Genomic DNA, 57671 nt, shown 5'->3' on the forward strand with positions numbered 1-57671 from the left:
ATGGAAGAAAGCAAGGAACAACAGAGCCTGCACCGCTTCCTTCAGTTTGCCATTTATCTCGCCCTTTTGCTAGATGTGCTCATGTTTGTCTATGCAACTAAGCTGTTAACTGATTCTGGTGCAGAGAAAATCGGGCTCGCCAGATTTCTGGTGCGCATGTCACGGATTATTATTTACCAACACCCGCTCTACAGCCGGTTTTTCTCGTTGTTGCTTATCTCGCTGGTTTCAATCGGGACACTGAGCAAAAAAGAAAAAGATCTTGATGCTAAAACAGCGATCATTTATCCGCTGGTATTGGGGTTAGTCTTAATGGCGGCCAGTATCTTTTTTTTTGGTGAAAAGGGGACTGCGGTTTTTTATCTGACCAGCTGGCAGGATATCGGGTATATCTCTTTATTGTTGATAGGGACGATCCTGGTGCACCTAGCGATGGACAATGTTTCCAAGATTATCAGCTCTTCTTTAGGTAAAGATAAGTGGAATACCGAGGAAGAATCCTTTATGCAGGCAAGAAAGCCTGTGAACGGACCATTTGCAGTTACCATCCCCTCACTTTTTTATTACCGCAGGAAAGTACATTCGGGCTTCATAAACATAGAGAACATCTTTCGCGGAACGCTTTTGATCGGAACCCCGGGCTCGGGCAAGAGTTTTGGCATTGTTATGCCCTTTATCCGGCAGCTTATCTTTAAGGAATTCTGTATCTGCTGTTATGACTTTAAGTTTCCCGACCTGGGTCAGATCGCCTATTACCATTATCTCCTGGGTAAAAAGCAGGGCAGGCTCTCAGGCTTTGATTTTCATGTCATCAACTTAACCCAGGTAGAGCGGAGCAGGAGGATAAATGTATTAAGACCAGATTACATAGTAACGCTCGCCGATGCTGGCGAAACAGCGGAAGCACTGGTTGAAGCCTTGAAAAAAGGGGATAAATCCGGTGGTAGCGATCAGTTCTTTACCCAGAGTGCGGTAAATTTTCTTTCTTCCTGCATTTATTTCTTTTCTCAGTACCAGGGAGGGAAGTATTCTACTTTTCCGCACGTACTTTCATTTTTGAACTGCAGTTATGAGCAGATTTTTTCGGTGCTATTTTCCAATCCTGAGCTTGGGAGCTTACTTTCTCCATTTGCCACTGCATGGCAGGCTAAAGCTTTCAACCAGCTAGAGGGGCAGATAGGAACGCTAAAGGTATTCATCTCCCGCTTAGCTACTAAAGAGACGTTCTGGGTTTTTTCTGGGGATGATTTCAACTTAAAGATTTCATCCCGGGCGGAGCCCTCTATATTAGTCCTTGCCAATGATCCCAATACACAGAATATCAATTCCGCCTGCTATTCTGTAGTGCTCAACAGGCTGACCAGGCTTATCAACTCTAAAGGAAACCGGCCCTCGGCCTTGATTATTGATGAGCTGCCAACCTTATTTGTGCACCGCATCGAAAATCTCATTGCCACTGCCAGATCAAATAAGGTAGCTGTACTCATGGGACTCCAGGAGCTTCCACAGTTTCAGCAGCAATATGGAAAGGATACCGCAACCACCATTACCTCGGTAGTAGGAAATGTACTTTCTGGCTCGGTAAGGAACAAGGAAACGCTGGAATGGCTGGAGCGGCTTTTTGGGAAAGTTAAGCAACAGTCAGAGAGCTTGTCCATTGATAGAACCAAGACATCGGTGTCGCTCTCGGAAAAACTAGAATCGCTGATTCCTGCAGGTAAGATCGCATCATTGAAGGCCGGAGAGCTCGTTGGTATGCTTGCAGCGGATGCGGTAGAAGAATATACCGGGAAGTATGATACCTCGGCGATCAACTGCAGGGTGAATCTTGATATGGAGGCGATAGCCAGAGAGGAAAAAGCTTACCCTGATATGCCGTTGTATTATGATTTCGCAGGAAAAAAGGATGAGATTCTCCGTAAAAACTTCATGCGCATAAATGATGAAATACAGGTGTTGGTTAAAAAATTCAGAACCGAGGCTGCCGTCCCAAAAAATGGCGAAAGTCCCAAAGCCTCCATGGCAGGCGGTATGAAGCGATAAACAAACTATTTTTTTCAATCTTAAAATCAATTTTTATGGAAGAATTAACCGGCCAGCTTGTGGTGGTACATCCCCAGCTGACAACAGATCCTGTTTCCAGACAGGGTCAGATAGGTGTAATTGCAATAGCGGATCTTCAAAAAGATAACATTAGCGTCGGCTTTGGTGGTGGCCCACTAGGCAGGTATTCCTCAGATGCCCTCCTTGTGCTAAAGGATAAAAGGGAGCTTTATCAGGATATTATGACCGGGGTAAAGGATATGGATGCCGGTACTTTTAAAGACCTGCTCGATATTAATATGAAACAAGAGTATTCAGATTATGGTCACATTTCTGCTGCGATGAAGATTGCTGTCGAAAATCCAGAGGTCATGAAAAGGAGCATGATTTCCCTGGAGGACTATATTTCACGAAATCACAATATAAATGTCAGCGAAGAGGTTTCTTTTGAGCGTTAGGGTTTTGCCAGGTGTACTTCTCATTTTTGTTTGCTCTTCTCTCTCCTGCTACTCCCAAATCTCCTTGCCTTTGAATTCAATAAAGGTAAATAGCGCTTTTGGTAAAAGGATACATCCTGTTACCCATTTTGCGGATTTCCATCGTGGCATTGATCTTCACGCAAGAAATGAGCCTGTATTTTCTTTTCTTGCCGGAAAGGTATCCGGTGTAGGCTTTAATTCAATTCTGGGAAAATTTATAAGGATTGATCATTCAGGCCTTGAAAGCATATATGGCCACCTCTCCATTATTCTGGTTCAAAAGGGTGAAGAAGTCCGTTCAGGGGAAGTTATAGCGGTTACGGGATCTACCGGTAGGGTGACTGGCGAACACCTGCATTTTAGTTTGCGCATCGGGCGAGTCTACATTGATCCAGTAAACTTTATTCTTTGCTACTATAAAGTAGCCAAAATTAATCAAATAAATTTTATGGAAAATTCAGCCTATTTGACCCTAAGGCAAAAACTGGAACTACTCGCGATGGTAGAAGAAGTGGAACTGAATCAGGACGAGGCCTGGGTTTACGGAATTGGTTTTGCGGATACGGAGGAAGAGCAAGATGGATAAAAAAGATGTTCATAAACCCCTGCACGTTCAGGTTGCCGAGAAAGTAATTGAGGCACTCCGCGCCGGAACCGCACCCTGGCAGATTCCATGGGATTCAGGGGGCATTCCTCTTTTAATGCCTTACAATTTTCAGAGCGGCAATAGATACAAGGGAATCAATGCGCTATCGCTTTTGATGGCAGGTAGGGAAGATCCAAGATGGATGACCTACAGGCAGGCAGAGGAAAGCGGAATGCAGGTGAGAAAGGGAGAGAAATCCATGCTCATCCAGTTTGTTAAAACAAGTGATGAGCGAACCAGGCGCGACGCTTCAGGAAAGGTTATCCATGATGAGTTCGGAAAGCCCATAAAGGAAACTAGGGAACTTCCCCATGCCATTGTTCGCAATGCTTACGTATTTAATGCCGCGCAGATCGAAGGCATGCCCAAACTGGAAAGGGAAAAGCCAGGCACCGAGTGGGCACCGGTTGCGCGGGCAGAGAATCTCATTGCCTCCTCAGGCGCAGTAATTTTTCACCAATATTCCGCAAATGCCTTTTATGACCCAAAAAGGGATGCTATTACGCTTCCCTACAAGGACTGGTTTTCTGAAGGCCACAAATATTATGCTACACTGCTACACGAAATGGGCCACTGGACGGGGCATCCAGACCGGTTGAACCGTGACATGGGTAAAGGCTTTGGAGATGCAAGCTATGCCAGGGAGGAACTCAGGGCAGAAATCGCTTCGATGCTTATTGGACAGGAACTTGGTATAGGACATGACCCGGGACAGCATTATGCCTATGTGGAAAGCTGGATATCGATTCTGGAGAACAATCCTTTTGAGATTTTTTCTGCTTCCATGGATGCCGAGCGTATTCTTGGCTATATCATGGATATAGAAAGAAAGCAGGAGATTACCAATGAAAAGGTTTCCCTGAATGCAATGCAGCCTGCTCCTGGAAAAACTTCTGGGTATCTCACCACGGGAGATAAGATTCCCTATAACGGATCGGTCTATGAGGTTCTTGGCCATTTAAAACAGGGAAGGCTGAAGATGCATGAAAGCCTGAACGGCAACGCATTTACAATGAGCCGGGAAGATAAACTCTACGCAGCGCTTTTATACCTCAAGCGCGAAATGGGTGCTGAGTTTCAAAATGAGAAGCACGCTAACCAAATTGGCGAAGCTGTGAACCAATCACATCTTGATTTAAACAGATAAAAGGAATTTATGAAAAATATAATTATTGGGGAAGCCCTGCCTGTTGCAGAGCTATCCAGGCTAGGGCTATACGACGGGGCCAGGTACTTATTGGACGACACAGACATTGCTGCACTTCTTTCGGGCAGGAGAACTTCTTTAGTGAACCTACAGAATCTGGTCAGCGAGGCTTTTGCTATTGATAGCCTGGATGCTAAGCTATCCTTAAACCTGGATGAAGATAGTCTCCACGAGATAAAATTGCACCCTATTTACAAGGAGCCGAAACTGTCTCCGGATTTATTGGATATTGAAGCTGATGCGCTGATTGCAGGAGAAGTTAAGAATCTTGCAAAACCCATTAATTTTCCTGATGGCACAAATAGGACTATCGTATTTGAATATGATAGTGAAACCAGGGAGTTCATTTCCTATGATCCAAAAGGAGTGGAGGTTCCATTTCAGATCAACGGAGAGAAACTAGATGCAAAGAAAAGTAAGGATTTTGCCCTAGGACGTATTGTGCAGCTAATCGATGGGACAATGATCCAGCATAGGGCCAGTGAGCCCAAGGGAATCGTAGCCAGCCGTACAGCACTTATCTTAACTTTTTTGAAAGATGGTAAAACCGCCAGTTTTTTGTTAAAAGATCTCGCTCCCATCATGGATTCAAGTATCCATCAGACTCCCTTTTCACCAGGCTTTGAATCCGCGTTCCTGGAAATGAAAAAAAACGATGCCGCAATTTCAGATGAGATATTGCAGCAGAGAGAACTTGATGAGTTCAAAAGCGAGTATAGCCGAGGCTATAGTCATGGCGTATCCAGATAAATATGGACAGAGAATGGGTTATGTGCGATGGTTTCGCATACCTGATTCCTTACGGGCTGCCAGAGATATGTATCCGTACCGTTTATCTTTTTTATGAAAAAAGGGATTGTCTAAACGTTCTATCAGATGTTACATCAGTCAAATTTCGGGATGCCGCGCTGGCAATATTTGGTTTTCTTGCTCTTCCGGAAGTTATAATACGCATCAGCTTGGTATTCCCCAATTCGAAATTCGTGACTGTATTCGGAGATGATCTGCCTGCAATCGTATTAACCTGTAAGATTTCGCTATGGCTGAAAGGATTTGACGCAACTTTTCTGGTTTTATCCCATCATGTAATTTTCACTTTTAAGTCATGTGAATTTTCATGTGCGGAATCACTCTTTTCACTTAATAGGTTTTGTAAGATCACCGGATTTAGGACCATTGTCAGGCCTTTGCAAATCCGGTAAAATCCATTTCCATGATTCCAGAAATTTTCAAACAGGATATAGGTCTCGATATCCGGGTATTCGGATTCGATGTCAATGTCAATTATGTGTACAACTGGCCCAGCAAAAGAAATGATGAAAAAGAGCCAACCGTTGTACACCTGGAGTTTCGCTCAGATTCCAATATTATATCCAGCACCGGCTACCGGTCACATTTTCTCTTTTCTGCTTTTTTAAAGGATTGCGGATATGCGTCCATCGAGGAACTGGCAGTCTCCCTTGGCGAACACCTCGCCCGGGAAAATGGCTATAGCCCTCCCCAGCCTGAGCAACAGCTTAGCCTATTTTGATTAATTAATAATATATTCTTATGAATGAACAAAATTTAGATTATCTAAAAAAGAGCCTGGATTATCTGGGCTTTGGAACAAAACTTAACGATGTTCTTGAATCAGCAATTTCCAGGGAACTCCCTGCTTTTACCCTCGGAGTTACGCAAAGCTACACATCTGCCAACGCCAAAAAGAATCCTGCAATTGGTTCCGATCAGGTCAGGTTCATGCTGAACTTCAACCGCTCCAAGCAGAGCGATATGTATTTTCTGAACGATTATGAGGTAACTCTGAATAAGGCCGGAAGTGCCTTGCCTATCAGACAGGTCTTTGATCTGGAAAGGGACAACCGGATTACGGCGCTACAGGCCTATAAACTGCTCTCTGGGAACTCACTTGAACGGGATGTTTATACCAAATTGGAAAACAGTGAGGGTTCGGAAAAGAAAAAGGTTTGGTTTAAGCTCAACCTTGATGTTCAGGATGCCTATGGGAATCATCCCCTGAAAAAATTCTACCCCGAATTCAAGTTTGAGCTATCTGATGCCATAGACAAATATCCGTTCAAGGGTCTTACAGAACTTGGAAAGGATGGTATGATGAAAATGTTGAGAAGTGGCCATATGGCACCGGCAGAGATGATGGTGGGTAAGAAAGCCGCTGCTGTAATGGTAACCGCGAATCCCCAGTTTAAGGGACTTGATGTTTATGATAAGAACATGGCCATTATCCGCCAGGATGAAATCTTTCCTAAAAAAGAAGAGCAAAAAGAAAGCACGGCCTCGGCTGAACAAAGAACTTCCCAGAAAAGCGAAATCGATGCCGGCAATACAGAAGAGCGGTTTCCTTGGGAAAACCAGCGGGATGGTGATACCTCCCAAAGCGAGGAAATAGGGAGATAATCTCTTGTAACAGCAAAGAAAAAATGAGAAAGCTTTTAGCTAAGATAGACCGCATCCGCGCAAGCGGATGGGTTACCCTTGATCTCAAGGAAGATCACCCGCTACATAACTTAAACGGCAAGCGCTATCATGTGGAAAGTATGGCCACGCCCGATATCAAGTGCAGGGTGTCGGTAATGGTTGAGGGGAAAAAAGTTGATTTAAGTATTGACGACTTGTATTAGAATTTATGACCAAACTAAAATTAAGAACCCCCATAAGCTATTATGGGGGTAAACAAAAATTAGCCAAACGCATTGTTTCGGTAATTCCGCCCCATGTGCTTTACTGTGAACCTTTTATTGGTGGCGCGGCGGTATTCTTTGCTAAAGAACAATCAAAGGTTGAGGTAATTAATGATACCAATAAAGAACTGATGAATTTTTATAGGGTAGCGAAGGAGGATTTTACTTCACTTGAAAAGGAGATCAGGATCTCTCTTCATTCCAGAGATCTGCACAGAAAGGCCTCGGTAATCTATAACAACCCGGATATGTTTTCGGAGATTAAAAGGGCATGGGCAGTCTGGCTGACTTCCTCACAAAGCTTTTCGTCGCAGCTTGACAGCAGCTGGGGCTATGATAAATCCGGTAACACAACCACTAAGAAAATAAATTCCAAAAAGGAAGGCTTCGTAGAGGAAATGGCGATCAGGCTCCAGAACTGCCAGATTGAGTGCGCGGATGCACTCTATATCATTGCAAGCCGCGATACCACAGATAGTTTCTTTTATTGTGATCCGCCCTATTACAATTCTGATTGTGGTCACTACGACGGTTATTCTGAAGCAGATTTTGAAGCGCTTCTGTTTTTGTTGGCCGGCATAAAGGGTAAATTCTTACTCTCTTCCTATCCGTCCCCACTATTGGAAAAATATGCCAAAGAACATGGCTGGCATCAATGGTCGGTAAAGCAACAGGTCTCCGTTAATGCAAAAGGAGGAAAGCAAAAAAGCAAGATAGAGGTGCTTACAGCTAACTACCCGATAGACCTAAAGGCGGAATTTGGAGTTTGAAAATAAAGTAATGAAATGACCCAAGCAGATTTAGCTCTGTACCATGGTACCGATCATTTCGATGGTAATCATATTCAGGTTCGCTCAAATACCGGTATTGGCTCAAATGATTTAACCCTTGGTAATGGTTTCTATACAACCACATCCAAGGAAATAGCGCTTTTCTACAGCCATGTTATGATGCGGGAAAAACTGTTTGATCTAGGGCTGGATCCCGAAAAAGCACTTACAGGAAAAGTCTATCGTGTTTCGTTATCCAAAGATTTGTATTTGCTGCGCGAAACTGATAAACTCGATATCGGTGCCTCAGTGAGTACTATGAAGCATGCGGGAATACAGATGTCGGATATAAAAATGCTTAGCCACTCCGAAATGGCCTCATTCCCAGCTGTAGTTGATCTAATTGAAAAAGGTGGCTTTCAGACAATAAATGCCAAAGAATTCTTGGCTAAATCGATGGGCTATGATGGACTGTTGTTTGTTCAAAAACCCTACCTGCCCTGGTACTATGAACCTAACCACATTGGGGTGAACTGGAGAAGATGCTGGCATGACTGGCGCAATTCCCCTCCCGCGACAGTCGTGATTTATAACACGGAAAAAGTCGCTTCAATAGGTCTAATACATGACGGAGGACGATCTGAAATGTTTCAATTGCAGGGTCAACCGGTGTTGGATTTGGGCCTTTAATCAGAATTTATGAACAAAGTAAAGGAAATAAACCCAGAATCGCTGGCGCTTTATCATGGCTCGCTTGGACTGGACGGTGGGAAAATTAACATCCAGTCCGGTAAAGGAGTTGGCTGGAATGCTCTCACTCTGGGAAATGCATTTTATACTTCAATAAGTGAGGACGCCGCCTGCCTTTTTAGCCATCTCGTACTCCAGAAGTCAAGACTGAACGGTGGATCGGGGTTTGATAATCTTGGATATGCCAAAATCTATAAGATAACACTCAGCAAGGATGCCAGCATTTTGGATGCTGACAAAGCTCTGGACGCATCTCGCGTCCGGAGTATTTTGCTGTGCGCCGGAGTTTCCGAGCGATACCTAAATCGCCGGCACGATGACCAGCTCTCTGATTTTTACAAGGTTGCTGATCTGCTCTGCTACGGGATGGACTGGGAAGGTAACCGTAATGAATATCTTACAAGGGTACTGGGTTACGACGGACTTTTAATTAAAGAGAGAGCCTGGGAAAACTGGGATTATTATCCTTCAGGTATTGGGATTGACTGGGATAAGATAAACGACCCGAAACTTTGGCCACCAAAAACAGTGGCGATTTACAATACAGATCGTGTAGCGGGATTTGAGGTGATCCGCGATGGCGTAATTGAATCTTTGGCAATAGATCATTCAGATTTGCAAAGATAAATTATTAACAGGGAGACTCATGTGCTCATCTCAATATGCGAGTACATTAATGATAGATGCACCCAGTTTATGCCTATTTGCATCTATTTCTAACAGGAGCGTAATTAATTGTGATTATCCAATCCTGTTATTCTTCAGAATACCTTTCGAAAAATATTTGTTACTCAAAATAAACGTCATGGATATGGAGTTTGATTTAAATATAGAAACTATTGTGCGCCAGCATGATATAACCATAGAAGAGGTGCTTTCAAAGCGAATGTTTTCGCATTTTACCGAGGAGCAGGCAAAGGATGTGATCCTTACTATCAAAAAAATGTCTATAATCATTTTTAATGCAAGTGAAAAAAGGGAGCAAAAAACTTGATAAAATAATTGATTATTAGTATCTTATAGTGTAATCAAAGAAGTATTATTTATGTCAGAAATCTTTTTTTTCGACTCGTTTGCAAAAGGGAAACAAAATAAAAAAGTTTCCAAAAGCTTGGAATGCGTTATCTATACAAGGGTTAGTAGTAAAGAGCAGGCTGATAATTTAAGTCTGGGAACCCAATTGAAGGCCTGTACGCTATACGCAGAGAAATTCGGGTTTAATATCGCCGCTCAGTTTGGAGGAACTTATGAAAGCGCTGAGAACGATGAGAGAAAACAATTTACTGCTATGCTTTCTTTCGTGAAAAAATTCAAAGGAAAAATATCTTCTATTTTAGTGTACAGCCTGGAAAGGTTTTCAAGAAATGATAATTCAATCTGGCTTAGTGGGGAGTTGAGGCGTTTAGGGATAGAAATAATTTCTGTAACACAACCTATCGATACCTCAAGTGCTTCAGGCCAGATGCAACAAAAATTACTGTTCCTGTTTGGTGAGTTTGATAATCAGCTGAGAAAGCAAAAATGTAGTGCAGGTATCAAGGAGATGTTATTGCGTGGCGATTGGCCGACTAGCCCTCCATTGGGATTCGAGATCGACCGTTCTAAAAACAAAAGGCAAATTGTTATAAATGCTAAGGGGAGGCTCATTCGTCAGGCGTTCGAATGGAAAGCGTACGAAAATGTGTCAAATGAAGTCATCCGGGACAGGTTGGCCCAGCGAGGACTAAAGTTGATTCATCAGCGTATATCAGAAATTTTTAGAAATCCCTTTTATTGTGGCTTGATGGTGCATAATATGTTAGAGGGGCAGGTTGTTGTCGGCAATCATGAAAAATTGGTTAGTAGGGAGCTTTTTCTTAAAGTTAATGGCATACTGGACAAGATTTCTCATGGTTTTTCACTCAATGAGGAGAATGTGCACATTCCTTTGAAGCGCTTTATGTTTTGTGCTGAATGTGAGAAGCCCTTGAGCGGCTACCTAAACCGCAAAAAGAATATATATTATTATAAGTGTAAAACCAAAGCTTGTTGTAATAATAAAAATGCAGACTCGCTAAATTCCAGATTTGCCGATATCCTTGATTTCTTCAAAATTGACGTAGCCATAGATTATATTGAATTATTGGTTGAGCAGGTCGCCGCGACATTCAATCAGTTGACTCAGAATAAGCAAGCAGACCTTTTGGAGTTGGAAAACAGCCACCGGGAAATAAAGAGGAAAGTAGAACGATTAGAGGAAAGGTATATTGAAGAAGATCTCAGTCAGGAGCTTTACAAAAAATATCATGAGAAATATTCAGAGGAAAAAAAGGAAATTGAGCGGAATTTGCTTGTCCTCTCAAGTAAAAGTTCGAACCTAGTGAAATGTGTTAGGTTGGCGATAGAATATGCCACTCAACTACCTTTAAGCTGGCTTTCTGGGGACTATCACACCAAGCAACAACTGCAAGCATTACTGTTCCCTAGTGGTATGAGTTACGATAAGAAAAACGATAAAGTTCGAACCAGTGAAATAAATTTAGTCTTTTTGTATATCGCTCATTTTCAGCAAATTATGCTTAAAAAGGAAAGAGGCATACCAGAATTAAATCTGAATTATGCCTCTTTCGCCGATTCGGTAGCGGGGAGCAGGATCGAACTGCCGACCTCAGGGTTATGAATCCTGCGCTCTAACCATCTGAGCTACCCCGCCGGGCTTCATATTTACCGATAAATGTAAATATTGATGTGGTTATTTTTAAGAGTTGCAAATATAGGATAAATATACATTCAATTAAAAATAAATGTAAAAAATACTTTAAGATATTGGTAGTCAATAAAATTGATTGCTTTTTGAGTATTTTAATGTTCACTTTGGCGCTGATAGGAAGCTGGTTTTTACAATACAATACTGTGTTGCGTATATGTTTATAGCTGTCAGCTTAAAAATTTCTCGTGCTTAAGAATGGTGTATCTAAATATTATAAATGGTTTCAGTGATTGTGAGTCTTTGAAATGACCAAGCCAACTTCTGCTTAACCCACCCTGTGCCAGTTATTGACCTCTTGTTTACCTTTTAGGTAAGCAAGAGGTAAACGATAGGTAAAGAATAGGTAAGCAAAGGGTAACCAATAGGTAACGAAAGGGTAAACATGGGGTTAACCTGTCTCGAACAACAGGTAAATTTCATAACTTTTATTCGATTCCTGAACAGCTTACGGCAATCCCCGCATTTCTTCACCATGTAAGCAATACAAGGCACATACAAGTGCAATCGAAAAATACATCTTTGATATGGCAAAAGTTTTATGTACCAGCGGATAATGCGGGCTATTGATGTTCTTTTTGCATTGCAATTGGTCACACACCAACGAATGTCAATAACCAAGCTACCAATGACCAATAAACCAAATGATCAATGACCAATGACTAATGAACCAATGACTAATGACCATTCAACCAATGGCAAATGAACCAATGCACCACCTGAAACCAATAAAAATTATATTGTTGCAGATATAGAATAAATTACCTTTCTTTAGCAAAAGAATATTAAAAAATTGTCCGGAAATTATCCTGGTAGTGTACTAAAATGGCAGAAAAGAAAAAATTTACACTAGAGTACGAAGTTAGATCGTCACCAAGAATATTGTATAGCTTTATAAGTGAGCCGAACGGCTTGTCGCAATGGTTTGCGGATGATGTGAATTTTCGCGATCAGGTATATACTTTCACCTGGGATGATGAACAGCAAAAAGCAAAGCTGGTTGCCGTGAAGGAAAATAAACTGGTTAAATTTAAGTGGCTGGACGATGAACCTCAATGTTATTTTGAGATGGAAATTGTGCAGGACGAATTAACCAACGATGTTGCCCTCTCGATTACCGATTTTACCACCGATGAGCTTTTAGCAGAGAAAAAATTAATCTGGGATAACCAGATCGATTATTTGATTAGCGTTTTGGGTGCTTAATATTATCTTCGTATTGTTTACCTTTGTAAGGTGAAAAAAATACATCTTCTGTTAATAAAAGCATTTGTGAAGCCATTCATAGCAACATTTTTTGTTATGATGTTTATTCTGTTAATGTTTTTTCTGTTTAAATGGATTGATGATTTAATTGGAAAAGGTTTCGAATGGTACACCATTCTGGAGCTGATGTATTATGCTTCAGCCGCCAACGTATCCATGGCCCTTCCACTTTCCGTGTTGCTTTCTTCCATCATGACTTTTGGCACATTGGGCGAAAATTATGAGCTGGTGGCCATCAAATCTGCAGGTATTTCTCTTCAAAAAGCCATGCGCCCCCTGTTGGTGGTAATTTTGATGCTTACCGTAGCCTCTTTCTTTTTTGCCAACTATATGCTGCCCAAAGCTAACCTTAAATTTGGTTCGCTTTTGTATGATATCAGAAACAAAAAGCTTTCATTTTTAATTAAACCGGGCGTTTTTAACAATGAAATTCCGGGGTATGCCATCCGCGTGGATTCAAAAGAGGAGGACGGTACGCTGCACAATATCATGATTTACGACCACCGCGAAAATAATGGTATTCCGAAAGTAATTCTGGCCAGAGAGGGCAAAATGAATAAAACTGCCGATGGTAAGTTTTTGGTGCTTAACCTTAAAAACGGTGTACAATACGAAGAGCAGGCTGCGAAAAACGGCATGTACAACCCAAGGCAGATTTTTACCCGAAACCGTTTTAAAGAAACTTCTCCCCGTTTTGATATGTCGTCTTTTGACGGCAGTACCACCGATCCCAACGCTTTCGGAAACAGTACACCCATGTTAAACCTGAAAGGGATTGTGAAAAAGCGTGATTCGCTGACCAAGCAATTGGATACAATGAAAATGCGTACCGTGGCTGACCTTACCAGTAATTTTAAGCAGTTTAACGTGACTAAGGGTTATACAAGGGTTAAAGCCGTTCCAAAAGTGATTGATGACGTCATACTAAAGAGTATTCCGAACGGATCGCGGAAAATGGCCCTTGAAAATGCAAACAATACAGTTGCCAATATTATGCAGCGTGTACCCAACTGGGGGCCGCGCCAAACAGATTTAACCGGCGAGATCATTTTTACCACAGTAGAGTACCAGCGTAAATTTACGTTGGCAGCATCCTGCATCCTGCTGTTTTTTATTGGTGCACCATTGGGGGCCATCATCAGAAAAGGCGGTATGGGTTTGCCGGTGGTGGTGGCGATCTGTTTCTTCCTGGTCTACCATATTATCACCACTGTGGCCGAAAAATCAGCTCGGGAGGGCAATTTAAACCCGATATTCGGGATGTGGATTGCCGTGATTGTGCTGTCGCCGCTAGCTGCTTTTCTAACCTATAAGGCTACAGTAGATTCGGCCTTGTTCGATGTGGATTATTACAAACAGCTCTTTCTTAGGTTTTTCAAAAAGAAAGAAAAATAGGCCGTTTTTCCTTTACTTACAGATGATATTTTAATCAAAATATTGCTCAATAAGGTTGTACATTTGTACGGGTTATTGTTTGTAGTATAAAACCGTTTTTATTGCGGTTTATACACCATTTCCCCATAATGCTTATAAAATGCAAACAAAATTAAACACAATAGAAGAAGCCATCGCAGATATAAAAGCTGGTAAAGTAATTATTGTTGTAGATGATGAGAACAGAGAGAACGAAGGTGATTTTTTAACGGCAGCTGAAAATGCAACACCTGAGATCATTAATTTTATGGCCACTTACGGCCGTGGTTTAATCTGCGCTCCATTGACAGAAGAGCGTTGTAAAGAGTTAAACCTTAGCCTGATGGTGGGTAAGAATACGGCTGCTTACGAAACCAATTTTACCGTTTCGGTTGATCTGGTTGGTCATGGTTGTACTACAGGGATTTCGGCAAGCGACCGCTCTAAAACCATGTTGGCTTTGGTTAATCCTAAAACCGATCCTGAAGAATTGGGCAGGCCGGGCCATATCTTTCCTTTAATAGCCAAAGATGGGGGGGTAATCCGCCGCGCGGGCCATACAGAAGCCGCTGTAGATCTGGCACGTTTGGCCGGAATGAAACCTGCAGGTTTATTGGTAGAAATTTTAAAAGAAGATGGCGAAATGGCCAGACTTCCTGATTTATTTAAAATTGCCGAGCAGCATCAGCTCAAAATCATATCTATTGAGGATTTAATTGCCTATCGTTTAAAGATAGACAGTTTGATTAAACAGGAGGTGAGCATCGATTTGCCTACCGCCTGGGGCGATTTTAGAATGACGGCTTATACCCAGCTGGACAATAACGCTACGCATCTGGCCATTTCTAAAGGCGAATGGGATGTAAACGAACCTATTTTGGCACGCGTACACAGCTCTTGTGTAACGGGTGATATTTTTGGATCCTGCCGTTGCGATTGCGGACCGCAGTTGCATAAAGCTTTAGAAATGATCGAAAAAGAAGGTAAAGGTATTGTAGTGTATATGAATCAGGAAGGAAGAGGTATCGGGCTGATTAATAAGTTGCGTTCTTATAACTTACAGGATGCCGGATTTGATACCGTTGAAGCCAATATTAAACTCGGTTTTAAAGGTGATGAACGCGATTATGGTGTAGGTGCGCAGATCCTGCGATCAGAAGGGGTAACTAAAATGCGTTTAATGACCAATAATCCGACCAAAAGAGCAGGTTTAATTGGTTACGGTTTAGAAGTAGTGGAAAATATCCCTATTGAAATTGCAAGTAATGTACACAACGAACGTTATCTAACCACCAAAAGAGATAAAATGGGCCATTCCATTATGAAAGGATAGGCTTAAGTTTGGAGTTGGGTGTTTGGAGTTTGGAGATTCCTGCGTTTAGCCTGACGAAATAATTAAAATAGTAAAAAACCAACAATTGAAGACCGGTTTTCGATTGTTGGTTTTTTTGTGCGTATTTGTTTTCTTTGCAATGAGTCTTTCTAAACCGGTTTTGTTTTAGGGTTTATTTCTCACAAGATTCGTCCTCCTGAACTTGTTTCAGGATCTATGTTGGCGTGGTTCTGGTGTCTAATTAAAAACTAGCAAACAACAGGCATCAGGATTCCCGCCTGTGGCAGGTTGACAAATAGTTGTTTGTTGAAATGGTGTTTTAAAAGCGCCTGATTTATAGCTATTCTTCAGGCTGAATTTATTTAGCATCTTGTATCATGAAAGACCCTGAAATAAATCCGATGGCTATGGGATCAGGGTGACGATTCAGAACTGAAAATATTTTATATGAGGCAATTTAAAGCTATATTGTTAATCGGGCTCAGGTGATAAAATAAACCAATGAACTAACGCAACTCACCTTACCTCCGCTGGTTTCCCTTACTTTGATTAATGATAATATCTTTATTAAGTGATTTATTTGTTTTAACCGGGCTTTGTTTTCTTTTCAGGTTTCGGCGGTAAGCACCAGAAATTTTCTGGATGAATTCCTTAAACGTATCGAATTGCTGTGTATACACCAAACCAAAAGAGGTTACGTTTGCCGTCGGGCTGATTCCACTGTTTAAGAATATACTCTGTTGAGTGGGCGGTTTATTTGCCGCTTTGGCAGTCAGGCTTCCATCTTTTTTGATCAGGAAAAGCGCCTCCACCTCTCGGCCAACATTATCTTTAGAAAAATCGATAACGGTAAAATCGTTCACGCTGTTCCGGTCTACGATACCGGCATTAATAATTAAGCGATCATTAAAGAACTTGAACGAGGCGTTGGCTTCGCTTAACGAACGTACGTTTAAATCAACAAAGTTTAGGTTTAAGGAAGAAAGTACGTTGTTGAACTGGTTAAATACCAGTTCGGTGGCGGTACTCGTAGCTGTCGAACTCAACTGGTTTCCAATCGACTGTCCGCCGTTTCCGGGGGCAAAACTTCTCCTGATAATTAAACTGAATGCCTGCAGGTTCAGGTTGTTCTGATCGCTGAAATAGGTTTGCAGTTCTTCTTTAATTGAAGGCTGTGAAGGGAAATTGATATCAAGTTTAATATCAGGCTTTAACAATAAACCGGTAAGGCCCATTTCTACCTCGGTATTTACCCTTTGGTTGGCATTGCTGCTGGCATCGCGGTTTGCTGCTTTGTAAAGATCATTTAAACTTGCCCTCAAAGCATATACGGCTTTTAAGTTGATTTGCGCTGCAGTAGGGTTGCCTGTCCAGCGGATGGTTCCTCCCTGTCTGATTTCGAATTTTTTGTTGATGATCTCCTGCGCGGTAAAGTCAAAACTTCCGGTCTCGATGATGTAATCGCCAGACATTTCAAAATCGCCAACACTATTAATGTTTAAGCTCAGCTCGGCATTACCCTTGCCACTTAAATTACCTAAGGTAGTATAGATGTTTGCTGTAGTATTGGGATCAATGGTTAATTTAAAACTTAAGGTTAATCCTTCAAAATTGGTTTTTTTCTTAACTACCACAGCTGAGTCGCGACTCACAAAATTGATAAAGTCTTTATCCGATACAGTTTCTGAACTGTTTAAAGGCAGGTTAAACACGGTTCCTTTTTCCGTTTTTGCCTTAATATCAATTTTCATGTTATCAGTAGGCCCTGTAAAGGTAAATACACCTGTGCCATAGGCACGGCCATAGTAAATGGAATTGTCTTTCGCCGTGGTATTTAAGGCCATAAAACTGTTTGCATTTATCTTAACGTTCAGTGTAGGATTGTCAATCTCATTTAAATCTACGCTACCGCTTGCGGTGGCTTCATGGTCTTCTAAATCTTTAAGTACAAAATTCTCAAGTTTAATTACGCTGTTATTTACTTCAACCTTATCTGTAATTACATAAGTGGTTTTGAGGTAATTTACCATGAGTTGTCCCTTATCGAGGGATAAAGTTCCGTTAATCTCCGGTTTTTCCAACTTACCTTTTACCGTCAAATCAGCTGAGATGTTTCCTTTCAGGTTCGATACCAGTTTTTTAACAAAAGGCTCCAGTACGGTGAGCTTACTGTCGTCCATTTTTACCGCAAGGTCTATTTCCTTTTCCTTCAGATCAAGATTTCCGGTAAGCTTAAAATTTTCCGAATTATCGGCCACAATACGGGTAAATACATTCAGTTTTTGGCTTTCGTTGTTGTAAGATGAGGTATCTGTTAAGGTGCCGATATAAATATCATTAAAGTTTAACGAATCAACTTTTAGATCGTCGGTTACCCTAAGTGTTTTTAATACGCCATACAGGTCGGTCTTACCATTAACGTTTCCAGCCAATTTTACACCAAAGCCTTTAGTAAACGGGTTGAGGGTTTTTAGGCTAAAATCTTTAAATCCAACACTAATCAAATCTTTAGGGTCTTCAGAAATCAATCCATCAATGGTTACCTGCTGTTGGCCATTGGTTAAATCGAAATTGCTGATCTCAGTTTTACCGTTGTTGAGTACAATGCGTACTTTTTCCTGGATACGCCATTCTTCATTATTGATTTTTAAGATGGATGGCAGTACGCTCAATCTCGCCGTGGTATCCTGGTTTTTGGTAAATTCTACCAATCCGTTTAAATCAAGCTGGTTATCTTCTTCGGTATTAGACATTTTGACGTTGAAGGCCAGACTATCATTCCGCAGGATATTGGAAATGTTTACGTCCTTGATAAACAGGCTATCGTTAAGCTGTACGCGATCGGAAGTTACAATCAGCTGAAGTTGTTGTGTGGTGGTGTTTTCGTCGAGGATGATATTGTTAACGACTATCCCATTGTATTTTAGTTTCTTCACAAAACCATTTAGCGTAGCGGTATTATTGCGCGAATCGAAAACTCCCGTTAAGGTAGCGCCTTCTTCCAATTCTAAGCCCGGCGCCAGGATCTGCGCAAGCGGTTCGAACTTTTTAACCTGAAGGTTAAACTGAAAAATCTGCTTGTTGTATTTTATGATGTCGGCCTTTAAGGAAGGGACATAAGTTTTGGCGATGGCCTTGTAATAGGAAGCGATTGAATTTAAGTCATATTCACCTTTAATACTCGCATCAAAAATGTCCGAACGGATATCGAGCACACGGTTAGCGCCGTTACCATTGGCCATTAACTGCACAGAATCTATGCTATAAACGCCTTTAGGGTTTTGCAGCCTGATCTGCTGGATTAATAATTTGCCTGATATGTTGTTCAGGTTGGTGCCTGAAAAATTGGTGGTAAATTTGGCATCCACCATCAGAGAATCCTTTAGCAATTTTAAAGCTTTTAACCGTGCTTTGGAAATACTAGCATTAAAATTAAATACCGGTAGCTTGGGGTTCAGGTTAACACCCCCGTCAAATACCAGTTTAACGTTTCGGTCGTTAATGCTTAGCTTGCCATCAAAATATTTTTTATCGAAGGTACCATCAATCTTTACATTACGGTACCGATATCGGTTAAAGTCGATATAAGTTACATCGCCATTTATTTTTTCAGTCAAATCTTTTAGTTCCGTTCCGCGCCCTTTCACATATAATGAAGAACTGATCCGGCCAAGGCTCTTCTCATCTAACAGGTCGCCGATGTTAAAATCGTATGTTTTTACGTTTCCGGTATAGGATGGAACTTCATTTTTATCAATTTTCATGTTTACGTCTGAGACAACACGGCCCAGTTTAGTTTTAAACTCCCCATAGGCAATAAAGTCGTTCTGAAAACCAGTAAAACTTCCGTTAAAGTTGATGTTGCCAAATTTCTTGACAATTACCGGAACAATTTTCTTTTTGCTATTGGTGATACCAGCCAGCACTTCATCAAGATCGGTTTTGTTTGTTCCTGCCATTTCAATGTTCAGGTCCATAAAAGTTTCTTTCCATTTCGGCAGCCCTTTCAAAATAAAATCGCCCTTAATGTGGGTGGCCTTTCCGGTTCTTAAAGATAATTTTTTGGCTTTAAGGTTATTTACTAAGCCCGTAATCTGGCCGTCAACATCCAGATCAAGTTTCATGGTATTCATTTCAGGCGCAAAAAACGCAACGTCTCTTGAGGTAATGTGACTGTCTTTGAAGATGGCCTTCATCCGCACATTATCGATATAATGGTTAAAATCTCTAAAGCTTTTAAACCGCATTTGGTAATAGTTGGTTAAGCGGCTCTGGTTGGTTTCAAGCAGCAGGTTTTTCAGTTCGATGGCATTACTGTCTACCGTGGTTTGTGCCGTTAAATTTTTGAGGTAAAACCCGCTACGCTCTTTAAGTGTTAGGTTTTTAATATTGGTTTTCAACAAATGTTTCTTGGTGTCCAACCCTTCAAAAATCCCACTCAACTCTTTTACGTTTACATTATCAAAGTTTACACTTTTGCCCTGAGTGGTGTCTTTTGCATTATAGTTGATGTACCTGAAGGCAAACTTATTTAAAATAAGACGGCCCAGGTTGACGTCAAAAGGCTTGCTTTTCTTTTTCTTTACCTTGGGTTTACCAGAATCGAAGTAGTTGATGATGAAATCGAGATTAGAAGACTTATCTTTGAAATCCTTTAGGAAAAACTGACCATTATTAATTTGGACGGTATTGATATCAATAATCTTTTTATCAATGGATAACTGATTAATATCGACCATGAATTGTGGCGTGCTTAATAAAGTGTCTTTTTGTAAATCCAAAACCAATAAATCCTTAAGTACAATAGATTTAAATGGTTTGATGTAAAGACTCTTGATTGATATTGTGGTTTTAAGCTCTTTAGACAGGTATGCGGCAGCCCGCTGTGCAAAATAGGTTTGAACAGGCTTAAATTGGAGTGAGAAAATAAGAAGCGCAAGCAGCAAAATTATTGATGCAATTACCCAAAGGAGTATTTTAAATAGTTTTTTAATAATTTTGCAGCTTAAATATTAAATAATTTGTCTGTTATACTTGCTATCGAATCCTCTTGCGATGATACATCCGTTGCTGTTTGTAACAACGGCAAAATTACTGCCAATGTTATTGCAAACCAAACAATTCATCAAAATTATGGTGGTGTTATCCCTGAATTAGCTTCAAGGGTACATCAGCAAAATATTGTGCCTGCTGTACAACAGGCTTTAATTAATGCTCAGGTTACAAAACAGGACATTAATGCCGTTGCTTTTACACGTGGCCCCGGACTCCTGGGATCGTTATTAGTGGGTGTTTCTTTTGCAAAATCTTTTGCATTAGCTTTAAATATACCTTTAATTTCTGTTAATCATATGCATGCGCATATTCTGGCGCATTTTATTGATGATCCCAAGCCAAATTTTCCTTTTATCTGTTTAACCGTTTCTGGCGGACATACACAGATTGTGCTGGTAAAGGATTATTTTGATATGGAAATTATTGGCGAAACCCTGGACGATGCCGCAGGCGAGGCTTTTGATAAAACCGCAAAACTACTGGCCTTGCCTTATCCTGGCGGTCCATTGATTGATAAGCATGCGCAACAGGGAAATCCTTTGGCGTTTAAGTTTGCCGAACCACAAATAGCTGATCTGAATTTTAGCTTTAGTGGTTTCAAAACCTCCATTTTGTATTTCATCAGAAAACAAGAGCAACAGAACCCTGCTTTTATTGCCGAAAATTTAGATGATATTTGTGCATCAGTTCAACATAGTATTGTGCAGATTTTGCTAAACAAATTGAAAAAAGCTGCAAAACAGTACGGAATAAATGAAATAGCTATTGCAGGCGGTGTTTCGGCAAACTCTGGTTTACGGAACGGTTTGCAACAAACTGCCGACGAGCTGGGCTGGAAGATTTACATACCGGCTTTTCAATACTGTACGGATAATGCGGGCATGATTGCCATTGCTGGTTACCACAAATACCTGAAACAGGATTTTGTAGGGCAGAATGTTTCTCCAATGGCACGGATGGAGTTTTAAAGCTGGGGCATTGGTTCATTGGTCAATGGTTCATTAGTCATTAGTTTATTGGTCATTGGTTTATTGGTCATTGGTTTAGAATGAATAGTTTAACAACTCCATATTATATTGACTGATTCATTAGTTATCTCTTTTCAGGGAATCAATCTTACAACGATAGCTGGTTGCAGGCTGATGTAAGGGACGCCATGATGATTAATGCTGTGGATAGATCCTGAAATAAATCCGATAGCTAGCTATCGGATCAGGAGGACGCCTGATTAGGGGATTTAGCTCTTAAAGCGCAGAGATTGAAAACTGGAGACCGGCAACTGTGAACTGAAAATTGCATACAAAAAACTGATGTGGATTATAGCCCCTTGAATGGATTAACACCTTAACTTCCGACTTCGAATCAATAAAAACTATTAAATTAAATACATATATGACTGGAGCATCATTAATATTTTGGATTATCTGTGCGGTACCTTTAATTGGCCTGCTATACTGGTTAATCAGAAAAGATAAAAACAAGCTGAAAGGAAGCTGGGGCGTAATTATCCTGGGTGCCTTGGTGATTGCTGCGCTTTTGGTTATTGTTTATGTAACCAAGGACTTCAGTGCTATTTTCAGTCAAAACAATTAAATGTTCTAATTCTTATTTAGACCTATTCTTATTAGTGTCTATTTTCTATCTTTGGCGAAAATTAAAGATAGATGAAAAAAATTATACTGATCATGACCATCCTGATGTGTCAACTTCTTTTGGCGTATGGCCAAAATGTGAAGATTGAAGGATACATCAGGGATAAAAGTAGCCGAATTCCGTACGTAACCCTTTTGTTCCCGGGCCAGAAAACCCAGGCCGATAGCAAAGGTTATTATACAATGTATATTAAAAGTGGCGTGCCATTCAATGTCCAGTTGACTGCGGTTGGATATAAAACATTTGTACAGCAATTTTCTTCAGTTCAGGCTGATACGGTTATAAATTTTATACTGGAACCAGTACCCAATACTTTAGATGATGTATTGATTTCGACTTCGAGAAAGCCGGAAAACGTCAAAAATGTCACCGCTTCAGTGACTATTGTAAATAAGCAGAAACTGGAAAAAGAGTTGGCTATTGTACCCGATTTAAGTACAATATTGGCTAATCAGGTGCCTGGTTTTGCGCCTACGGCGCAAACCGGAAATAATGTAGGGCAAAACTTAAGGGGCCGCCCCATGCTGGTGATGATTGATGGTGTGTCCCAATCATCGCCATTAAGAAACGCAGAGGTGGATTTAAGATCCATAGATCCATCGGTGCTTGAACGTATCGAAGTGGTAAAAGGAGCTACTGCCATTTATGGTAATGGTGCTGCAGGAGGTCTGGTAAATTACATCACCATGGTTCCGGATACAGCGGCCAGGTTTGCAGGTAAAACCCAGCTTAATTTAAATGGATCGTTGGTTAAGGTCAAAAACTCAGAAGGAGGTAGAATTAGCCAGATGTTTTATGGGAAATTAGGTAAATTCGACTACGTGGTTAGCGGTATGTACGAGCAAACCGGTGAATATAAAGATGCAAAAGGTGATGTGGTAGGACCAAACTATAGCCTTGGCGAAACAGACACTTACAATGCTTTTGCCAAATTCGGTTATGTGCCAGCAAAAAATCAGCGTATTCAGCTTTCTTATAATACCTACAGCAGTTTGCAAAACAGCAATTTTACTTTGGTAAACGGTAACCTGGCAACCGGTCAGAAAGCAACAGGGGTACTGGGAAAACCACTTGGGATTCCGACCGGGGTTGATTACAACCATAATCTAAATCTATCATATAAGATTGATAGCACCTTTCTGCATTCCAGCCTGCATGCAGATGTTTATTGTGAAACCCGAAAAGATGTGTTCTATGTCTCTTTAGGTCGTTTTGATGGGGGTGATGGTCAATCGTTGGCCAAAAACGATAAAAGAGGCGCGCGTTTATTTCTCGAAACACCAATACTTAACCTCAACTCTTTGAAAATGAATCTGGCCTATGGTGCAGATTTCATGAAAGATAAAACGGCGCAGCCATTGGTTGATGGTAGGGTATGGGTGCCTACAATGGATATGACCAACATCGCACCCTTCGCACAGGCAGATTTCAACATTTTAGGTAAACTGGTTTTTAAAACAGGTTTGCGTTACGAAAATGTAAATATAGCCGTTGATGATTACCGTACCTTAAGAACCACTGGTGCAAACAATTCAACCATCACACCATCTTTTGATGTAACAGGGGGAAATTTAAAATACAGCACTTATCTCTTTAATGCAGGTTTAAGGTATAATCAATTTAATTTATTCAGCCCCTTTGTAAGTTTCTCTCAGGGTTTTTCTGTGATGGATATTGGATTGGCTTTACGTGATGCCAAAGTAAACAGCATTGATAAGATCAATACCGATGCGGTGAAGGTTAATAATTATGAGGCTGGTTTTGAAAGTAAAGTCGCTGGATTAACATTTTCTGCGTCGGGTTATATCAGTACATCCAAACTGGGTATCGAAGTAGTTTATGATCCTGCTACCGGGCTTTTCAATACGGCAAGAAACCCTGAAAAGATTTATGGTTTTGAGTTGGTGGCCGATTATCAACTTTTTGATCAGTTAGGTCTATCTGCAAGTTACAGTTATACTGAAGGTAAGCGCGATATTGACAAGAACGGAAAGTTTAACGATGCCGTTGACATGTACCTCAATGGTCGCCGCATTTCCGCGCCAAAAGTTACGGCTTCAGTGACCTATAGTCCGTTAAAAGTATTGGACTTGACCTTAAATTACACCGGTATCAATTCGCGTAACAGGTTTGAGAAAAACAGCAATGGCGTGTATAACGGTAATGAAGGTGCTGTTCAAGCTTATCATTTATTCAGTTTTGCGGGTATTTATCAGGTAAAAAAGAACACCAGGCTTACTCTTGGTATTGATAACATTTTTAACCAGGATTATTTCCCTGCCAGGGCGCAATGGTTTATGCAACCAGGTTTTTATTCGAAAGGAAGAGGTACTTCGGTAAATTTTGGTATTTCAGTTAGTTATTAACCAGATGTTGAAATAAAAAAGCGTCATGATTTTAAAATCATGACGCTTTTTCTATATTCAGGCTAAATTGATCAGGCTTATTTTTCTGCCAGATGCTCGCCCGTTACTTCGGTTTTGATCTTATTTTCCAGTTCCTCTGCAAGTTCAGGATTGTCGCTCAATAATTGTTTTACTGCATCTCTGCCTTGTCCCAGCTTGGTATCTCCATAAGAGAACCATGAGCCGGCTTTTTTGATGATGCCAAAATCGACACCTAAGTCGATAATCTCGCCATTTTTGGAAATACCTTCTCCAAACATCACATCAAATTCTGCAATACGGAAAGGAGGAGCCACTTTATTTTTTACAATTTTTACTTTAACACGGTTACCGGAAACTTCGTCAGAGTCTTTGATTTGTGAAATACGACGGATATCTAAACGTACCGATGCATAAAATTTCAAAGCGTTACCACCGGTTGTGGTTTCAGGGTTACCAAACATTACGCCGATTTTATCACGTAACTGGTTGATAAAGATACAGCAACATCCGGTTTTGGAAATCGTTCCGGTTAATTTACGTAAAGCCTGACTCATTAAACGGGCATGTAAACCCATTTTACTGTCGCCCATTTCACCTTCAATTTCACTTTTAGGAACCAAAGCTGCAACAGAGTCAATTACGATTACATCTATAGCGCCGGAGCGGATTAAATTATCGGCAATTTCCAATGCCTGCTCACCGTTATCGGGTTGAGAAATTAAAAGGTTATCGGTATCTACGCCTAGTTTCTTGGCATAAAACTGATCGAAAGCATGCTCCGCATCGATAAAAGCAGCGATACCGCCTTTTTTCTGTGCTTCGGCAATGATGTGCGTAGCTAAAGTTGTTTTACCGGAAGATTCTGGTCCATAAATCTCGATGATACGTCCTTTTGGAATACCGCCAATGCCTAAAGCAATATCTAAACTGATTGATCCGGTAGAAATAAAGTCTATCGGTTCGACAGCAGTATCGCCAAGTTTCATGATGGTACCTTTACCGTATGATTTCTCTAGTTTATCTAAAGTAAGCTGAAGGGCTTTTAATTTATCTGGATTTGCAGTGCTCATTTCTTTTTTCATTGATTACGTAAATATAATTGATTATCGGCTAATATGCTAAATGTTTGATATCTATAATACTAAAATATTTAGCTAATGTAAGGCTTTTTTGGCTAATGTCAATAGTAAATTTAAAATATTTTTAGGCTTTTAATTTATCCCTTTCGTTCTGTGCAGTTAAGCGTTCAAAATACCTGCACATGTAAGTAATTTCACACACCTCACATTTCGGGTTTCGGGCTACACAAACGTAGCGCCCGTGAAGAATAAGCCAGTGATGGGCGATATGGATATCGTGTTCTGGAAGGTTTTTGACCAGGTCCTTTTCAACTGCCAGTGGGGTTTTGCCATTGGTTAAGCCCAGGCGGTTGGCCACGCGGAAAACATGGGTATCAACTGCCATTGCCGGTGCATTGTAAATTACCGATGCAATTACATTGGCTGTTTTGCGTCCTACGCCTGGCATTTTCTGCAGGTCGTTAACTTCCGAGGGAACCACATCATTAAATTCATTCAGCAGCATGTTGGCCATTCCTACCAGGTGTTTTGCCTTGTTGTTGGGGTAGCTGATGCTTCTGATATAATCGAAAACTATATCGGGTGTAGCCTCAGCTAAAGCCTTGGCATTGGGAAAGCGCTGAAAAAGAGCTGGCGTTACCATATTCACTCTCTTATCGGTACACTGTGCCGAAAGGATTACAGCTACCAAAAGCTGATAAGGGTTATTATAGTGTAACTCGGTTTCTGCATCAGGCTGCCTGGCCGAAAAATGTTCTACAAAAAGTTTGTAGCGTTCTTTTTTAAGCATGTGCAAATATAGGTTAAAGATGGAAAATGTAATGTGCTAAATGTGAGATGGGTGATGTAAAATGGATTAGGTAGGATGGATTAAGTAAAATGGATGATGTGAGATGGATAGAAGAAATTTTATAGAAAATTCAGCCTGAAAGGGTTGAAGGAACATCTAAAGAAATTAATTTGCTTTAAATGGGAGCGCAATTTGCTGCTAAGATTAAGGTTTGTTCCCGTTTTCCCCTTCTACGCTTTCCCAAAAATTCGGGATACCTCGTTACTGCAGGATAGCGCTTCAACCGGGGCTGGGTAGGTAATTTAGTATTCCATTTTTAAGGTCTTCAGTACGTACGGCCCTTGTTCCTAAACCCGGATTAAGTGGAATAGCCTATAGCCAGCGAGGACTGTAGGTTGAAGACTAGTGGGGTATTACTAAAAGGATCTTGCCATTTTTGCCGTAACCCTTGTTCAATAAACCCGGTAGGAGCGGGCATCCTGACTTTTTCTGTCGGGATAAAGCGGATAACGGGACTGCTGCCACCGAAGAATTACAGAACGTCCGTTTCCAAAAAAACTGAAAAGATACCACCGCTACCTGCCAGCACAGTCGAATCCTTTTATAATTGTTTAAACAAACCATTTAATTCCTCAATAGTCAATGTCTGGCCTACCTCAATCCAATAATTATGTAAACATTTCCGCTAAAAGTGTAAAGTTACTAAAGGCCATACCGCTAGTTTTGTTTAAAATTTAAGCGCAAAATGAAAATTTTAATTAAATTCTGGATCCTCCATGTCCTTTTACTGGTTGTAGCAGGCGGCCTGTCAGCACAAGAAAAAACAGTAGGGCTTAATCCTCTGCAGGCCTACCACGAGATTAAAGAGGCTTTAATCAGCAGTAATGCAAGTTTGGCTGGTGCAAAGGCTACTCAATTCATTAATGCAATAAAGGCAAACGAAAGAACCAATGCTTCGAAAGTATTGCGCGACAAAATATTATTTGATGCCGGGCACATCGCCGGGAGTAAAGATATTGAACATCAGAGAGATGATTTCTCTTCCTTATCAGCCGATTTTTATGCCCTGGTAAAAGCAAAAAAACTAAACGATAAACCTGTTTATTATGCTTATTGTCCGATGAAAAAAAGCTATTGGTTAAGCGAAGACGAGGTGATCAAAAACCCATATTATGGTAATATAATGTTGAGTTGTGGCAAGATAGCCGAAGTACTTAAATAAAATACACGATAAAATGAAGTTTATTTTAGTTTGTTGCCTGGCTATTTTGCTTTACAGCGCCGCTTTTGCCCAACATCAACATAGTACGACAGAAGCAGCCGGCCCCGGAAAAACTCTTCAGAAAGCAAGCGCTGTTACAGCTTTAAGCGAGAGCAGGCTGCCCAGAGTGGTACGATATGATCTGTACGTTGCCGATACAACGGTAACTTTTGGCGGGAAACCTAAAAGCGCAATTGCAGTTAACGGACAGATACCCATGCCAACGCTAACCTTTACCGAAGGCGATACTGCAGAAATATATGTGCACAATAAACTAAAAGAATCAACCTCATTACATTGGCACGGACTATTTTTGCCTAACCGCTATGATGGCGTTCCTTACCTTACACAAATGCCCATCAAACCAAATGAAACCCATGTTTACCGTTTTCCGATCATACAGAACGGTACCCATTGGTACCATAGTCACTCGGGTTTGCAGGAGCAGATTGGCATGTATGGCGCGATGATTTTAAATAAAAGAAAAGAGCCGGTTATGCCCACCGTACCTGTAGTTTTAAGTGAGTGGACCAATATGAAGCCTCGTGAAGTGGACAGGCGGTTACACAATGCGAACGACTGGTTCGCGATCAAAAAAGGTACAACGCAGAGTTATGCTGAAGCCATAAAAGGTGGACACTTTAAAACCAAACTCACCAACGAACTGAAACGGATGACTGCTATGGATGTGAGTGATGTGTATTATGAAGCGTTTTTAGTAAATGGAAAAAATCAGTACCAGGTGCCAAACAAACTGAAGGCGGGCGATAAGATCAGGTTGCGCATTGCTAACAGTGGGGCCTCCAGCTATTTTTGGCTCACCTATGCCGGTGGTAAAATAACAGTAGTGGCCAGTGATGGTAACGATGTGACGCCTGTTGAGGTAGATCGGCTGATGATTGCCGTATCAGAAACTTATGATGTAATTGTAACCATTCCTGAAAATAAAAGCTATGAGTTTTTGGTTACGCCTGAAGACCGTACCGGATCGGCATCCCTGTGGCTGGGCAGCGGACAGCAGGTGAGCGCTCAGAAACTACCCAGGCTGAAATATTTCGAAGGCATGAAAATGATGAACGAAATGATGGACATGGATGGTAATATGGTGCAGATGGATGGCATGAAAATGCAGAATCAGGTAATGGATATGAATGCCGTTATGTATGCTGAGCTGGATCGCAGTGGCGGAGATACTGCTGTCGATGATGCACATAAAGGCCATGATATGGGTGATGGCGGTGGGATGAAAGCACCTCTCAAAACATTAAATTACAATATGCTGCGTGCACCCGAAAAAACGGTTCTGCCGGAAGCACCCACCCGGCAGATGGAGTTTCAGCTAACGGGCAATATGAACCGTTATGTTTGGACCCTGAATAACAAAACGATTTCTGAAGCAGATAAAATCCTGATCAGAAAAGGTGAAAACCTGCGCATCATTCTATACAACAACAGCATGATGCGCCATCCCATGCATCTGCATGGGCACGATTTCAGGGTAATTAATGGACAGGGCGATTACGCGCCTTTGAAAAACGTACTTGATATTATGCCCATGGAGCGTGATACCATTGAGTTTCGCGCTTCAGAAAGTGGCGACTGGTTTTTTCACTGCCATATTCTGTACCATATGATGAGCGGTATGGGTAGGGTTTTTAGCTATGAAAACTCGCCTCCAAACCCTGAAATTCCCAATCGCAGGCTGGCACAGCGAAAGCTTTTTGCTGATGACAGGATGTTCCATTTTATGGCTGAAAATGATTTTGCCAGTAACGGAAATGATGGCATGGCCATGCTGGCCAACACACGCTGGCGTATCGGAACCGAGTGGCGCCTGGGGTATACTAAAATGCACGGCTTTGAAACCGAAACCCATGTTGGCCGGTACATCGATCGGATGCAATGGTTAATGCCTTTTGTCGGTTTCGATTGGCGGTACCGGAAAATGGATGTAACTAAACAAGAAAGTAATATTTTTGGCCAGAAAAATACAAAAGACAATAGAAGCATGTTTAGTTTGGGACTTGCCTATACCTTGCCTATGTTGGTTATTGCACAGGCAGAAGTATATCATAATGGTAATGTCCGCCTGCAGTTAATGCGTGAAGACATACCCGTTTCCAGGCGTTTAAGGGCAAGTTTTATGGTAAATAGTGATAAAGAATTTATGGGCGGACTTAAATTCATTACCACTAAATACATGGGAATTTCTGCCCATTATGACAGCGATATGGGCTTTGGTGCAGGCTTAACCCTTAATTATTAAGGTATAATGTGCCAGGTTAATGCCTGGTTATTTCTTTCAGCAATTTATCGCATTCGGCAAACGCATGATATAAATACTTGTTGCGGTGTTTTTCGCCCTGACCACTAAAGGAAACCGATTTCATAATCAGGCCCTGCATCCATTGTTTGGTTTGCCTGCAATAAGCATGGTCTTCTGTTTTTAAGTAATTAAAAGTATTAAACCTGTTGTAGCAGGTCATACGGTCTTTAAAATCAACCAGGTAAGCAATGCTTCCCAGTACATCGCAACTGTACCAGTTGAAGGTATGGTTGGGGTCAATGGTTTTTTTGCTGCTAATGGCATACATATTCATGTCAGTAAGGCAATACCTTACCTGTTCCACAATCTTTATAGCCAGTTCGGTGTCGGTAAGATGGCCTGCTTCGAATGCATACCTGATTTGCTCAAGTGTACCCGTTACGGTATCTTTCGACCATATTTCGGTACTCGGTATTTCCAGGTAAGCGGTGTGCAGCTCTTGGGAAATTTCGATAATCTCATCGGATAGAATGGGAGCGCTAAAAGATTTCCCATAGTTATTGGCACTATTTGCCCAAAAGAAGAGTTTAAAGCTGGTAAGTTCGGGGTATTTGAAAAAATGAAACAAGGGGATGTCATCCGTGGTGATGGTGATGTGTTTCTCCTTACTTTTTTTAATGGCTTTAATGTTCTCCAGCAGATTGCGCAGGTAGTTTACCATATCCAGATCTTCGTTTACACTTAAATAGCTAAAAGTAACAGAAAGAGAATTCTTCGGACTGTACAGAAATGGAACATCGAAACAGTCAGAGAGTTTGATGATCTGTTGAAAGGTAAGGTTGCTGTCGCCTCTTATTTTTTTATAAGCCTCATTGGTGCTGATCCCTAATTCTTCTGCTATACTTAATGCCAGGTTTTGATAATCGGGCAATGAAGATTTTATGGCCTGGAAAAATAATGCTTGCTGATTATTCATTAAGATTAATTTTTAGGTGGAATATTCCGCTTTTTAGTAACTAAATGGGTTGTTTAATTAATGTAATTTATAAAAGATAATTGATAATTACTGTTCGAACTAAAATATTGTCTTTAAAGATGTTTTGTTTAACCATATGTAATCTTTAAGATTTTTTGAAGGTTATTTGGTGTCTTAGATTTGATCATAAACTAATTACATCAAATGGATATGCAACGCCCAAACCCCGCAACCCCAAACGGTCATACCTTTGGAATTGATCAGAAAATTACAACTACTATTTTAGCGCTCGCCTGCTGCTGTTCGCTCTCGGGTTGCGCGTCGTTCTCTGACGGTCCTATCAGGCATTATAAAGTCAGATTGACGGAAAAGAACTTGTCAATGCTTTCAGGTACCTATGAATTATATCCAGACTCGTTTTATCAGAAGACTAGTACTGCCGGTCTGCAGGCTTATTCATCCAGGAATCGCCAGTTTCATCAATATGTGAGTAAAAGCCAGATCAGTTTTGATACACTTGCCAATTGTCATGTGGTCGTTCAGGTTTCAGGTGATCAGGCCAACTTTCTTTTTAAGGAAAATGGCTTAAATAAAGATTCTGTAAGGTTATCATTTAAGCTACAGTCTCGGGGCATGTTATTGTTAGGAAATAAGTCTGTTACCTTACAAGGTATCCCTTATATTTTAGGAGGCTCTGAAAGCGAGAAAACCCGAATAGGGTTAGCTAAAGATGGCGGCCTTATTCTAAATCATGCTATTGACAATACCGGAGCTATTTTATTCTTTTTTATGCTCGGCTATTCCTACAACATTTCTTATCATTTCAAAAGAGTAAACTCAAAATAGTATGAAAAGGCTTTCTCTGGTTTTAGGTTTAGCTCTGCTTGGCAATGTGGCTAAATCACAAGAAGATTATGGTGATTTTTTTCGGAATTTAAGTGTTGGTTTGGAGTTCGGTGCCGCAACATTACAAAAACCACTTTTATCGGGTTTTATTGGGTATCATAAACCAGGTTCTTATCTCAAGTTTAAAATGTCATCGGTGTTGCAGGATACTTATGAAGTAAATGTTGATGGTGAGAAAACAACCGTTCCGGGTTTTTCGGAATTGGCCCTTGTTTTAGGTAAAGGGTTCAAGTTAAATTCCAATCATCGTTTCGAGTTTGGTGCTGGTATGGCTGTAATTGCTGACCTTAAAAAGTACGATCAATCTAATGGTGATACGGTGAGGGATAAAATTATACAGAAAAATTCAGCTGGAATTGTTGCTGAAGCCAGATATATCTATCGTTTTGTCGATGGTGTTGGGGTTTCTGTGTCGGTAAACGGTAATGCGAACAGGCAAAAAACTTTTGCTACAATGGGCTTAGGTGTGGTATTTAGCTCTAAAATGCTTTAATCATATGAAAAAGTATATTTTATGTTTGCTTTGCGTTTGCATTACGGGGTTAGTTGTTGCGCAGCGGGATACCTTGCACCAGAAACGTAAAACCTATTTCGGTCTGGGTTTTAATTTAGGTGGCGGTGGAAACGGGCGGTTGTACAGTGATATAGATATTTTCCTGCAAAAAAGAAATAATTTTATATCGGTTAAAACATCGGGCGTTAGGCGGGTCAGGATATTTTACTCTGGCGGATTGCCCGAGCCTCGTGTGTCTGACATTAGTGTTTTGGCAGGGAAAAGTTATACGTTAAACCGTTACCATTATCTGAGGTTAGGAACTGGCCTGGCGATGGCTAAACAGATCAGCCGCGGCGCATTTTTGTACGATGATTGTGACCGGCCGGGCGGATGCCTGTTCAGCAATTATGTATATGAAAGGATCGTAAGGAGAGCGATTGCTTTGCCAATGGAAATCAAGTATGGTCTTTATCTGGATGGAACCGCTTCACTTACTGTTGGTTTTTCGGCAAATCTGAATAAAGTGGAGTCTTTTTATGGAATATCAATGGGTTTGGCATTAGGTAGGCTGAGAGACCAGGTAAGGAGAAAGCATGAGTCCACACAATTTTAAGATGAGGTGGTTGGAAGCTGTGGGTTTTGAATGATTGAGTTTTGAATGAGAGAATGACTTGTATTTTCCAACTCAGTCATTCTCTCATTCAATCATTGCTTTAATGAAAAGAAGTAGCCGGCACTTTAGCCTTTTCCGTTGCGCCCTGATTGCTTTTAATGAGCCAGAAGGCAAACAAAGCGCCAACCAAAGCCATAGCTGCACCCACATAAGCCGGTGAAGTATAATCAAAGCCATAAACCAGTGGCAGTCCGCCAAAGAAAGCGCCTAACGCATTACCAATGTTAAAACTCGCCTGGCTGGCAGAGGCCGCCAACATTTCAGAGCCTTTAGCACTTTGGATCATCAACATCTGGATAGGGGCAGCCAATGAGAAAGCGACAGCACCCGTAATAAAAGTCATGATTAACGCCAAAGGTTGGTTCGCGGATACAAAATGAACAATGGTTAAGGTAGCCACCATCGTGAGCAATAAAGCTGCAGATGCTTTGGCTGGAGAAAATTTATCGGCCAAACGGCCGCCAACGTAATTGCCGAACATCATGCCTAAGCCCGCCAGCATTAATATATAGGTTACTGCATTTGATGAAAAGCCTGCAACATCTGTCATTAACGGCGCAATATAACTGTACCAGGTAAATAGTCCGCCTGTTCCGATAGAAATCATAAAAATGATGATCCAGGCTTCTCTTTTTTGAAGAAACTTAATTCAGCTTTTAAATCGCGGTTTTTCGTGGCTTCCAAAGCAGGTAGCCATAATTTTAAACTTAATAATGTTATCAAACCTACAAATACTACCACTGCAAAAGAGATGCGCCAGGAGAAATTATGGCCGATGAAAGTGCCTAGTGGTACGCCTACAATATTGGCAATGGTTAGGCCCATAAACATCAGCGATACGGCCTGTGCAGCTTTCCCTTTTTCTGCTATTCTGCTGGCCACTACTGATCCTACACCGAAAAATGCCCCGTGAGGCAAGCCTGAAAGTAACCTGGAGATAAAAAGAATGTTGAAAGTAGGTGCGAATGCGGAAAAGGCATTGAAGACCGTAAACATGATCATCAAGGCCATCAATATTTTTTTTGGTGGATATTTACCCGCAATCATAATTAACAAGGGCGCGCCGATTACCACGCCTAATGCGTAAGCGGAAATTAAATGCCCGGCCTGCGGAATGGTTACTTTTAGGTCTTTAGCGATATCAGGTAATAGACCCATCATTACAAATTCAGTAATACCGATGCCCAAACCACCTAAAGTGAGTGGAAGTAAATTCTTGTTCATTATGCCCTTAGTGTTAAAAATACACTATGCAAAGGTAGGGCTTTTTATGGTAGGGATTGTAAAAATTGGGCAATTTATGTGGGCAATGGAAGATGTTGGATGGAAGACGGGTGGTGTTGGATGGGGGAGGATGTTTACGGTTAACCTATTTAGAATTAATCATTATTACAGTTTTCAATGAGCAGTTTGCATTAACCCCGGATGCCACACCTTGAAACAAGTTATCATTGACCGAATACCTAAAAAAGTCGTCATTGCGAGGAGAGGAACGACGAAGCAATCTATCCTGCTAGTAATGCTTGACGCAAAGATTGCTTCGTCGGCTGGAAAAGTCTTCTGGCCATGAACGATCCTTTCAGAGGCTTATTTCCATTAAATACTTCTGTCAATCATATTGATTTTATACAATAAATTATTCCTACCATTGACAGAATACCTAAAAAAGTCATCATTGCGAGGAGAGAAACGGCGAAGCAATCTTTGCTAATAATCCTTGCTGTAAGATTGCTTCCCTGAAAATCGGGGCAGGCTGTCGGCTGAAAAAGCCTTTTCGCAATGACGATCCTTCCTGGAAGATTTATTTCCATTAAATGCTATTATCAATTATATTGATTTTTATAAGATAAATTATCCCTCACGATGACGAATGGAGGGGCGATTTGCGGTTAACCGACAAACCATAATTCGGTTAGCAATTAGCAGTTATCGATTATCAGTTGGCAATTTGTAATTTTACTGCTGATGAACCAATGGCTACTGAACTATAAAAAAAGGTTGTCCCACTCCGTGGAACAACCTTTCTACATTGCAAATTTTATAACGACCTGCTGTATGCTAAAATCTTATTGATGGTTTCGTCTTGAGGATCTTTAACCAGCGTATCTAACTTGCTTTTTATTTGATCATAAAATAAGTCGATTTCTGCATCAGATTCCATATCAGTTATTGGCTGAAACATGTTAGGTGTAGGTAAATTTACATTGTTTTTTGATGTAGAGGTTTTTGTCATAAGCAACTGAATGTGATAAGTTTTATAAACTTAACGATAGTTCAGATGCTTTATTTCAAACCCTAAAAAAAAATATGTAACATTTTTACTACCCTTTGTAGGTCATCTCTTTTGTTTTGAGCATTTTACGCAGGTTGCTCAATGCATAACGCATACGGCCCAGGGCTGTATTAATGCTGACATCAGTTAGATCTGCTATTTCTTTGAAGCTTAAATCGGCATAATGGCGCATCAAAAGCACTTCTTTCTGCTCATCTGGCAATAAATGGATCATCGCTTTTAAATCTTTATGGGTTTGATCGCGAAGCATTTTATCTTCTGCGCTCTCATCATAAAAGTGTAGCATATTAAATACATCTATCCCATCCGCACTGGTGATGATCGGCGTTCTCTTTTCTCTTCTGAAATAATCGATAACCAGGTTATGCGCAATACGCATTACCCAAGGCAAAAATTTACCTTCCTCGTTATATCTTCCTGATCGCAGGGTATTGATCACTTTGATAAAAGCATCCTGAAATATATCCTCAGCCAGATATTGGTCTTTTACCAATAAGTAGATAGAGGTATAAATTTTACTTTTATGTCTTCTAAGAAGTTCCTGCAATCCATTCTCGTTCCCGGCAATATATACCTTTACCAGGTCCTGATCATTATATGATTGTAAATTCATAGGTTTACCTACACTAAATCCCGTACTGTTTGCTAAAAATTAATTTGTAGATGTTTAATTTCTATAGCTTATCTCCTATGTTTTTTTGATATGTGTTAGTTTGGTTTTGAGGTTGTTAATGTTCAAAGAAAGTTATTTTTTTATCAAAAAACAAAAAATAAAATGATAAAAAATAAATTAACCGCCTGAGTACCCTATTTTTGTATCTTCTAAAAACCCTAACCACATTCTGGGGTTATATATTTATATTCTTTATCATACATGAGCAAAAAAGAGGCCGAAAAAGATCCGCATAAAAATATTATCATAAAAGGTGCAAGGGTGCACAACCTAAAAAACATTGATGTTGCCATTCCAAAAAATAAACTTGTGGTGGTAACGGGCATGTCTGGTTCGGGTAAATCTTCACTTGCATTTGATACTTTATATGCAGAAGGGCAACGCCGATATGTAGAAAGTTTATCAGCATACGCCCGCCAGTTTATGGGACGGATGAATAAACCGGATGTTGATTATATTAAGGGTATTGCCCCGGCAATTGCTATCGAACAAAAGGTAATTACTTCCAATCCACGATCTACAGTGGGTACTTCAACTGAAATTTATGATTACCTGAAATTGCTTTTTTCTCGTATAGGAAAAACCATTTCGCCTGTTTCTGGCAAGGAAGTGAGGAAGGATTCGGTAAGTACGGTAGTAGATTATGTAAATGCCATGCCTGAAGATACAACGGTAACCATTTTTTGTCCGCTATATCCGCATAACAACCGTACAATTAAAGAAGAACTCGCAATTTTATTACAGAAAGGATTTTTACGGGTTCTGATTAACAATAAAATAGAAAAGATAGAATCTATTTTAGATGATGCTGATTTTAAAGACGAAGAACTTACTGATGATAAAACCGTTCAGATCCTGATCGATCGTATTGTAACCAACCAGGAAGAAGAAACATTAAGTAGGCTGGCCGATTCGGCGCAGACCGCTTTTTTTGAGGGTAAAGGCGATTGTTACGTAGAGGCACAGGGAACAACGAAACATTTTAGCGACCGCTTTGAACTGGATGGAATAAAATTTGAAGAACCTACGCCTAACTTTTTCTCTTTCAACAATCCTTATGGTGCCTGTAAACGGTGTGAAGGATACGGGAACGTTATCGGCATCGACGAAGATCTGGTAATTCCTGACAAGAGTAAAAGTGTTTATGATAATGCAGTTGCCCCGTGGCGTGGCGAAAAAATGAACGTCTGGTTGCAAAACTTTATTAAAGCTGCACCCAAATTTGATTTTCCGATCCACCGTCCATACAGTGCACTTACTGAAAAAGAACAGCAGCTACTTTGGACGGGTAACAAATATTTTTCCGGTTTGGACGCGTTTTTCAAGGAATTGGAAGAGCAGACTTATAAAATCCAGTACCGTGTCATGTTATCGCGCTATCGCGGTAAAACTACCTGTCCTGATTGTAAGGGCTCGCGTTTGCGTAAAGACGCCTCCTACGTTAAAATTGCTGAAAAATCGATTATTGATGTGGTGCTGTTGCCGCTATCGAAAGCACTGGCCTTTTTTAATGAATTAAAATTGAGTGTAAACGACGCTAAAATTGCCAAACGTTTACTCGCAGAGATCAACAACCGTTTCCTGTATTTAAACAATGTGGGTTTGGGATACCTTACCTTAAACCGTTTATCGAACACTTTATCGGGAGGAGAATCGCAAAGAATTAATCTGGCAACATCTTTAGGCAGCAGCCTGGTGGGCTCGGTTTATGTGCTGGATGAACCCAGTATCGGTTTGCACCCACGTGATACCAATAAACTGATAGAGGTATTGGTATCGCTCCGCAATGTAGGTAATACGGTTTTGGTGGTAGAACACGAAGAAGAAATGATGCGTGCCGCTGACTACATTATCGATATCGGTCCGGAGGCGGGTACGCATGGTGGTAACCTGGTTTTCAGCGGTAACTATGAAGAGATTTTAAAAGATAAAAATAGTTTAACAGGTCGTTACCTGGCTGGAATTGAGAAAATTGCCATTCCTTCGAAACGCCGTAAGTGGAAAGATCACATCCTGATTAAAGGCGCAAGGGAAAACAACCTGAAAAATGTAGATGTTAAATTTCCGCTAGGGGTTTTTACTGCGGTAAGTGGCGTTTCAGGATCGGGTAAAACCAGTTTGGTGAAAAAGATTTTATATCCGGCGCTACAAAAAGCGATCGGAAATTATGCAGGTGAACAAACGGGTGCTTATGACGGTATTTTTGGTAATTATGACCTGGTAAGTGCAGTAGAACTGGTAGATCAGAATCCAATCGGCCGTTCCAGCCGTTCTAATCCGGTTACTTATGTTAAAGCCTGGGATGACATCCGTGCGCTTTTTTCTGGTTTGCCTGCTGCAAAGGCCGCCGGACTGAAGCCTGCAGCCTTCTCCTTTAACGTAGAGGGTGGCCGTTGTGATGTTTGCCAGGGTGAGGGTGAGGTGAAGATCGAAATGCAGTTTATGGCCGATATTTACCTGCCTTGTGAAGCTTGCAATGGCAAACGGTTTAAACAACAGGTATTGGATGTTACTTATAAAGAAAAAAATGTTTCTGAAATTTTGGATATGACCATTGATGAGGCGGTTGATTTCTTTAAAGACGAACAAAAAATCCTGAATAAATTAAATCCGCTGGTTGATGTGGGTTTAGGTTATGTGCATTTAGGTCAATCATCAAACACTTTATCAGGTGGTGAGGCACAGCGGATTAAATTGGCGTCGTTTCTTATTAAAGGGAATAATGCCAATAAAACCGTATTTATTTTTGATGAGCCGACCACCGGTTTGCACTTTCATGATATTAAAAAACTGTTAAAAGCATTAAATACCCTTATTGAGCAAGGTAATACCATTTTGGTTATCGAACACAATATGGATATGATCAAATGTGCCGATTGGGTTATTGATATTGGTCCTGAAGGAGGAGATGGTGGCGGTAGTGTAGTATTTGAAGGCGTACCAGAGGAACTGGCTAAAGTAGAAAATTCGTATACCGGAAAATATTTGGCTGCGCATTTAAATTTAAATCCATAATTTCGGCGATGCTTTTTTTAACGTTTTTCATCGGTATCATTCTCAATGCCATGGGATATATTCCCCCTGGCAATATTAATCTCACTGTTGCGCAGCTTGCTATTAACAAAGGCATGCGGCAGGTTTGGTATTTCATTTTATCCTTCTCGTGTGTAGAGGTATTTTTTACCTTCGGGATGATGCGCTTCGCCCGGTGGGCCATGAGCGATATCAATCCAAATGAGGCCGTTAGTGAGGTGCGCCTTGGCACTTTGGTGGATTGCTTTATGATTGTGATGTTTCTGGTGATGGGTACCATTACCTGGAAAAACAGAAAAAAAGTACCGAAAACCAGTAATAAAAAAGAAGATAAGCGTAGTGGCAGTATGCTTTATGGATTGATTTTGGGCGTGCTAAACCCTGTCCAGATCCCATTCTGGCTGTTTTTTGGGAATTATGTAATTCTGCATCAATGGATCGAAACCGATTACCTGTCGCTGGTGATTTTTAGCCTCGGCTCTGGCGTCGGTTCTTCACTCGCGCTTTACCTTTATGCCCATTTTGCCACTTACATCCAGGAAAAATTCGCGCTGAGCAGTTTGCTCATTAATAAATCTATCGCTATATTTTTATTTGCACTGGCAGCCTATCTGGTTGTAAAGCAGGCAATCGTAATGCTATAAAACTAATTCAAGGTCTGTATTTAGCAGGCCTTTTGTTTTTAGTCTTTTTAATGAATTTTTCTTAACGGAGATTTGTTCGCAGCTCTTTTTTGCCCGGGTGGCGCTGAAAGCATGGAATTATAGACTGAGTTCGATTAATATTTTAATCGAAGCAATTGCTTTTTAGCTCCCTGGGATAAGGAGATCATCATGCTGAATTATTTTATCAGCAGCTTTGATTGTTATTTTATAATCCAGCCTGTTTCTGTATCAGCATTAACGAGCTGATACTTGCCGAAAGCACCTAAAAGGTTTACACGCTGCCCTTCTTTTAGCGTTGTTTTAAGCGCCGCCAAACTATCAGGTCTGTCATAAACTTCCTGCTGAAATAAATTTATCCTAAGTTTTTTCAGGGGCTCAATTGCCTGTTCAAGACTATTACTTTGAATAAAACCTATGCTTCCATCGGGCAGTTCTACCTGGTAGTAATTTCCGGTCGCAGCATTTGCAAGTAAAATTGTTCCCGTGTTAAGCGAAATTAAAACATTTGCTTTACGGTCTGGAGAAGAGACCATTTTAGCGGTAGATTTAGTCCTTAAAATTTTATTTAAGTTATTGCCGGAAGCACTTATGGCAACCGGGGTTTTGGTTATCGGATCTATAAAGGGTAGTGGGTTTACTGCACCATTTGCCGTGTAAATGCCGAAATGTAAGTGGGGAGGTGTGGTTCGGGCATTGCCTGTATTTCCCATAAGTCCCAGGGTATCTCCAGTTTTTACTTCCTGTCCTTCCGCTGCAATCTGTTTATCCAGGTGGGCATAATACAAAGTATAATCTTTACCCCTTGGACGCATCCAAACCACTTTTCCACCCAGGTTGTTTTCGTTTACACGGGTTACTGTTCCGTCTGCAATTGCCAGCACAGGCGTTCTGAAACTGCCAAAAATATCTAAACCTTCATGTTTTCTGGCGTCATTATCCCTGCCATCTCCCCAATAACTTTTTATGCTGTTGGCGTTTTTTGATTTTATCGGGAAAGCAAGAGACGCTCCGGTGGTAATCTCTAATTCGTAGGCTACACTCTGCAGCAGTTCTGGTTGTAGCCTGATCTGATAGGCGCCTGTTTCCTCAATATCAAAAATAATCGGATTATTTAAGGTATCGGCTGAGGCGATAAGTTTTGGGGTTTGATCTGCGCTATGCCAAACATCAATATAAATCAAGGCACCGGTTGATGTCTTTTTGTTTAGTTTTATGTTTAGTTTCTGCCCTTTGGTTGCATTGAACTTGTAAGCTGTCGCCGGGACCCGGTCGGCAGCGAAATAACCGTTTTCTCGATAAGGAATACTAATGTCTAATGCTTTTTGCATACTCATTGTAGCCGCATTTAACCACGCCGATCCCATTGCTGTTTTATCAAGCCCCACATTCACCAATTTTTTTTGATATTGCTCATGCGGGCTAGCGGCCTTAAATAAATTAACTGAGCCTGTTTTGCATGATAGTACGCCTATTGCCATAGCAATGCAAACGAGCCAAAGTGCAGGTCTGTAAATTTTCATTGCCTAAGCCTTTTTCAATTGTTTAAAAACCGCTGCGGTTACTAATCCACCTATCAGGTACCAGGTTACAGTTAATATCTTAGTTTTATCGGTTTTAGTTACCGGAGTATCATCTAATCCAATTTTATCCGGTATGCTGATTGCACCCAGACCAGCAGTAAGACCGGCTATTGCACCTTTAAAATAAACATGTTTTTTATCTCCTAAGCCAATGGCGCTGTAGTATAGGGTATTGCTGATGATATCACCTGCAAGGGTGGCCAGATAAAGATTGTCTCCGTCAGGACTGTCCAGTTTCAAATTGGACAAGGATTTGGAAAGTGCCTGCTTACCCAAAAGGTCAATCCGGGGTGCGTCGCGATCAAACTGCCTAAAGCTTTCATGTAATATATTTAAGGCTGCAGCACCTGCAAAGCCAGCGAGTAAGGATTTAAATGATTTCATAATAGAATAATCCCTGCAAGCGGCAAATTGTTTTATGAGGATCGGGATTACGCCATGAATCGCAATTGCCGCTCCATTATGTTATAAAATTGATACACAGAATAGGTTCTGTTAACTTAATCATAACATTAAATTCATGTTTAAGCAGTCTGCCTAAACTAATATTGGATTTTGATACAAAACATATTTTATACTTATGTCTAACAGACGTTTTTTCCTGAAAAATAGTTTGGCTGCTGCGGTAGTAGCCGGTTTATCACCAGTTCTGCCATCATTTGCTGAGGAGAGGAATATTTCAGTCAAACGGGAAAAAGGACCAAAACTTCGCTTTGCCATCGCATCCGACGGACACTATGGACAACCGGGAACTGATTATAAACTTCATCACGAAAATATTGTGAAATGGCTTAATGCCTCGCATGATGAAAATCCACTGAATTTTGTAATTATTAATGGCGATCTGGTACACGATCGGCCTGAATTACTGAAAGAAGTTAAGAAAGATTACTATGATCGTCTGAAAGTTCCTTTTTATGCCGTGCCTGGTAACCACGACCATGCAGATACTGGGCTTTGGAAATCGGTTTTCGGTTACGAGGATAACTTTTCTTTCGAAAAAAATGGGGTGGGTTTTGTTTTAGCAAATACCTCTGATACTAAAGGGACTTATTTATGCCCTAATAATGATTTTTTAAAACAGGAGTTGGATAAGTTTAAAAACCTGAAGACTGTTTTTGTGGTATTGCATATTCCGCCACATTTCTGGGTGCCTGAAAGCCCATTTGTAGATTGTCCGGATGCAATTAAACTTTTGCATAGCTATACAAATGTTAAGGCTGTGTTTCATGGCCACGACCATAGTTTAGATGCCGTTTTTTATACCGATAAGCTACCGCATTTCTTTGATGCCCACATTGGTGGCAACTGGGGTACGGCCTATAAAGGTTACCGCATTGTAGAAGTGGATGAAGACGACAAGATTAAAACCTATCAGGTAAATGCAAGCGGATCGCCATTATTAAATGAAACCAGATTTTAACCCATAAAAAATCGTAATGAAAAAGATATTTTTGATGTTCGTTTTTGCTGGTGCGGTTTTAAATTGTGCAGCACAGAAAATAAGCGAAACCATGCCTGCTATTAAAATCGGAACTGATGCTGCGCAGCCCTTTTTGTTTTCGCTGAATACCCTAACGGCGGAAAATCCCCGTTGGAATATCCACTACTCTGGGAGTTATGGAGAAAGAACCAGCGGACAATTCGGGTATGATGGCTTGGGACAACAATTTGGGGTTAAAGGATATTTAGGCAACAGATTTACCTTATACGCCACAGCAGCGATCGGCTTTGCCAATTCAGGAGGCGTAACATCTGCGCAACAGGCTGAAGTAATCAGAGATCTGGTAGAAGGCAAAGGTATCTCTGGGTTTAGGCTAGGCGCAGGCTTAGGCTTAAGCAGAGATTGGTCGAGTATAGGTGCTGCAATTAGCCGGATTACTGCTTCGTTTGATCAGACCAATTGGAGAATGGCGGGCAACCTCCGCTTCGAAAAAGCTTTCGATAAAACCAGAGATAAACTGGATTTTATTAGCAGTTTTGGCTATCAACATCGCGTTTCTAATGTTTTATATGTTGGCCTTGAAGCCCTGGGACAAGATTTAGAAGGCTTTTGGGAGAAAGACGAGGCAGAGGGAGGCGCAAAGTTAATGATCGGGCCATCCATCAACCTGGAACCAAACCATTCGAAACTGTCTTTCTCTATTTCCGGAGGACCTGTTTTTTACGCAACCCGTAGTAATGTCATCCCGTCAGAGGCCATTAGGGAAATCGGTTCTGTCGCTTCGGGTAATGGCTATACGATCAGGGCCCTGGTTAATTTTAATCTTTATCGCTAATGTGCATGCTTCAAATTAATAAAATGAAAAAGTCATACCTATTTATATTATTCGGTTTCCTGTTTATCCAAAAAGGATTTGCACAATTACCGGGAAAAAACGAAACCACCCAGCAAATTTTATTGCCTAACGGCTGGAAATTAAGTCCGGCCGGGCATTCGGTACAACTGGGTGATTTGCCTTTAAATATGCAACTCAGCGCATCAGGTAAATATCTGGCCATCACCAATAATGGTCAGAGTACGCAGTCGCTGCAACTTATCGATCCTAAAACAGAACAAATTATAGACGAAAAGGTGCTGGGTAAATCCTGGTACGGAATTGCTTTTAGTAAAGATGAAAAACACCTCTATGCATCGGGCGGTAACGATAACTGGATTCTGGATTTTAATATTGTAAACAATAAACTGGGCAGGAGTGATACCATTATTTTGGGGCCGGTTTGGCCAAAGGGTAAAATATGTCCTGCCGGTATTGTGGTAAATAGCAGTAACAGTAAATTATTCACTGTTACCAAAGAAGATAGCGCCCTGTATATTATTGATCCGAAAGCAAAAAAGATTTTAAAACGGGTACAACTTCCTGCCATTGCCTATAGCTGTACACTGGCTGCCGACGAGCGTAAATTGTATATTTCGCTCTGGGGCGGAAAAGCAGTGGCAGTTGTTGATCTGCAGTCAGAAAGCATTGTTCGTCAGATTCCTGTCGGCGATCATCCTAATGAGCTTTTGCTTAATAAAAAAGGTAATATCCTGTATGTAGCCAATGCAAACGATAATACGGTTTCGGTAGTAAATACGCTGAACAACAAAGTAATTGAAACCATCTCTACCACGCTTTATGCCACACAGTTAACGGGTTCAACTACCAACGGCCTGGCTTTGAGTAGCAATGAAAAAACGCTCTATATTGCCAATGCTGATAACAATTGTTTAGCTGTGTTTGATGTAAGTAAACCCGGCGTAAGCCAGAGTCAGGGTTTTATACCGGTAGGATGGTATCCAACCAGCGTTAAGGTTTTAGGCTCGGAAATATTGGTTAGCAATGGTAAGGGCAATACCTCAATGGCGAACCCAAAGGGCCCCCAACCCGTTTCTAAAGTTGATAACAGCGATTATCATATGGGCAGTACCGCTAATAGCAGACTGCAATATATAGCAGGATTGTTTAAAGGGACACTGTCTTTTATTGATGTACCAAAGCCTGAGCAATTAAAAGTGTATACCAAACAGGTTTATGCCAACACACCATTTAGCGACAAAAAAACGATAACTGCTGATGGTGAAGCAGGAAACCCGATTCCCAGAAAACAGGGCGAAAAATCTCCCATCAAACATGTTTTCTATATTATCAAAGAGAACCGTACTTACGATCAGGTATTGGGCGACATTAAAAAAGGAAACGGCGATTCTACGCTAACCCTTTTCGGGCGCAAAGTGACCCCTAACCAACATGCTCTGGCCGAGAATTTTGTATTGCTGGATAACTTTTATGTAGATGCCGAAGTAAGTGCCGACGGGCATAACTGGAGCATGGCGGCTTACGCAACTGACGTAGTGGAAAAAACATGGCCAACCAGTTACGGGGCCCGTGGTGGGAGTACCACTTTCGAAGGTGGCAGGCCGGTAACTTATCCGAAAGGAGGTTTTATCTGGGATTATTGCCAGCGGGCGGGAATCAGTTACCGCAGTTACGGTGAGTTTGGATCTTATGCTAAAGCCAATATCAAATCGTTACAGGGGCATATGTGTCCGGCTTCTCCGGGTTTTGATATGGATATTAAAGATCAGGTGCGTGTAGATGCCTGGCAGCACGATTTTGATTCTTTATTGGTAGCCGGTGCGGTGCCGCAGTTTAATACTCTACGAATTTCAAACGATCATACCAGTGGACAGAAGAAAGGAAAATACTCGCCACAGGCAGCGGTTGCCGATAATGATCTGGCAGTAGGCCGAATCATTGAACACCTTTCGCATAGTAAGGTTTGGAACGAATCGGTTGTGTTTATTTTAGAAGATGATGCACAAAACGGATCAGACCATGTAGATGCACACCGTTCTCCGGCTTATGTAATAGGCCCGTATGTGAAAAGAAATGTAGCGGTACATACCATGTATTCTACTTCAGGTTTTCTGCGTACCATGGAACTGATTTTAGGCCTATCGCCTATGAGCCAGTACGATGCAGGAGCAATGCCTTTGTATGAGTGCTTTACAGCTAAGCCAGATTTTACACCATACAATGCTTTACAACCCCTTATTGATTTAGATACCCGGAACGTGGCGATTAACGAAAGCAGCAGACGCTCTGAACTGTTCAATTTTGCGAAAGAAGATTCTGCACCAGATTTGGATTTAAATGAAGTGGTGTGGAAATCGGTTAAGGGTGAGCAATCGGTAATGCCTGCTCCAAAACGTAGTGCTTTTGTGATTTTGGAGAAGAAGAAAAAAGATGACGATGATTAGAACTTCTGTGATGATCTGGTTTTTAAACAAAAAGGCAATTTTTCGGTTAAGAAAGTTGCCTTTTTGTATTGTTCATTCTCTATACGCCAAACGCCCAGCGCTAAGCTGATTTATAACTTCCAATCCGGCCTTTCAAAATGGCAGGTATAACCGTAAGGATTTTTTTGCAAATAGTCCTGATGTTCTTCTTCCGCATTCCAGAAATCGGTTTCAGGTACCACCTCAGTTACAATTTTGCCCGGCCATTTGCCCGAAGCATCCAATTCAGCAATCAGTGTCTCAGCAGTTTTTTTCTGTTCTTCACTATTATAAAATATAGCTGACCGGTAAGATGTACCTACATCGTTTCCCTGTCTGTTGCGTGTGCTCGGATCGTGGATCTGGAAAAAGTATTCCAATAGTTTGCGATAAGTTAAAACGGTTGGGTCAAAGGTAACTTCAATGGCTTCGGCATGTGTGCCATGGTTCCGGTAGGTGGCATTGGGAACATCGCCACCAGTGTATCCAACAACTGTTGAGATAACGCCAGGGTAATGACGGATCAGTTCTTCTACGCCCCAAAAGCAGCCGCCGGCAAGAATGGCTTTTTCAGTATTCATATATCTTTCCTCTTTTTGATTACATAAAGATACGGTGAAGATGTGTAAAAGGAAAGTAAAGAAGGGTGGTCGTTACGTTGTATGGTGTAGTCGTGATGATAAATGATCGGATAAGTCGCTTGTGTCGTCCTGAGCGGAGTCGAAGGATAACGGGTTTAAGTGTATTGATTGATTTTTTGGATCGCAGGGCCTTTGCTAAGTAGGGTAGCGTGTTCCCGTCTTTTGCTTTTACGCTTCGCTGCCTCGTACCTCGTTGCTGCAGGGTAACCGCTTCAGCCGGGGCTAGGTGGCCACTGTAGCTTTTCATATTAGCGGTTGCAGGTTGCAGCGTCCATTGTTCCTAAACCCGATTGCAATGTAAAGCCCGGAGCGCAGCGAGGACTTGGAATGCAAAGCGGGGCAGCATTCCGCCAAGAACCACAAGCCCTTCATTTCCTGATTTTAACAAATGTGCTATTTCGGACGGTGATAACAAATGATCGGATAAGTTGCTTGTGTCGTCCTGAGCGGAGCCGAAGGATAACGGGTTTAAGTGTATTGATTAAATTTTTATTTGGAGCGCAGGGCCTTTGCTAAGTAGGGTAGCGTGTTCCCGTCTTTTGCTTTTACGCTTCGCTGCCTCGTACCTCGTTGCTGCAGGGTAACCGCTTCAGCCGGGGCTAGGTGGCCACTGTAGCTTTTCATATTAGCGGCTGCAGGGTGCATTGTCCATTGTTCCTAAACGCGATCCGATACCCATGGGATGAGCGGAACAGCCCGGAGCGCAGCGAAGGATTTAAAATGTTATCTCATTACCACCCCTGCCCCTCCTAAATCAGGAGGGGAGTTCCCCTCATAGTTCCGGATTTAATTGAAAAGTTGAATGCATTCAAGTCCTGTTGAAATCTGTCAATGGTATACTTTAGAATCTCGAATACATATGGATTGGGCGTCATTCCCAACTCGATTAGGAATCTTAAAACGCTCGCATTAATCGATCCTGTCATTGATAGCGGAGTCTAAGAATAGTTGGTTTAAGTGTATTGATTGATTTTTTGGAGCGCAGGGCCTTTGCTAAGTAGGGTAGCGTGTTCCCGTCTTTTGCTTTTACGCTTCGCTGCCTCGTACCTCGTTGCTGCAGGGTAACCGCTTCAGCCGGGGCTAAGTGGCCACTGTAGCTTTTCATATTAGCGGTTGCAAGGTGCAGTGTCCATTGTTACTAGATGCGATCCGATACCCATGGGATGAGCGGAATAGGCCCGGAGCGCAGCGAAGGATTTAAAATGTTATCTCATTACCACCCCTGCCCCTCCTAAATCAGGAGGGAGTTCCCCTCATAGTTCCGGATTTAATTGAAAAGTTGAATGCATTCAAGTCCTGTTGAGATCTGTCAATGGTATACTTTAGAATCTCGAATACATATGGATTGGGCGTCATTCCCAACTCGATTGGGAATCTTAAAACGCTCGCATTAATCGATTCTGTCATTGATAGCGGAGTCTAAGAATAGTTGGTTTAAGTGTATTGATTGCTTTTTTTAGAGCGCATGGCCTTTGCTAAGCAGGGTAGCGTGTTCCCGTCTTTTGCTTTCACGCTTCGCTGCCTCGTACCTCGTTGCTGCAGGGTAACCGCTTCAGCCGGGGCTAGGTGGCCACTGTAGCTTTTCATATTAGCGGTTGCAGGATGTCGCGTCCATTGTTCCTAAACCCGATTGCAATGTGAAGCCCGGAGCGCAGCGAGGACTTGGAATGCAAAGCGGGACAGCATGCCGCCAAGAACCACAAGCCCTTCATTTCCTGATTTTAACAAATGTGCTATTTCGGACGGTGTGACACAAATCGATAAGATGATTGCAAGCTTATATTTTGAGCGCAAGGCCGGTGTAAAACACAGGTTTCGTCCCGTCTTTTGCGTTTACGCTTCGCTGCCTCGTACCTCGTTGCTGCAGGGTAACGCTTCAACCGCGGCTAAGTGGCTTTTGCAGCATTTCATACTAAGGGTTGCAGGGTGCAGCGCCCATTGTTCCTAAACGCGATTGAGCGGAATAGCCCGGAGCGCAGCGAGGACTATAAGCGAAAGCGGGACTGCGAGCCTCCAAGAACTACAGGTTGCCCATTTTCTAAATAATCTATTGATGTCGGTCGTTGTGACACCAACTGATAGGATAAACTAGATTTCAATAACTCTGTTGAAAAGATCTCTCCATTTCGCTGCGCTACAGTCGAGATGACGAATTTTTTCGGGAAATCTGTCAATGGTAGCGGAGTCTAAGGAAGCTTGAATATCATGTTGATTATCAATAACTACCAAAAGCGAAATCCATAAAACTTACATTGTTTTTACGCGATGAGCTTACGGCGATGCCTTTATTCGCTTTATCAGTAAAAGTAAAACCTTCCAGTTCGTCTTGTTTATCGGCATCAATTACATTTAAAACAACCTCTTGACCTTTAGTTAATGATTTTTCGAGATCAATAAAGGTAAACCTCCATTTACGGCCTTCGATCTGATTTTGGATTAAAACCAGTATTCCTTTATCTGCAATGTAATGTAAGTTTTGTACCCAAGGTGAACAGGTGAATTTTTTGAAAAGTACACCTTTTTCGCTGGTTTTATTGGCTTTCGATAAGGCTTCTGGATTGTATAAACGTACTTCGTTAGCTTTATTGCCATAATCGGCTGTGGCCACATACCAATTGCTTTTGTAATTTACGTATTCTGGCCGCGTGCCCTGAATACAGGCATCATCCTCAATGGTTTTAATCAGGTTGCTATCTAATTTTCGGCTTTTTAAAAAAACTGACCAATTGATGCAGTTAATTTCTGCTTTCCAAAGTGTGCCTGCTGCATTTTGTTTAACCGAGTTGCCCACAAACGTTGGTAAGCCTTTGTGGTAGGCAATGCCAGTAGGATGTTTAATTACGTTTTTGCCTTTAATGGTAAATTTGTATTCCTTATGCTCATAAATAAGCGAATCTTTCTGAAGTTTATATTCGCGCATTATACCAACTTCTCTATCCCCATACAGAAAATAATGCCCGCTCTGCTTCGAAATACCCTGGCAGGCACCTAAGGAATCAAGAGTAATTGTTTTCGCTATTTTTCCTTCTGTTTTGCTGTATCTCGCAACAAAAAACATCACAATCAGGACTAAAACAGGGTTTAGTGTTTTCATGATTAAGGATCTAAAGGTTCATCAAAATCGATCTGTAAAGAATTGGTATTCAGGTAAAATTCTGATTCGGTTTCACTCAGTCGTTTTCCACTTTTATAAGGATAATAACCGAGTTCTTTTTTACAACGTTCGGGCAGGATATCGGTGATGTAGTAACTTTGCGATTTTACGGTACAAACCATTCCAGCTTTATCTGCCGGCATTCCGTACCTGAACATCAGTCTGGCGCAGTTACGTAAATTCGTAGTCGTGTGTCGGGCATGGGGTTCCATAATAATGGCACTTTCGGGTACCTGTAGCACTTCCATTAAAAATTTTTTCATTTCATAAGCTTCGCTGAATTTGGTTTTATAGGGATGTACCCTGCCACCAGATACCACAATAAATGGCGCCATGCCTTTTTTATACTGTAGGGCCGCTAAACGGCAGCGGATCATTCCGCCGGGGCTTAGGGCAACATCTTTTTCTTCGGGCCCTGCACCGGGAACCAGGATTACGCTGTAAGGGTATTTCTTCCAATCCACTTTTTTGATCTGTTGAATGGCAGTCAGGTTTACACCTTTGTTCATCGGTTCATAATCTGCAGCATCATTACGTTCATTGAGTTCTAATGCCTGAAGTGCAAATTGCATAGTGGGTTCAAAAAACAGTTTATTATTTCCTTGTAAGGCTAACCATGCATTGGCTGCGGTGAGTTCTGCAAATTCTTTATCCTTTATTTTAAAACTGATGGAATCTATTTTCGGGTAATTGGGTTTATTTCCCTCTACATATACGCCAATAGCGTAATTAATGGCATTTGCATCTTGCTCCCATGCCTTAATCAATAGGTTTTGATGCTGTTCTTTGGCAAAAAGGGCATAACACCCTGATGGAATGAGGTGGTTTTTGATCAATCTTCCGAATAGATTATTTTCTGTGTAAAGCTTGGCTAACCGGTTTCCGATACCGGATATTTCATCATCGGTAAATTTTAAAGCTTTCGCATAACAGGTAATGTCGGTTCTACAGGTTTTGATTGCTTCGTTTATGCGGAGCGTTTTTAATTGATAGATGGCGTTTAGTACCGTATCTGTACTGAGCGTTTGACGGAACTCTGGCAATTGTTCGAAAAGTGTTAGCAGATAATAATTTTTGTACTGTACAGCATTTCTGGTTTGGATAATTTGATAAGATGGCGAGGGCATTTCCTGTGCAGCTAAGCCTTGGCACAACAGGTAAATTATCAGAAAGAGATAGCAGAGTTTCATCTAAAAGTTTTGGGTGTAAAATTAAACGCCTGCCATTAAACCAAAATTAAGCAAGTGTTATCCTTTAGCTCAAGTAAATCGATTTATAAATATTTGGTTCGAGTTAATATTAATTTAAAGAAGCCATTCTTATTGGTGTAAAGAGTTAACACAGGGGATACATCGCGTTAAAAATGCACCGCTACTTTTGCGGCGGTAGAACGCTCAAAAAAATTACTCGTCAATTTTAAAAGGATAAGCCTATGTAAATGTGAAAATCTACGCTTCTACTTAAAAACACAAATCTCCCTATTATTTAAAAAACCATTACAAAGAACAAAAAGATGACATCATTTTTTTTAACCGCAGGTATTAATCATACTTGCAGGAAATTGCTTTTGCCCTTAGGTTTACTGGCCATCTGTAATGCCAATGCAATAGCAATAAACCATAGTGAAGCTGTGTCGGCCTTATACCATAAAGCATTTGCCACGGTGAGCGGAACAGTTACCGATCAAAATAACCAACCATTACCTGGTGTTAGTGTCTTCGAAAAGAAAACAAAAAAAACTACAGTTACCGATTCCAACGGCAGATATTCAATTAATGTAGAAGAAGGTGCTGTTCTGGTATTTTCTTATATCGGTTATGATAATCAGGAGGTTGCGGTTAACGGTCGCCAGAATATTAGTGTTGTTTTAAAAGAAAGCAGCAATACTCTAAATGAGGTAGTGGCCATTGGTTATCAGAAGATCAGAAAATCGGATGTAACAGGTGCCATCAGCAGTGTTAAAGCCAGCGAAATGAATTTAACTTCTCCTACGGTTGGTCAGGCTTTGGTTGGTAAAGTTGCCGGCGTGCAGGTATCTCAAACCAGCGGTGCGCCGTATTCCGGCACCAAAATCAGGGTAAGAGGTATTGGTTCCATTAATGCCAGTTCAGATCCTTTATATGTAATTGATGGGTACCCGGCAGGAAATAACGTATCCATTAATCCAGAGGATATTGAAACCATCGATATTCTAAAAGATGCCGCTTCTGCTGCCATTTATGGTTCAAGGGCATCGGGAGGGGTAGTGTTAATTACCACCAAAAGAGGTACGGATGGAAAAGGAAGATTTGAGTATGATGTCCAGGGTGGCGTTTCTCAGCTGGCTAAAAAAGTAAAACTCTTGGATGCCAACCAGTTTATCCAGCTTTTAATCGACGGGCGTAACAATGCCTATAAAGATTTATGGGTAAATGCCGGAAAAACCTGGAACGATGCCATGTTTAGTGATAACAATGCTACGCGTATTGCCAATGTGGGTAACGGAAGTAGTGTGAGTATACCTGCAGATCTTTATAATTTTAGTACACAACAAGCTATTCCTGCTACGTACAATACCGATTGGCAGGACGAACTTTATCGCAATGCCGCTTTTCAGCGTCATAACCTTTCCTTTTCTGGCGGTACTAAAGATATTAAATACTTTTTAAGTGGTGGTTACCAGAACAACAATGGTATTGTAACCAATACCAACCAAAAGGTTACCAACTTCAGGGCTAATATAGATGGCAAGGTGAGCGAGCGTTTACGTGTAGGCGCGAACATCTCGTACACACAGAATGATAACCGTGAAGTACAGGAAGGACGCTATAATCTAAGTCCGATGATGTCGGCTTTGATTTACCTGCCATATCTGCCTGCAAGGGATGCGAATGGTAATCCCATCCAGTTTGGCATGGGCGCTTTAGCCTCGCAATATGGTATTCAAAATCCAGAAAATCCACTTGCAACGGTAGAGCAATTGAAAATTACCAGAAAGGGTGCCCGAAGTACTTATAATGCCAATGCTACTTATAACATACTGAAAGGATTGGATTTTAAAGCCAATTTAGGTACACAGACCTATAACGAGAAATATGATTTTTATCTGCCAACCAGCTTAAGTAATGGTAATAATCCACCTTACTCTACCGCTGCGATAACGGCGGCGAATGCTATTGCACAAACGCTTAGTCAGGTTGATCAGCTTGGTGAGTTTACCTTAAACTATAACAAAACTTTTGGTAAGCATAAAATTGATGTGCTCGGCGGTTATTCTGCGCAGAAAACAACCAGCGATTTAATCAGGATTTCTGCTACGGGTTTTCAAAATGATAAAATCGGTGAGATCACCGATAAAGGTGCTGAAGCAGGCTTTTTAACACTGATTACCGATGGAGCAAATAAAACAGCAAAGGCTACCAATACTTTGCTCTCTTATTTTGGCCGTTTCAGTTATAATTATGCAGGTAAATACTTTTTAACCGGTTCATTCCGTCGTGATGGATCATCAAGGTTCGGCCCGTTAAATAAATATGGCAATTTCCCTTCAATAGCTGCAGGATGGAATCTTTCCGAAGAAGATTTCTATAACAGTTTTCTTGGCGAACAATCAACCGTTAAGTTAAGGGCAAGTTGGGGCTTGAGCGGTAACAACAACATCCCTAATTACAGAACTGCGCAGGAAATGAGTGCACCGGGTGGTGTGGTTTTTGGAAATGCGGTTTCAACGGCGATCTGGCCAAATGCCATACAGGATTCGAAGTTGGGATGGGAGTCTACCTCTCAGTATAATTTTGGTGCCGATGTCAGCTTATTCAAAAACAGATTGAATATTATTGCAAATTATTACTTGAGTTATTCTTACAATCTCCTATTCAATCAGCCCATCTCTGCTGTATCGGGTTCTTCTTCTATTCTTACCAATCTTGCTGATAGTAAAATCCGTAATAAAGGTTTCGACATCCAACTGGATGGAAGAATTATCCAGAACCAGGATTTTACATTGGGTTTAAGCGGAAACATTTCCGTTAACCACAATAAGGTATTAAATATGGGTGGAGCAAGTACCATCTATACTGCTGGTGCAGAGCGGTCATACATTACACATGTTACCCAAGAAGGTCAGCCGGTTGGTATGTTTTATGGTTTTAAAGTTTTGGGCAGGGTCACAGCTGATAATTTGGGTAAGGTTGCTCCATCAGCTTCTTCAACTAACCCGGCAAAAATCGGTGATTTATATTTCCAGGACACGGATGGCAACGGCATTGTGAATGATGCAGACAAAACGGTGATCGGCACACCTTATCCAAAATTTACCTACGGTTTTGCCGTAAATACTTCTTATAAAATGTTCGATTTAAGGGCATCATTCAACGGATCATATGGGAACCAGGTTTTAGACGGACAGGATTATTACCTGTATAATTTCGAAGGTTCTGGCAACCAGTATGTAGATGTTGCCAACCGTTACCGGAATGAAGCCAATCCGGGCAGTGGCTTAAATTATCGTGCATCGCGTGCGGGTACGCAAAGTAACAGTACCCGTTTATCATCTTTCTACATTCAGGATGGTTCTTACTTCAGGTGTACCAACATTACTTTAGGTTATAGTTTTCCAAAGCAGCTAGCCAATACGCTTAAAGTAAGTAATATACGTGTTTATGCGAGTGTAGATAATGCATTTACCATTACAGATTATAAAGGCTATAATCCTGAAGTAGATTATAGTGCAGGTAATAACCTTGCCCCTGGGGTAGATTATGGTAACTATCCATTGGCAAGAACCTATAACCTGGGTGTTAAACTTACTTTTTAGAATCAAGGAAATGAAAAACAATATTTATACAATTTTGGCACTGGGTGTAGTTTTAAGCCTAAGCGCCTGTAAAAAAGATTTTTTGGCACAGAGCAATCCCAATGCTGTTACTGTAGAGAATTATTTTAAAACTGAGAATGATGTATTATTGGCGGTAAACGGTGCTTACCAATCGTTAAGAAGCAGTAATACGCTGGGTGAAAATAGTGGTTTATTTACCGATGAGCGTTCGGATGATACCGGTAGAAATGATAACCAGAGTAATGCCGGAGAGCCCTTTCAATTTAATGATTTCTCTTTATTGCCAAGTAACTCATACTTAAAAGCGCATTGGCTTGCACTTTATCAATCCATCACCCGAAGCAATGTAATTTTATCAAATATCGATAAGGTAAGTTTTGCTAACCCTGCAACCAAGATTAACTATGCAGCCGAAGCCAAATTTATCAGGGCGATCATGTATTTCGAACTGGTAAGGAAATGGGGAGCTGTGCCTTTGGTTACTAAACAATTGCTCACAACTGATGAGGTTACCGCAGCAACTTTCCGCGTGCCTGAAGTTGACGTATATAACCAGATTGTCGCCGATTTAAAAGATGGTTTAAACAGTACGTTACCAAACTTCCAGACAACCGCCAATATTGGAAGGACTTCAAAAGCCGCTATTAATGCTTACCTGGGTAAAGTTTATTTAACCATGGCGGCCACCCTGCCAAACAATAAGGCCGAAAACCTTTCCAATGCCAATACTTACCTAACGGCTGCTTATAATATGAAAGCTTTTGGCAACCTTTCTGAAATTCCTTATACCGACGTTTTCGATGTGGCCAAGAAAGCCACCTGTAAAGAACTGATTTTCCAGATTTCTTACAAACAGGGCGATATTAATTACAGCTCCAGCATTGCCGCTAATAACCAGGCAAAAGGCGAAACCATTAATTCGTTAAAGGTTTCAACTGGTATCGGTGGAAATGTGAAGTTAGATCTGATCAACGAGTACGAAACAAGTGATTTAAGAAAAGATTTCTCTGTAAAATACGCTAACGATGCAACCGTAAAAGATTGGTTTATTACCAAATTCCGTGATGCCAGTGCCTTGGCCACCAACAATGGTTATGGCGGTAATGATTGGATTTTGATGCGTTATGCCGACGTAATTTTAATGCTTGCTGAAGTTAATATGTTGCAGGGCAATGATGCCGTAGCTATTCAATATTTAGATATGGTCAGAACAAGAGCAGGTATGCCTGTTTATGCGGTTGCCAAAACCGACGTTAATTATGCGGCTAAATTCCCGACTTTAAAACTGGCTATTTTGCATGAGCGTAGGGTAGAATTCGCCTTTGAGCACCAAAGATGGTTTGATTTGATCAGAAATTTTACCGCGGCAGAGTTGGTTACTTACTTAAAAGCGAAACCACAGTCGGCGTATGGAATTGCTAAGCTGGCTAACGTAACCACAAAAGACAGGTATTTCCCTATTCCTTTTGATGAGGTAAAACTGGATCCGGTTAAAATGTATCAGAATCCGGGTTATTAAATAACGTGAGTTTTGGCTCTTAACTTCGTCATTGCGAACTGAAGAAGGGACTTCGCGCAGGAGTGAAGCAATCTTTTTTGATAATAAATTATATGATAGATTGCTTCGGCTCGCTCATATCCCGCCTCGCAATTGTAAGGGTTTAGTAATTCGGTAATGAACTAGAGTTTATTTATATCGACCATTTCCACAGGTTTTTTACCATTAATTCCTTGGTGTGGCCTTTGCCAGTTATAATATACAATATACTTTAACAGTTCGTCCTGCAATTCCTCTAGGCTGTCAAAGTCTGTATCTTCAATGAGATCCTCTTTCAAGGTTCTCCAGAAGCGTTCAACCTTTCCGTTTGTCTGTGGGCGGTATGCCTTTGTATACCGCCTTTTGATACCAGTTTCCATCAGCATTCTCTCAAAGGGATGGTTCTTTTTGTTCTGACTGATGGAGGGACCGAACTCTGGTCCGTTGTCAGCAATCATCTCCTCAAAGAGTATCCCAAATTCCTGTTTGAGCATCTGCATGCAGCGCATCCCAGCGAACATGGTGGTAAGAGCGGTAATGTCTTCCATCACCTCTGCCCAGGCCAAACGTGAATAATCATCCAGGACGCACAGCAGATAAAGCTTTCTGTTTTGTCCCCTGATTACACTTTTACTAAGATGGTGGCAATCAATATGTCCTAACTGGCCCATATACTCCTTAATGATCTTTCGTTTAACTTCTTTTTCAGCCGACCCCAAATGGTTTTGACCGTGACGTTTGAGAATATTATATACCCCAGATGCCGATGGCGTAAATTTATCTGATTTTTGTTGAAGCTGACTGGCTATTTCAAATTTATTACAGCCAAGTTTACGAAGATCAAGCACTTTTTTGTTCATCCTGAAGGTCGGGACGTCTTGTACGGTACTTAGGACCACGCTTCGCTGGGAGCAGATCCACTTCATTCCCCGATTGCTTGAACCTATTGTAGTACTTCAAAAAACTCCGTGCATCAGTATCATGCGCAGAGTAGAAGTCTTTTACAAGTTTAAAATTGGGGTGCAAACCAGCTTTTACCTGTTCATATTCTGTGATCAGGAAACGGTATTTGCTCAGGTAATTACGCTTTAAGGTAAGATCATTCGTGTTTATTCGCATAAATCAATTATTAGCTTATACAAAGCTAATTCTGTTACCGAATTACTAAACCCTTACAGCAATGACGACTTTTTTGGGAGTCTGTCAAAAGTAGCTTGTCGATGGGCCTGTTTCAAGGTGTTTCGACAGGCTATAATTTAAAATTCTAGTACAAAATCGTCATCTCGACCGGAGCAACGCGGAGCGGAGAGATCTTTAAACGACGTTATCGAGAAATTTAAAAGATTTCTCCATTGCGCTACCGATGAAAATCGGTAAGCTTCAGTCGAAATGACGATATTATTTTATCTTAAGTTCTCCCTGCCATTTAGATTAATTTTTATAAAATAAATTAACCCTGATGAACATTCCCCTAATGCTTGATGTCGCACCAACCATAAAAAAAACTATCTGTGATTTGAAAATGAAGGCCAGCATTTCATCGGCAGCTTCAGCCCTTCTTTTCGTTATAAATCCTCGCTATGGGCTTCATCTCAGTCCCTTATATCACATTCCTCGTAATTT

General features: G+C 41.1%; 47 protein-coding genes and 1 tRNA gene (1 of these 48 cut by a window edge). 31 read left to right on the forward strand and 17 right to left on the reverse strand.

Going from position 1 to position 57671, the window contains the following annotated elements:
* From DV942_RS17880 to DV942_RS24190, 13 genes are all read left to right on the forward strand, one after another.
* Positions 1-2043, forward strand: a complete 2043-nt coding sequence (locus tag DV942_RS17880; RefSeq protein WP_145859828.1) for a type IV secretory system conjugative DNA transfer family protein — start codon at positions 1-3, stop codon at positions 2041-2043.
* Between the two features lie 35 nt (positions 2044-2078).
* Positions 2079-2501: a hypothetical protein gene (locus tag DV942_RS17885; RefSeq protein ID WP_145859830.1), complete on the forward strand. Its 423-nt coding sequence runs from the start codon at positions 2079-2081 to the stop codon at positions 2499-2501.
* A 70-nt stretch (positions 2502-2571) separates the two neighbouring features.
* Positions 2572-3108, forward strand: a complete 537-nt coding sequence (locus DV942_RS17890) for a M23 family metallopeptidase (protein ID WP_186462340.1) — start codon at positions 2572-2574, stop codon at positions 3106-3108.
* On the forward strand, positions 3101-4315 hold the full coding sequence (locus DV942_RS17895; RefSeq protein WP_145859834.1) for an ArdC family protein: 1215 nt from the start codon (positions 3101-3103) through the stop codon (positions 4313-4315). Before DV942_RS17890 ends, DV942_RS17895 begins: the two co-directional genes overlap by 8 nt.
* 9 nt (positions 4316-4324) lie before the next feature.
* Positions 4325-5125: a DUF4099 domain-containing protein gene (locus DV942_RS17900; protein ID WP_145859836.1), complete on the forward strand. Its 801-nt coding sequence runs from the start codon at positions 4325-4327 to the stop codon at positions 5123-5125.
* A gap of 463 nt (positions 5126-5588) precedes the next feature.
* Positions 5589-5906 (forward strand): hypothetical protein, encoded by a 318-nt coding sequence (locus tag DV942_RS17905; RefSeq protein WP_131535369.1) that lies wholly within the window; start codon positions 5589-5591, stop codon positions 5904-5906.
* A gap of 20 nt (positions 5907-5926) precedes the next feature.
* Positions 5927-6790, forward strand: coding sequence for a hypothetical protein (locus DV942_RS17910; RefSeq protein WP_145859839.1), 864 nt, complete (start codon positions 5927-5929; stop codon positions 6788-6790).
* A gap of 23 nt (positions 6791-6813) precedes the next feature.
* A complete protein-coding gene (locus DV942_RS17915; protein WP_131535373.1) occupies positions 6814-7014 on the forward strand; it encodes a hypothetical protein in 201 nt (66 codons plus the stop codon).
* Positions 7015-7019: 5 nt separating this feature from the next.
* Positions 7020-7844, forward strand: coding sequence for a DNA adenine methylase (locus tag DV942_RS17920; RefSeq protein ID WP_145859842.1), 825 nt, complete (start codon positions 7020-7022; stop codon positions 7842-7844).
* Positions 7845-7859: 15 nt separating this feature from the next.
* Entirely contained in the window at positions 7860-8534 is a 675-nt protein-coding gene (locus DV942_RS17925) for a hypothetical protein (RefSeq protein ID WP_145859843.1), read from the forward strand.
* 9 nt (positions 8535-8543) lie between these two features.
* Positions 8544-9221 (forward strand): hypothetical protein, encoded by a 678-nt coding sequence (locus DV942_RS17930; protein ID WP_145859847.1) that lies wholly within the window; start codon positions 8544-8546, stop codon positions 9219-9221.
* 184 nt (positions 9222-9405) lie between these two features.
* Complete coding sequence (locus DV942_RS17935) at positions 9406-9588, forward strand: hypothetical protein (protein WP_145859850.1); 183 nt, start codon at positions 9406-9408, stop codon at positions 9586-9588.
* Between the two features lie 51 nt (positions 9589-9639).
* The gene (locus tag DV942_RS24190) at positions 9640-11253 is read left to right on the forward strand and encodes a recombinase family protein (protein ID WP_394355250.1); all 1614 of its coding nucleotides are present in this window, start codon (positions 9640-9642) and stop codon (positions 11251-11253) included.
* Here DV942_RS24190 and DV942_RS17945 read toward each other — a convergent pair.
* Positions 11213-11286: transfer RNA gene (locus DV942_RS17945), tRNA-Met, on the reverse strand. The genes DV942_RS24190 and DV942_RS17945 overlap by 41 nt on opposite strands.
* An 879-nt stretch (positions 11287-12165) precedes the next feature.
* On the opposite strand from DV942_RS17945, the gene DV942_RS17950 reads away from it, so the two are divergent.
* The 3 genes from DV942_RS17950 (at position 12166) to DV942_RS17960 (ending at position 15352) form a co-directional block, all read left to right on the forward strand.
* Positions 12166-12546, forward strand: coding sequence for an START-like domain-containing protein (locus DV942_RS17950; protein WP_090985687.1), 381 nt, complete (start codon positions 12166-12168; stop codon positions 12544-12546).
* 96 nt (positions 12547-12642) lie between these two features.
* On the forward strand, positions 12643-14001 hold the full coding sequence (locus DV942_RS17955; protein ID WP_342354890.1) for an LptF/LptG family permease: 1359 nt from the start codon (positions 12643-12645) through the stop codon (positions 13999-14001).
* Positions 14002-14140: 139 nt separating this feature from the next.
* The gene (locus tag DV942_RS17960) at positions 14141-15352 is read left to right on the forward strand and encodes a bifunctional 3,4-dihydroxy-2-butanone-4-phosphate synthase/GTP cyclohydrolase II (RefSeq protein WP_090985683.1); all 1212 of its coding nucleotides are present in this window, start codon (positions 14141-14143) and stop codon (positions 15350-15352) included.
* A gap of 521 nt (positions 15353-15873) precedes the next feature.
* Here the strand turns inward: DV942_RS17960 and DV942_RS17965 are convergent.
* On the reverse strand, positions 15874-20298 hold the full coding sequence (locus DV942_RS17965; RefSeq protein ID WP_145859853.1) for a translocation/assembly module TamB domain-containing protein: 4425 nt from the start codon (positions 20296-20298) through the stop codon (positions 15874-15876).
* Between the two features lie 75 nt (positions 20299-20373).
* Between DV942_RS17965 and tsaD the strand changes: the two genes are divergently transcribed.
* The 3 genes from tsaD to DV942_RS17980 all read left to right on the forward strand — a co-directional run bounded on the left by tsaD (position 20374) and on the right by DV942_RS17980 (position 24426).
* Complete coding sequence (gene tsaD / locus DV942_RS17970; protein WP_145859855.1) at positions 20374-21375, forward strand: tRNA (adenosine(37)-N6)-threonylcarbamoyltransferase complex transferase subunit TsaD; 1002 nt, start codon at positions 20374-20376, stop codon at positions 21373-21375.
* Between the two features lie 424 nt (positions 21376-21799).
* Positions 21800-22000, forward strand: coding sequence for a hypothetical protein (locus DV942_RS17975; protein WP_145859857.1), 201 nt, complete (start codon positions 21800-21802; stop codon positions 21998-22000).
* Positions 22001-22071: 71 nt separating this feature from the next.
* Complete coding sequence (locus DV942_RS17980; protein WP_145859859.1) at positions 22072-24426, forward strand: TonB-dependent receptor; 2355 nt, start codon at positions 22072-22074, stop codon at positions 24424-24426.
* 77 nt (positions 24427-24503) lie between these two features.
* On the opposite strand, the gene recA is transcribed toward DV942_RS17980, so the two are convergent.
* Together recA and nth are read right to left on the reverse strand one after the other, a co-directional pair.
* Complete coding sequence (gene recA, locus DV942_RS17985) at positions 24504-25517, reverse strand: recombinase RecA (RefSeq protein WP_145861824.1); 1014 nt, start codon at positions 25515-25517, stop codon at positions 24504-24506.
* A gap of 133 nt (positions 25518-25650) precedes the next feature.
* Complete coding sequence (gene nth / locus DV942_RS17990; RefSeq protein WP_134204764.1) at positions 25651-26316, reverse strand: endonuclease III; 666 nt, start codon at positions 26314-26316, stop codon at positions 25651-25653.
* A gap of 745 nt (positions 26317-27061) precedes the next feature.
* Between nth and DV942_RS17995 the strand changes: the two genes are divergently transcribed.
* Both DV942_RS17995 and DV942_RS18000 read left to right on the forward strand, forming a co-directional pair.
* Positions 27062-27538 (forward strand): DUF3347 domain-containing protein, encoded by a 477-nt coding sequence (locus DV942_RS17995; protein ID WP_145859861.1) that lies wholly within the window; start codon positions 27062-27064, stop codon positions 27536-27538.
* 13 nt (positions 27539-27551) lie between these two features.
* Entirely contained in the window at positions 27552-29843 is a 2292-nt protein-coding gene (locus tag DV942_RS18000) for a multicopper oxidase family protein (protein ID WP_145859863.1), read from the forward strand.
* A 16-nt stretch (positions 29844-29859) separates the two neighbouring features.
* Here DV942_RS18000 and DV942_RS18005 read toward each other — a convergent pair whose 3' ends face one another.
* Complete coding sequence (locus DV942_RS18005; protein WP_145859865.1) at positions 29860-30819, reverse strand: hypothetical protein; 960 nt, start codon at positions 30817-30819, stop codon at positions 29860-29862.
* Positions 30820-31023: 204 nt separating this feature from the next.
* On the opposite strand from DV942_RS18005, the gene DV942_RS18010 reads away from it, so the two are divergent.
* From DV942_RS18010 to DV942_RS18020, 3 genes are read left to right on the forward strand one after another with little or no spacing between them, the layout of a single operon-like run.
* Entirely contained in the window at positions 31024-31665 is a 642-nt protein-coding gene (locus DV942_RS18010; RefSeq protein ID WP_145859869.1) for a hypothetical protein, read from the forward strand.
* A gap of 1 nt (position 31666) precedes the next feature.
* Positions 31667-32218: a hypothetical protein gene (locus tag DV942_RS18015; protein WP_145859872.1), complete on the forward strand. Its 552-nt coding sequence runs from the start codon at positions 31667-31669 to the stop codon at positions 32216-32218.
* Between the two features lie 4 nt (positions 32219-32222).
* Positions 32223-32834 (forward strand): hypothetical protein, encoded by a 612-nt coding sequence (locus DV942_RS18020; protein ID WP_145859875.1) that lies wholly within the window; start codon positions 32223-32225, stop codon positions 32832-32834.
* Positions 32835-32934: 100 nt separating this feature from the next.
* Here the strand turns inward: DV942_RS18020 and DV942_RS23870 are convergent, their stop codons facing one another.
* The 4 genes from DV942_RS23870 to DV942_RS18035 all read right to left on the reverse strand — a co-directional run bounded on the left by DV942_RS23870 (position 32935) and on the right by DV942_RS18035 (position 35800).
* Positions 32935-33501, reverse strand: a complete 567-nt coding sequence (locus DV942_RS23870) for an MFS transporter (protein WP_244950734.1) — start codon at positions 33499-33501, stop codon at positions 32935-32937.
* Positions 33498-34118 (reverse strand): MFS transporter, encoded by a 621-nt coding sequence (locus DV942_RS23875; RefSeq protein WP_244950735.1) that lies wholly within the window; start codon positions 34116-34118, stop codon positions 33498-33500. Before DV942_RS23875 ends, DV942_RS23870 begins: the two co-directional genes overlap by 4 nt.
* An 814-nt stretch (positions 34119-34932) precedes the next feature.
* Positions 34933-35127 carry a hypothetical protein gene (locus tag DV942_RS18030; protein ID WP_090984998.1) on the reverse strand — a complete coding sequence of 65 codons (195 nt, stop codon included), beginning with the start codon at positions 35125-35127 and terminating at the stop codon, positions 34933-34935.
* An 88-nt stretch (positions 35128-35215) separates the two neighbouring features.
* Positions 35216-35800, reverse strand: coding sequence for an RNA polymerase sigma factor (locus tag DV942_RS18035; protein ID WP_145859877.1), 585 nt, complete (start codon positions 35798-35800; stop codon positions 35216-35218).
* A gap of 261 nt (positions 35801-36061) precedes the next feature.
* Between DV942_RS18035 and uvrA the strand changes: the two genes are divergently transcribed.
* Positions 36062-38875 (forward strand): excinuclease ABC subunit UvrA, encoded by a 2814-nt coding sequence (gene uvrA / locus DV942_RS18040; RefSeq protein WP_145859879.1) that lies wholly within the window; start codon positions 36062-36064, stop codon positions 38873-38875.
* Between the two features lie 8 nt (positions 38876-38883).
* Entirely contained in the window at positions 38884-39537 is a 654-nt protein-coding gene (locus tag DV942_RS18045) for a LysE family transporter (protein ID WP_090984991.1), read from the forward strand.
* A 221-nt stretch (positions 39538-39758) separates the two neighbouring features.
* On the opposite strand, the gene DV942_RS18050 is transcribed toward DV942_RS18045, so the two are convergent.
* Both DV942_RS18050 and DV942_RS18055 read right to left on the reverse strand, forming a co-directional pair.
* A complete protein-coding gene (locus DV942_RS18050; RefSeq protein ID WP_145859882.1) occupies positions 39759-41078 on the reverse strand; it encodes a M23 family metallopeptidase in 1320 nt (439 codons plus the stop codon).
* 3 nt (positions 41079-41081) lie between these two features.
* Positions 41082-41522 (reverse strand): hypothetical protein, encoded by a 441-nt coding sequence (locus DV942_RS18055; RefSeq protein ID WP_145859884.1) that lies wholly within the window; start codon positions 41520-41522, stop codon positions 41082-41084.
* A 196-nt stretch (positions 41523-41718) separates the two neighbouring features.
* Here DV942_RS18055 and DV942_RS18060 point away from each other — a divergent pair, with 196 nt between their 5' ends.
* Genes DV942_RS18060 through DV942_RS18070 form a run of 3 tightly spaced genes read left to right on the forward strand, consistent with a single transcriptional unit; the run spans position 41719 to position 45882 of the window.
* Entirely contained in the window at positions 41719-42561 is an 843-nt protein-coding gene (locus DV942_RS18060; protein ID WP_090984985.1) for a metallophosphoesterase family protein, read from the forward strand.
* Positions 42562-42577: 16 nt separating this feature from the next.
* A complete protein-coding gene (locus DV942_RS18065; protein WP_145859887.1) occupies positions 42578-43417 on the forward strand; it encodes a hypothetical protein in 840 nt (279 codons plus the stop codon).
* A gap of 23 nt (positions 43418-43440) precedes the next feature.
* The gene (locus DV942_RS18070) at positions 43441-45882 is read left to right on the forward strand and encodes a bifunctional YncE family protein/alkaline phosphatase family protein (RefSeq protein WP_145859889.1); all 2442 of its coding nucleotides are present in this window, start codon (positions 43441-43443) and stop codon (positions 45880-45882) included.
* 110 nt (positions 45883-45992) lie between these two features.
* On the opposite strand, the gene msrA is transcribed toward DV942_RS18070, so the two are convergent.
* The 3 genes from msrA to DV942_RS18085 form a co-directional block, all read right to left on the reverse strand.
* Positions 45993-46481 carry a peptide-methionine (S)-S-oxide reductase MsrA gene (gene msrA / locus DV942_RS18075; protein ID WP_090984981.1) on the reverse strand — a complete coding sequence of 163 codons (489 nt, stop codon included), beginning with the start codon at positions 46479-46481 and terminating at the stop codon, positions 45993-45995.
* Positions 46482-48756: 2275 nt separating this feature from the next.
* Complete coding sequence (locus tag DV942_RS18080; RefSeq protein ID WP_145859892.1) at positions 48757-49635, reverse strand: hypothetical protein; 879 nt, start codon at positions 49633-49635, stop codon at positions 48757-48759.
* 2 nt (positions 49636-49637) lie between these two features.
* Positions 49638-50885 (reverse strand): YdcF family protein, encoded by a 1248-nt coding sequence (locus DV942_RS18085; RefSeq protein WP_145859894.1) that lies wholly within the window; start codon positions 50883-50885, stop codon positions 49638-49640.
* Positions 50886-51208: 323 nt separating this feature from the next.
* On the opposite strand from DV942_RS18085, the gene DV942_RS18090 reads away from it, so the two are divergent.
* Complete coding sequence (locus tag DV942_RS18090) at positions 51209-54490, forward strand: SusC/RagA family TonB-linked outer membrane protein (RefSeq protein ID WP_145859897.1); 3282 nt, start codon at positions 51209-51211, stop codon at positions 54488-54490.
* Positions 54491-54500: 10 nt separating this feature from the next.
* Positions 54501-56030, forward strand: coding sequence for a RagB/SusD family nutrient uptake outer membrane protein (locus tag DV942_RS18095; RefSeq protein ID WP_145859899.1), 1530 nt, complete (start codon positions 54501-54503; stop codon positions 56028-56030).
* A gap of 161 nt (positions 56031-56191) precedes the next feature.
* Here the strand turns inward: DV942_RS18095 and DV942_RS18100 are convergent, their stop codons facing one another.
* The 3 genes from DV942_RS18100 to DV942_RS18105 all read right to left on the reverse strand — a co-directional run.
* Positions 56192-56908 (reverse strand): integrase core domain-containing protein, encoded by a 717-nt coding sequence (locus DV942_RS18100; RefSeq protein ID WP_186462341.1) that lies wholly within the window; start codon positions 56906-56908, stop codon positions 56192-56194.
* Entirely contained in the window at positions 56889-57167 is a 279-nt protein-coding gene (locus tag DV942_RS23580; protein ID WP_186462342.1) for a hypothetical protein, read from the reverse strand. The genes DV942_RS18100 and DV942_RS23580 overlap by 20 nt, the downstream gene beginning before the upstream one ends.
* A gap of 481 nt (positions 57168-57648) precedes the next feature.
* Positions 57649-57671, reverse strand: partial view of a LexA family transcriptional regulator gene (locus DV942_RS18105; RefSeq protein ID WP_145859904.1) — the 3' portion only. It continues 625 nt past the right edge of the window; 23 of the gene's 648 nt are visible here — the last part of the coding sequence; its start codon lies beyond the right edge, outside the window; its stop codon occupies positions 57649-57651.

The organism is Pedobacter suwonensis (assembly GCF_007833675.1).
In the GTDB taxonomy this organism is placed as follows: Bacteria; Bacteroidota; Bacteroidia; order Sphingobacteriales; family Sphingobacteriaceae; genus Pedobacter; species Pedobacter suwonensis.

Excerpts from the sequence above, each read along its gene's own strand:
- DV942_RS17950 (WP_090985687.1), top strand. The coding sequence starts at position 12,166 with ATGGCAGAAAAGAAAAAATTTACACTAGAGTACGAAGTTAGATCGTCA.
- DV942_RS18055 (WP_145859884.1), bottom strand. The coding sequence starts at position 41,522 with ATGAAATCATTTAAATCCTTACTCGCTGGCTTTGCAGGTGCTGCAGCC.
- DV942_RS18065 (WP_145859887.1), top strand. The coding sequence starts at position 42,578 with ATGAAAAAGATATTTTTGATGTTCGTTTTTGCTGGTGCGGTTTTAAAT.
- msrA (WP_090984981.1), bottom strand. The coding sequence starts at position 46,481 with ATGAATACTGAAAAAGCCATTCTTGCCGGCGGCTGCTTTTGGGGCGTA.
- DV942_RS18070 (WP_145859889.1), top strand. The coding sequence starts at position 43,441 with ATGAAAAAGTCATACCTATTTATATTATTCGGTTTCCTGTTTATCCAA.
- DV942_RS18080 (WP_145859892.1), bottom strand. The coding sequence starts at position 49,635 with ATGAAAACACTAAACCCTGTTTTAGTCCTGATTGTGATGTTTTTTGTT.
- DV942_RS17980 (WP_145859859.1), top strand. The coding sequence starts at position 22,072 with ATGAAAAAAATTATACTGATCATGACCATCCTGATGTGTCAACTTCTT.
- DV942_RS17960 (WP_090985683.1), top strand. The coding sequence starts at position 14,141 with ATGCAAACAAAATTAAACACAATAGAAGAAGCCATCGCAGATATAAAA.
- DV942_RS23870 (WP_244950734.1), bottom strand. The coding sequence starts at position 33,501 with ATGATTTCTATCGGAACAGGCGGACTATTTACCTGGTACAGTTATATT.
- DV942_RS18000 (WP_145859863.1), top strand. The coding sequence starts at position 27,552 with ATGAAGTTTATTTTAGTTTGTTGCCTGGCTATTTTGCTTTACAGCGCC.
- DV942_RS17915 (WP_131535373.1), top strand. The coding sequence starts at position 6,814 with ATGAGAAAGCTTTTAGCTAAGATAGACCGCATCCGCGCAAGCGGATGG.
- DV942_RS17920 (WP_145859842.1), top strand. The coding sequence starts at position 7,020 with ATGACCAAACTAAAATTAAGAACCCCCATAAGCTATTATGGGGGTAAA.
- DV942_RS18020 (WP_145859875.1), top strand. The coding sequence starts at position 32,223 with ATGAAAAAGTATATTTTATGTTTGCTTTGCGTTTGCATTACGGGGTTA.
- DV942_RS17925 (WP_145859843.1), top strand. The coding sequence starts at position 7,860 with ATGACCCAAGCAGATTTAGCTCTGTACCATGGTACCGATCATTTCGAT.
- DV942_RS17930 (WP_145859847.1), top strand. The coding sequence starts at position 8,544 with ATGAACAAAGTAAAGGAAATAAACCCAGAATCGCTGGCGCTTTATCAT.
- DV942_RS17885 (WP_145859830.1), top strand. The coding sequence starts at position 2,079 with ATGGAAGAATTAACCGGCCAGCTTGTGGTGGTACATCCCCAGCTGACA.
- DV942_RS18010 (WP_145859869.1), top strand. The coding sequence starts at position 31,024 with ATGGATATGCAACGCCCAAACCCCGCAACCCCAAACGGTCATACCTTT.
- DV942_RS24190 (WP_394355250.1), top strand. The coding sequence starts at position 9,640 with ATGTCAGAAATCTTTTTTTTCGACTCGTTTGCAAAAGGGAAACAAAAT.
- DV942_RS18045 (WP_090984991.1), top strand. The coding sequence starts at position 38,884 with ATGCTTTTTTTAACGTTTTTCATCGGTATCATTCTCAATGCCATGGGA.
- DV942_RS17905 (WP_131535369.1), top strand. The coding sequence starts at position 5,589 with ATGATTCCAGAAATTTTCAAACAGGATATAGGTCTCGATATCCGGGTA.
- DV942_RS17880 (WP_145859828.1), top strand. The coding sequence starts at position 1 with ATGGAAGAAAGCAAGGAACAACAGAGCCTGCACCGCTTCCTTCAGTTT.
- uvrA (WP_145859879.1), top strand. The coding sequence starts at position 36,062 with ATGAGCAAAAAAGAGGCCGAAAAAGATCCGCATAAAAATATTATCATA.
- DV942_RS18085 (WP_145859894.1), bottom strand. The coding sequence starts at position 50,885 with ATGAAACTCTGCTATCTCTTTCTGATAATTTACCTGTTGTGCCAAGGC.
- DV942_RS18035 (WP_145859877.1), bottom strand. The coding sequence starts at position 35,800 with ATGAATTTACAATCATATAATGATCAGGACCTGGTAAAGGTATATATT.
- DV942_RS18095 (WP_145859899.1), top strand. The coding sequence starts at position 54,501 with ATGAAAAACAATATTTATACAATTTTGGCACTGGGTGTAGTTTTAAGC.
- DV942_RS18050 (WP_145859882.1), bottom strand. The coding sequence starts at position 41,078 with ATGAAAATTTACAGACCTGCACTTTGGCTCGTTTGCATTGCTATGGCA.
- DV942_RS17975 (WP_145859857.1), top strand. The coding sequence starts at position 21,800 with ATGACTGGAGCATCATTAATATTTTGGATTATCTGTGCGGTACCTTTA.
- DV942_RS23580 (WP_186462342.1), bottom strand. The coding sequence starts at position 57,167 with ATGCGAATAAACACGAATGATCTTACCTTAAAGCGTAATTACCTGAGC.
- DV942_RS17910 (WP_145859839.1), top strand. The coding sequence starts at position 5,927 with ATGAATGAACAAAATTTAGATTATCTAAAAAAGAGCCTGGATTATCTG.
- DV942_RS23875 (WP_244950735.1), bottom strand. The coding sequence starts at position 34,118 with ATGAACAAGAATTTACTTCCACTCACTTTAGGTGGTTTGGGCATCGGT.
- DV942_RS17895 (WP_145859834.1), top strand. The coding sequence starts at position 3,101 with ATGGATAAAAAAGATGTTCATAAACCCCTGCACGTTCAGGTTGCCGAG.
- nth (WP_134204764.1), bottom strand. The coding sequence starts at position 26,316 with ATGCTTAAAAAAGAACGCTACAAACTTTTTGTAGAACATTTTTCGGCC.
- DV942_RS18090 (WP_145859897.1), top strand. The coding sequence starts at position 51,209 with ATGACATCATTTTTTTTAACCGCAGGTATTAATCATACTTGCAGGAAA.
- DV942_RS18100 (WP_186462341.1), bottom strand. The coding sequence starts at position 56,908 with ATGAACAAAAAAGTGCTTGATCTTCGTAAACTTGGCTGTAATAAATTT.
- DV942_RS18060 (WP_090984985.1), top strand. The coding sequence starts at position 41,719 with ATGTCTAACAGACGTTTTTTCCTGAAAAATAGTTTGGCTGCTGCGGTA.
- recA (WP_145861824.1), bottom strand. The coding sequence starts at position 25,517 with ATGAGCACTGCAAATCCAGATAAATTAAAAGCCCTTCAGCTTACTTTA.
- DV942_RS18015 (WP_145859872.1), top strand. The coding sequence starts at position 31,667 with ATGAAAAGGCTTTCTCTGGTTTTAGGTTTAGCTCTGCTTGGCAATGTG.
- DV942_RS18030 (WP_090984998.1), bottom strand. The coding sequence starts at position 35,127 with ATGACAAAAACCTCTACATCAAAAAACAATGTAAATTTACCTACACCT.
- DV942_RS17935 (WP_145859850.1), top strand. The coding sequence starts at position 9,406 with ATGGAGTTTGATTTAAATATAGAAACTATTGTGCGCCAGCATGATATA.
- DV942_RS17995 (WP_145859861.1), top strand. The coding sequence starts at position 27,062 with ATGAAAATTTTAATTAAATTCTGGATCCTCCATGTCCTTTTACTGGTT.
- DV942_RS17900 (WP_145859836.1), top strand. The coding sequence starts at position 4,325 with ATGAAAAATATAATTATTGGGGAAGCCCTGCCTGTTGCAGAGCTATCC.
- DV942_RS18005 (WP_145859865.1), bottom strand. The coding sequence starts at position 30,819 with ATGAATAATCAGCAAGCATTATTTTTCCAGGCCATAAAATCTTCATTG.
- DV942_RS17955 (WP_342354890.1), top strand. The coding sequence starts at position 12,643 with ATGATGTTTATTCTGTTAATGTTTTTTCTGTTTAAATGGATTGATGAT.